This is a genomic window from Tepidimonas charontis (assembly GCF_007556685.1).
Taxonomy (GTDB): Bacteria; Pseudomonadota; Gammaproteobacteria; order Burkholderiales; family Burkholderiaceae_C; genus Tepidimonas; species Tepidimonas charontis.
In genome coordinates this window covers 1-47,921 of sequence record NZ_VJON01000018.1, presented here as the reverse complement: position 1 = coordinate 47,921, position 47,921 = coordinate 1, and the positions used below count along the sequence as shown (strand labels likewise).

The following is a 47,921-nucleotide window of genomic DNA, read 5'->3' as shown; positions in this document are numbered from 1 at the left end:
CGGCTCCAGTCCCACTTGTCGTGTACGAACAGACCGCGAAAGAGCGGCTCGTTGCCGGCGAAGAGCTCGGCGAGCGTATCCAGAAACAGGCTCTTGCCAAAGCGCCGTGGGCGCGAGAGGAAGTAGTACTTGCCGGTGGTGGCCAGCCGGTGTGCAAACGCCGTCTTGTCGACGTAGTAGTAGCCCTCCTCGCGGATCTCGCGCAGGGTCTGAATGCCGATGGGGAGCTTTTGGCGCCGCATGTGGGCATTATGCCGGGCTCGCCCGCCGATGGTTGGCTGCATCAGCGGGCGTACGGGTCGGTTGTACGGCACCCGCGGGCGGCGTGCCGACCTGGCCGGCGGCGCGGCCGGCGGCGCTACTGCCATGGCTACGCAGCGCCAAGGCCGCGTTCGAAGGACTCAATGGGCATCGGTCGCCCGAAGTGGTAGCCCTGCAGCAGATGGCAGCCGTGGGTGACGAGATACTCGGCTTGCTCGGCGGTTTCCACCCCTTCGGCCAGGACGGTCGTGCCCAGTTTGCGGCCGAGGGCAATGATGGTGGAGACGATGGCCAAGTCGGCGCGGCGGCGCTGCGGCAGCCGGGCGACGAAGTGTTGATCGATTTTGATGACGTCAAAGGGCAGCTCGGCCAGATACGACAGCGACGAGTAGCCGGTGCCGAAATCGTCCAGGGCGAGCGTGACGCCCAGGGCCTTGAGCCGTTGCAGGGTGCGACGGGCTTCCTCCAGGTCACCGAGGAATACCGATTCGGTGATTTCGAGCTCCAGGTGCTGGGCGGGCAGCCGGTGGCGGCGCAAAACCTCGGCCACCCGATCGACGAAGTCCGCTTCGCGAAACTGCCGCGGGCTGACGTTGACGGCCAGGCGCAGCCGCGCCAGCGCCGGTTCGGTCTGCCAGCGCGCCAGCAGCGTCGCGGTGTGTTCCAGTACCCACGCGCCCAGCGGCAGAATCAGGCCCGACTCTTCTGCCAGCGGAATGAACTCGGCTGGGGACACGAACCGGCCGCCGGGCTGGGGCCAGCGCAGCAGCGCTTCCGCCCCCACCGTATGCCCTCGTGCATCGACTTGCGGTTGCAGATACAGCTGCAAACCACCGCCGTCGATGGCTTGGGCCAGCGCCAGCTGCAGCGCGTGGCGCTGCCGTACTCGGGCTTCCATCTCGGGGTCGAAGAAGGCTATGCCGTTGCGGCCGGCTTGCTTGACGCTGTACATGGCCAAGTCGGCTGCCTTCAGCAAATCGACTGCTGTCTCGTCGTCTCCGTGGTCTCCATACAGTGTGATGCCGATGCTGGCGGACAGGGTAATGGTACCTCCGTTGGGCAGGTCAAAGGGTGCTTTCAGCGCGGCCACGAGCTTGTCGGCCACCGCGCGCGCGGCCAAGGCGGCGGCGTCGCGCTGCGGGTGCACCGCCGGCAGTAGCACCAAAAATTCATCGCCACCCAAGCGTCCGGCGGTGTCCTGCTCGCGCAATGCGCTCCGCAGGCGCCGTCCCACTTCCCGCAGTACTGTGTCGCCGGCGTCGTGGCCCAGCGTGTCGTTGACGTCCTTGAAGTGGTCCAGATCGACGAACAGCAACGCGCCCCAGCGGTTTTCCCGACGGGCTTGTCGAGCCGCTTGCTCCAGCCGGTCCATCAGCAGGCGGCGGTTGGCCAGGCCAGTCAGGGGGTCAAAAAACACCAGCTGCTCGATTTGCGCTTCGGCCTGCTTGCGCCAGGTGATATCGCTGAAAATGCCCACGTAATGGCGAACCTTGCCCGCCGCGTCGGTGATGGCGCTGATGACGAGCCACTCGGCGTAGATTTCGCCGTCTTTGCGCCGGTTCCAGATTTCGCCTTCCCAGTGGCCCTGCGTGCGCAAGGTCTGCCACATCGACTGGTAGAACTCGGGCCCGTGCCGGCCGGAGCGCAACAGCTCCCCGGGTGTGCGACCGATGGCTTCCTCAGCGCCGTAGCCAGTGACGGTCGTAAACGTCCGATTGACGCGCACGATACGGCCACGGTCGTCGCAGATGACCACTCCCTGCGCGCTGTCGAATGTCTTGGCCAGGATGGCGACTTCATCGAGCAGCGTGGATTTGTCACGCAAGGTTGCCCGCAAGAGCCGCCGCTGGTGCAGCGTCCACCCTAGCCAGGCCAGAACGCCCGCTGCCGCGGCGCCGGCCACCGTCAGCGGCGCTGCATTGCGCCGCAGATTTTCCCGCAGCGTCAACCGTGGCACACCAAAGGGGGGCATGCGCAGCGCCCGCAGCAGCGCCTCCACCGCGCCGTAGGGCTGGGGCGGAGCAAAGCCCGCAATGCCGCCGGGCAGGGGCTCGCCGCCGTCCAGGTGCAACAACGCTTCGGTCAGGCGCACGCGTGCGGCTGGCGCCAGGGTGGGCAGCGCCGCCACCGGCCACTCCGGGTACAGCGGGGTACTCACCACGAGCGGATAGCCCGGGATGTCTTGTGTCATCAGCGCGCGCAGACTGCCAGGGGCGATGGTGCCGTCGGCCAGGGCCGCTTCCACGACGCCGTCGCGCACGAAGCCGGCGTCGGCCCGGCCCTCCAAGACCGCGCGCAGCACCGCCTGGTGCGGCATGCCGGTGTAGAGCCAGTGGACGTCTTCGGGCGCGACGCCGGAGCGCAGCAACTCGCCGCGTTGCAGAGCCAAGCCGCCCAGCGATTCGTCGTGCACGGCGGCGACGCGGCGCCCGCGCAGATCGGCCCAGTGGCGAATCGGGCTGTCGGCGCGCACCACGGCCACGCCACCCAGGGTGTCCACCACGTGCGTTCCCACGCGCCGGCGCAGGGTGGCCAGGGGCACACTCAAGCCCTCCTGGTGGTGCAGGATGACGTAGTGCCCCGGGTTGGTGATGATCAGATCCAGCGTTCGGGCACGCACCGCGCGGTCCATGGCCGGGTAGTCGAGCAGTTCCCACCGCAGCGTCCACTCGGGCACGGCGGCTTGTAGGGCGCGGAAGACCGGCTCCCAGTCGGCGCGCTCGACCGCGAGCGGCCGATACGCCAGCACGCCGATGCGCACATGATGGTATGCACTGGCCCGGGCGGGCAGGCTGACGGCCAGAGCGCTGGCCGCAACGCCGCCGGTGACTACAGCGGCCAACAGAGCACGCCGCTTCATGCCCCTGCCTCCAAGTGCACGGTGGGTGCATCCGTCGGCAGCCAGTCGGCTGCGCTCAACGATACCGGAGCGTCGGCGCTGGGCAGCTGGGCGTTGGCGTGCATCACGCGCGCCAGGGCCGCGGCAGCGGCGGGCAAGCGTGGCTGCGCGCCAACGAGCCAGGCGCGGTTGTCGGCCCAGTCGGTCAACCGCAGGCCGCGAAAGCTCGCCAAAACCGTCTCACGCGGCAGCCCCAGCCAGGGACTCAAGCGGTAAGCGCTGTCCACCGGCAAGGTGTGCAGGTGGCGCTGGGCGGCAAAGATGTGGCGCAGCAGGGCGTAGCCGGCTGCTGGGTGCGTATCCAGAGCCCGGGGGTGGACGGCCAGCACGTGGACGATAGCGGTGTCCGCCGGCAGCAGGCTGCTGTCGAAAATCCGCACCGCACCGCGCTGCTGCAAGCGGGTGGCCACGGGCTCGAAGGTCACCAGCACGTCCACCTCATCGCGCGCCCACGCGGCTTCGTGCTGATCGAAGGGGATGTGCACCATTTGCACGTCCTCGGGCTGCAGACCTGCGGCGTCCAGCCAGGCGGTGGCCATGAGCGTACCCACCGCGCCTGCTTCATGTCCCAGGCGCGCGCCGCGCCAGCTCGGCGGCGTGCTGCGCTCGGGACGCGCCAATACCACGTCGGCGCCCTCGGAAAGATCGAACACCGCCACCACGCGCAGCGCCAGCCCGCTGGCGTGGGCGGTGAGCACTTCGTCCAAGGTCAGTGCTGCCGCTTGGGCGCGGCCGGCGCGCAGCTGGGCCAGGCTTTCACTGGCCGAGCCGGTGGCCAGACGCTGCAAGGGCAAGCCCTCCCACCAACCCTGGCTGTGCGCCAGTTGCAGCGGCGCGTAGCCGGGCCAGGGGTGCCAGGCGATGGTCAGCGGCGTGGCGGGGGCTGCGCAGCCAACCAAGGTGGCCGCGGCCAGCGGGCCGCCAGCCACGCCCAGCGCCAGCACCCCCGTGCCCAGTCGGTGCAGACAAGCTCGACGCGAGACCATCATGCCCTTCATCCCACCACAACGCGGTTTTTGCCCGCGCGCTTGGCGCGGTACATGGCGGCGTCGGCGCGCGCGATGGCCGCCTGCACCGGTTCGTCGGCCCGCATTTCGGTGACGCCGGCGCTGAAGGTGATCAGGCGCTGTTGCTCGCCGTGCAAAAACAGGTGGGCGCTGAGGTCGCGTTGCAGGCGCTGTACCACCTGTGCCGCCGTGGCGGCATCGGTGTCGGGCAGCACGATGATGAATTCCTCACCGCCGTAGCGGCCGATGGTGTCTTGCGGGCGCAGCGAGCGTCGTGCCACGTCGGCCAGGTGGCGCAGTGCCTCGTCACCGGCCAGGTGGCCCAGGGTGTCGTTGAGTTGTTTGAAATCGTCGACGTCCAGCAGCGCCAGACAGATGCGGGTGCCGGTGCGCGCGGCGCGCCGCGTCTCGCGGTCGATGGCGCTCTCCAACCCCTTGCGGTTGAGCACACCGGTGAGCAGATCGTGCGTGACCAGATCGGCCATCTGGTCGAGTTCGCGCCGCAGGCGCTGCACTTCGGCCTCGGCGCGCTGGGCACGGTCGCGCAGATCGGTCAGCTCATCGCTGATGCGCTGGGTATCGGTAGCGAAGGCGCGCGCCGCCTGTATCGCCTCTTGCACCACGGGCGCCATGTCGGCCAGGCTTTGCGCGTGTTCCAGCCGCTGGGCGCAGGCCTCGAATTTGGCGTGGTATTGGGTGGATGCGACGGTGGTCTCGGCCAAGCGCTCCAGGAAGGTGGCCAGGGTCTGGCGCATCAGCTCCTGGGCTTGTAGGGTTTGCTCGCGCGCCTGGGCCTGTTTGACGATGACGTCCTTGAGTCGCCCCTTCAGATCTTCCAGCCGGCGCTGCGACAGCGGGGGCTCGGCGGCGCGCACCAGGGCCTGCATCTGCTGACGCAGCCACGGGTTGTCCGGGCTGATGGCGTCGATGTGCTCGAACACTTGGCGCAGCAGTGCCAGCAGTTCGATGCGCACCCCGGCGGCCTCGTCGGCGGCAAACGACAGGCGGTAGGCGAAATCACCCAGCATGCGCTGCAAGGTCGGCAGGTGCCAGTCGGTAGGGGGCAAGCGCAGATAGAGAATCAGTTCCTGCCCCTGCTCGTGCAGACGCGGGTCGTCGGCGGCCAGCACGGGCAGGGCGAACTCGACGATACGTGCGATGTGCACCGCAGCGTCGGTGGGCAGGGCCGGGCAGGGCCGATCGGGCGCTGTGGGCGCCTCGGCGGCCGGTTCGTCGGTGCGGGGCGCGGTGACTGCGCCGTTGTCCGCGGGTGGGGCCAGGGTGGCAGCGGCGGCCGCGGCCCCCAGATGCTGCGTCAGTACCTTTTCCAGATCGTCCCAGCTGTGGCGGGCGATGGCTTTTTGAAACAGGGCTTTGAAACGCACCTGGGCCGGCGTGCGCTCGGGCAGCGCTTGAGCGATTTGCCGCAGCGGCTGCAGTGGGAACGGCTGCAGCGGCCGCGTGCCGGCTACCTCGTGGTACAGCGTCTGGTAATTGTCGGGGGTGGGCGGCAAGCGGCGCGCCGCCAGCCGTTTGATGGCTTCGCGCGCGATGTCTTGCGGGGTTTGCGGGGCGGACATGGCCGGCGGAATGACAGGAGAACGCCTTCGAGGTCCGTAGTGTAGTCGGGGCCGGAAATCGTCCGTGCATCCTCACGCGCACGCCCGGCTCGCACAGGCGCTACACCTGTGCGGGGAAAGCGCGATCCGCCCGCGTTGCCGGGTGCCAAGGGCCCTGGGCGCGCCGGCCGGCGTCTCATTGGGGCGCGGGCGACACCAGCCATCCCTGCGTCAGCGCGGTTGCATGCGAATGGCGCCGTCGAGCCGGATCACTTCGCCGTTGAGCATCTCGTTTTCGATGATGTGCTTGACCAGCTTGGCGTAGTCTTCGGGACGGCCCAGCCGCGACGGAAAGGGCACCATCGCGGCCAGCGCGTCCTGCACTTCCTGTGGCATGCCAAACAGCATCGGTGTGCCGAAGATACCTGGGGCGATGGTCATGTTGCGAATGCCCACTTTGGCCAGGTCGCGCGCGATGGGCAGCGTCATGCCGACCACGCCGCCTTTGGAGGCGGCATAGGCGGCCTGACCGATCTGGCCCTCGAACGCTGCCACCGATGCGGTGGAGACGATGACGCCGCGCTCGCCCGTGGGTTCGGGTTCATTGCGACTCATGGCGTGGGCGGCGACGCGGATCATGTTGAAGGTGCCCACCAGGTTGACCTGGATGACCTGGTTGAACAGCGCCAAACTGTGCGGCCCGTTTTTGCCGACGGTGCGCTCGGCCGGCGCGATGCCGGCACAGTTGATCAGGCCGCACAGCTTGCCCAGGGCGGTGGCGCGTTCGATGACGGCCTGCGCGTCGGCCTCTTGGCTGACGTCGCAACGCACGAAGGTGCCGTCGAGCTCGCGCGCCAGGGCTTCGCCGCGCTCGACTTGCACGTCGGCGATCACCACGGTGCCGCCGCCGGCGGCGAGCATGCGCGCCGTGCCTTCGCCCAGGCCAGACGCGCCTCCGGTGACCACGAATACTTTGCCAGCAATGTCCATCGCCCTTGGTTCCTGCGTTTTGGTTTGACGTTGACGTAAACGTCAATCATAGGCGAAAAAGGACCCGCGCCGTTCGGGCGCGGGCCGCAAGCCCCAAGGGGCACACCAGGAGAAGAGCGGTCAGCGGTAGCCGGCGTGGTCCAACATCTGTTGGACCTTGGTCAGATTTTTGGCCACGGTCGCCAGTGGGATGGTCTCCGCCTTGAAATCGGTGCCGCCGAGCGCGCGCAGTGCGGGGTTGTCCAGCTTCACGCCGGGCACGGCCGGGTATTCGTTGTTGCCATTGGCAAAATATTGCTGCGCCTCGGGCGTGGCCAAAAACTCCAGGAAACGCACGGCCGCCTCCGCGTTTTTGCTGTGGCGTGCCACGGCCGCACCGGCGATGTTGACGTGGGTGCCCGTCGTGGCCTGATTGGGGAAGACCACGCGCACGCGCTCGACCACGCGCCGGTCCTCGGGCTTGTCGGAGGCGACCAGACGCGCAAGATAGTAGCTGTTGGTCAGCGCCAACCCGCATTCGCCGCTGGCGACGGCGCGAATCTGGTCGGTATCACCGCCTTTGGGCGGGCGCGCCATGTTGGCGACCAAGCCGTTGAGCCAGGCCTGCCCTTTGTCGTCGCCCAGGCGTTCGATGACGGTGGCAAACAGCGACAGGTTGTAGGGGTGCGAGCCACTGCGTGTGCACAGCAGGCCCTTGAGTTTGGGGTCGGCGAGTTGCTCGTAGGTGGCGACATCCTCGGCCTTGACGCGCAGCGGGTCATACACGATCACGCGGGCCCGCGTGGAAAATCCGAACCAGGTGGTGCCTTGCGGGGTTGGGGCGGCGCGCAAATGGGCCGGAATCGCCGCCTCGAGTTTCGCCGAGCGAATCGGCAGGAACAGCCCCTGTGCGTCGGCGGCAGCCATGCGGGCCGCATCCACCAGCAGCACGACGTCAGCAGGCGAGGCGGCTCTTTCGGCGCGCAGGCGCGCGACGATGCCGGCGTCGTCGCTGTCCACACGGCGCACGGCGATGCCGGTGGCGCGTGTGAAGGCGGCGTACAAGGCCTCGTCACCGGGATAGTGGCGCGCCGAGTACAGGTTCAGGCTCGGAGTCTCGGCCGCGGCGGGCGCGGCCAGCCAAGGGCCGGCTACGGATAGCGCGAACAATGCCCGACCGAGCGTACGGCGGATGCGCGACGGGATGTGAGCGGGGATCTGCGGCATCGAAAATACTCCAAACAGCGATGACAATGGCGTGGACGATGTCGTTGGGTTGGTGACGACGTTTTCTATCTTAGCATAAACAAGAATGATTCGCATTGAAAATAGAGTGCAACCGACGGTCACCGCCTCGTCGTGGTCGCGCCGACGCTGGCTGGGCGGGGTGTTGGGGGCTGCGGGCGCAGCCCTGCTGGCTGGATGCGCCACGCCGCCGCCCGACGCCCCAACCCAGCCGGCTGAGCCGCCTGCACCGCCGCCGCGTCCCCCCCGGATCGGTTTGGCCTTAGGAGGCGGAGCGGCCCGCGGGTTTGCCCACGTGGGGGTGATTCAGGTGCTGGAGCGCGAGGGCGTTCGCCCCGATTTGGTGGTCGGCACCTCGGCCGGCAGTGTGGTGGCGGCGCTGTTCGCGGCCGGGCTGTCGGGCGCTGAGCTGGAGCGCGCCGCGCTGGAGATGGAAGAGGCGATAATTGCCGACTGGACAGTGCCTTGGTTCAACCGCGGGCTGCTGCGCGGCGAAGCACTGGCGCGCTATGTCAATCGCCTGGTGCAGGGGCGCCTGATCGAGGACATGCGCCTGCCGCTGGGGATCTTGGCAACCGATCTGGCCAATGGCCAGGGGGTGTTGTTTCGTCGCGGCGACACGGGCACGGCGGTGCGCGCCTCCAGCGCCGTGCCGGGGGTGTTTTCGCCAGTGAATATCGGCGGGCGTACCTATGTGGACGGCGGTTTGGTGGCGCCGGTGCCGGTGGAGCAGGCGCGCGCGATGGGGGCGGAGCGGGTGATCGCGGTCGATATTTCCAGTCCGGCCGTGCCGCTGGCCCAAACCGATCCGCTGCGCGTGTTGTTGCAGACGTTCACGATCATGGGGCAGACGATCAACCGCCACGTCTTGACGCATGCCGATGTGGTGGTGCGACCGGCCCTGGACGGGGTGGGTAGCACCGATTTCGCGGCCCGTCAGCGCAGCATCGCGGCCGGGCGCGCTGCGATGCAGGCGGCGCTCCCCGTACTGCGCGAGGCGCTGAAAAAAAGCCCCGCCGAGCGGCGGGGCTGAAGGGTCCCTGAGTGTGACGTCGAAGAGACCCGAGGAGACAACTCGGTACGGGCGACGCTCAGGCGTTGTTGGGGCTGCGGCGCGCGCGCGCGCCGGTGCGGCCGGCCGAGGGCGCTGCGTTGCTGGCCGCAGCTGTGGCGGCGCTGGCCGCGGCTTGCTGCCACTGTTGGGCCTGTTGCGTCAGATGTTCGACATTGGTTTGTGCCAGGGCGCTGGCTTGTTGCATGGCTTTTTGCACCGTCTCCATGGCCACCGCGGCGGCTTGGACGGCATGGCGCATGGCCGCCACCGCCGTTTCGCTGCCGGCAGGCGCATTGCGGGCGATGTTGTCCACCACCGCTTCGACCTTGTGCTGGGCATCGCCTAGGTTGTGCTGGGTGGCCTGCGCAAAGGCTTCATAGGTGCTGGCCGCGATTTCATAGAGCTGACGGCTGTAGGCCAAGGATTTTTCGGCCATTGGCTGCAACAGAGCGGCTTGGCGCTGTAGCAGCTCTTGCACGTCTTTGGCCGACAGCAGGGCGTCGGTTTCGCCGGCCGCGTCACGCAAGGCGGCGCGTGTGGCCTGCAAGTTGAGTTCGACCAGGCGTTCCACCCCTTCCAGGGCTTGCCGCGTCAGGCCAAACAGCATCTCGATGTTGGCCTTGTGCGCCGCGGCCAGTTGTTCGGGGGTCAGCATGGTCATCCTCCGCGTGAGTTCTGTCCTGTCGTTCGGCTGCATCATTGTTGCGGTGCAGCATAGCTCCATTATAGAGATTTGGCGAAAAATCGCAAGCGGTTTGCTGCGCTGCAACATCTGATCCAGATCAAGCCGACGCAGCGGCGGTGCACGCTGGCTCGCGCGAGCGTGCGGCTGCGGGACTCACCATTGGCTTGGCCAGCCCGGTGTCGGCCGGGTCGGCTGGCGCGCGCACCGCTGCCGTCGAGGGCCAGTCCGTGCCGTCGCCAAGCAGGGCTTTGGCGACATGCGACAGCAAGGCGACGCGCCGTGCGGCACACTGCGCTTCATGCGGGTGTTTTATGCCACACAGTTCGTTTTGAACCTGCCCCCAGGGCACCGGTTCCCGATGCAGAAGTACGCGCTGCTGCGCGACGCGCTGGCCGCCGAGCCGGCGTATCGGTTGTGTCAGGCCGAGCCAGCCAGCGACGGTGAGCTGGCGTTGGTGCACACACCGGCCTACATCGAGGCCATCAGCCACGGCACACTGCCGCCTGCGTTGCAGCGGGAGATCGGTTTTCCATGGAGCCCGGCGATGGCCGAGCGCGCCCGCCGTTCGGTGGGGGCGACGGTGCAGGCGGCGCGCGCGGCGCTGTTCGAGGGTGAGGGCGTGGCCGCGAATGTGGCGGGCGGCACCCACCATGCGTATGCCCACAAAGGCGGTGGTTTTTGCGTCTTCAACGACGCCGCGGTGGCCGCGCGCCTGATGCAAGCGGAGTGGGCGCGGCGCAGCGCCCGCCACCGCGCGCGCCCGCTGCAGGTGGCCATCGTCGATTTGGATGTGCACCAAGGCAATGGTACCGCAGCGATCTTTCGCGACGACGCCTCGGTCTTTACGCTGTCGTTGCACGGCGCGCGCAACTTTCCGTTTCGCAAGGAACCCAGTGACTGCGACGTCGAGCTGCCCGACGGCTGCGGCGACGCCGAGTATCTTCAGGCGCTGGAGTGGGCCTTGGGCGAGCTGGAGCGGCGTTTTGCCCCCGACTTACTGATTTATCTGGCCGGGGCCGATCCGCACGAAGGCGACCGGCTGGGCCGACTCAAACTCACCGATGATGGCATGGAGGCGCGCGACCGCCGCGTCTTCGAGTGGGCCTGGCAGCATCGCGTGCCGCTGGCGATGGCGATGGCCGGTGGCTACGGACGCGATATCGCCACCACTGTCCGGGTGCAGCGCACCACGTTTGCGGTGGCACTGCAGTACTGGCGGCGCTGGTGCGCGGTGGCAGAATCGGTGTCCGAGCCGGTTGGGGACGCAGGCGGCCCGATGGCCGCCCCACCGGCCGTCCGCTGACACCCGCGTGGTGCCGGCCACCCATTTTTCGAGCAAGAGGCAAGGAGACCCGCGCGTGAGCATGACTGCGCCCGCGCGCCCGCAACCGTTGGCGCGCCATCATTACCGTTTCTTTCGCTCCATCGGGACGCGCTGGATGGACAACGATGTCTATGGCCATGTCAACAACGTCGTTTACTACAGCTGGTTCGATACCGCCGTCAATGCGTATCTGATCGAACACGGCGCGCTCGATATTCACGCCGGGCGCGTCATCGGCCTGGTGGTGGAGACACAGTGCTACTACTTCGCCCCGCTGGCGTTTCCGCAGGCGGTGGAGGCAGGCTTGCGCGTGGCGCACGTCGGGCGCTCCAGCGTGCGCTACGAAGTGGGCATTTTTGCCGCGGGCGCCGAGCAATGCGCGGCGCGCGGCCATTTCGTGCATGTCTATGTGGACCGAGACAGCCGCCGGCCCGTGGCGGCGCTGCCCGACGCGCTGCAACGTGTTGTGGAGACCCTGCAATGACCGCCCGTGACCCCGTGACCCCAATCGATGCGCCCCTGCCCACGCCACGGCAGGCGGCGGCGCTGCCCATCGATGCCGCCGCGGTGGAGGCGGCCATCGTCGGTCGCCGCTCGGTGCGCGCCTTTTTGCCCGACCGCCTGGTGCCGCGGCCGCTGATCGAGCGCTTGTTGCAGCTGGCCGCCCGCGCGCCGTCGGGCACCAACACACAGCCGTGGAAGGTATACGTGTTGCAGGGCGCAGCGCGCGATGCGCTGGTGCAGAAAGTGTGCGCCGCCCACGATGCGTTGCGCGCCGACCCGGGGCTCGCGGCCCAGTACCAGGAAGCCTACGATTACTACCCACGCCAATGGGTCAGTCCCTACGTCGACCGGCGGCGCGAAAACGGCTGGGGTCTGTACGGGCTGCTGGGCATCGGCAAAGGCGACAAAGACAAGATGCACGCGCAGCATCAGCGCAACTTTCGTTTTTTCGACGCGCCGGTGGGGCTGATGGTGACGATCGATACCGTGATGGGGCGCGGCTCGCTGGTGGACACCGGCATGTTTTTGCAAACGCTGATGATCGCCGCCCGTGCGCACGGGCTGGATACGTGCCCGCAGGCGGCGTGGAACCCGTATGCCCGCATCATCTTGCCGCACATCGGCGCTGGTGACAACGAAATGCTGGTGTGCGGCATGGCGCTGGGGTATGCCGATCCGCACGCGCTGGTCAACCGGTTCGAAACGCCGCGTGAGCCGCTGGAGCGTTTCGTCACCTGGGTCGAGTGAGGCGGCCATCGTCTCGTCGCGGCCGCCAAAACGCTCTGTGGTTCAGACCATTCATGGAGGTCACGCTCATGCCCGACAGGCCACACACCCGCCCCGCCGTCCTGGTGGCGCGTGCCATCTTTCCCGAAACCGTGCAGCGTCTACGCGCCCACTTCGACGTGGAGGACAACCCCGACGATGTCGAATGGTCACGCGAGGAGCTGATCCAGCGCTTGCAGGGCAAGGCCGGGGCGTTGCTGACCGGCACCCAGCGCATCGACGATGAACTGCTGCGGGCTTGTCCGCAGTTGCGCATCGTGGCCAATATGACGGTGGGGTTCAACAATTTCGACCTTGCCGCGCTGGATGCGCACGGTGTGGTGGGCACCAACACCCCCGACGTGCTGACCGAGACCACCGCCGACTTCGGCTTTGCCCTGCTGCTGGCAGCGGCGCGGCGCGTCACCGAAAGCGAGCGCTATCTGCGCGCCGGATGCTGGACGCGCTGGTCCTACGATTTGTTCGCCGGTGCCGAAGTGCATGGCACCACGCTCGGCATTCTCGGCATGGGGCGCATCGGGCAGGCGATCGCGCGCCGCGGGGCGCACGGCTTTGGCATGCGCGTGCTCTACCACAACCGCACGCGACTGGATGCGCGCATCGAGGCCGAATGCCGCGCCACCTACGTGAGCAAGGACGAACTGCTGCAGGCATCCGACCACCTGGTGCTGGTGCTGCCGTATACGCCGCAAAACCACCACATCATCGGCGCGGCCGAGTTGGCCCAAATGAAGCCGACGGCGGTCCTCGTCAACATCGCGCGTGGTGGCATCGTGGATGACGCGGCCTTGGCCGACGCGTTGCGCACGCGCCGCATCGCGGCGGCGGGGCTGGACGTGTTCGAGGGCGAGCCGGCCGTTCACCCCGGCTTGCTGGAGGTGCCCAACGTGGTGCTGACCCCGCACATCGCCAGCGCCACGGTGCGCACGCGGCGCGCGATGGCCGACTTGGCGGCGGACAATCTGATCGCCTTTCTGACCGAAGGGCGGGCGCTGACTCCGGTCAATGCCCCAGCGGTGCTGCGCGCCGGATCGTAGCCGCGGCGGTGGCCACCGCCGCGCCCGGTGCGTTGGCAGGGCGCAGGGGGCGATGCGCGCCCGACCGTGGGTGCCTTCCCGTCATAATCGACGTATGAGCGAACACCTCGTCGTGTGGCTGGTGGTGCTGGCCACGGTGCAGCTGTTGATCGTTGCCTGGCTGGCCGTCAGGGCGTTGCGTCCCGCCCCGCCCGTGGAAGCGCCCGAGGCGGTGGAGGCGCGGCAGCGACTGTGGGCGTGGTTGCAGGCCCAATCCGATCGGATCGAGCGCCTGGAGAGCGAGCTGCGGCGTGAACTGAGCGACTCGGCTCGGGGGCAGCGGCAGGAGGTATCGCAGACGCTGACCGCGTTTCAGGAGGCGCTGGTGCGGCAAAGCGCCGAGGCCGCCCGCACCCACAACGCCCAGCTCGATGCGCTGGTGCAGCAGCTCGCGCAGCTACGCGCCAGCGTCACCGAGGCGTTGTTGCAGCAGCTGCAGGGCCTGACCGAGTCCAACGCGCGCCGCTTGAGCGAGGTGCGCGCCACGCTGGAGGCGCAATTACAGCAGCTGCGGGAAAGCAACGCCGCCAAGCTCGACGAGATGCGCGCCACCGTGGACGAGAAGCTGCATCAGACCTTGGAGGCGCGCCTGGCGCACAGCTTTGCCCAGGTGGCGCAGCGGCTGGAGCTGGTGCATCGTGGCTTGGGCGAGATGCAATCGTTGGCGGCCAGCGTTGGTGACCTCAAGCATCTGCTGACCAATGTCAAGACCCGCGGCACCTTTGGCGAGGTGCAGCTGGCCACGCTGCTGGAGCAAGCGCTGGCGCCCGAGCAGTATGCGTTGCAGCAACCCACCCGGCCTGGCAGTCGGCAGGTGGTGGACGCGGCGATTCGTCTGCCCGGCCCGCAGCGCGACGGCCCGCCGGTGTGGTTGCCCATCGATGCCAAATTTCCCACCGAAGATTATGAGCGGCTGCTGGCGGCGCAGCAGCGGGCCGACCCCGACGCCGTGGAGCAAGCGGCGCGCGCCCTGGAGGCGCGCGTGCGCCAGCAGGCGCGCTCCATCGCCGACAAATATCTGGAGCCGCCGCACACCACCGAGTTCGCGCTGCTGTTCTTGCCCAGCGAGGGGCTGTACGCCGAGGTGTTGCGCCGACCCGGTTTGGTGGAGGCGCTGCAGCGCGAGCACCGGGTGACGGTGGCCGGGCCCACCACCTTGCTGGCCTTGCTCAACGCACTGCACATGGGCTTTCGTACGCTGGCGCTGGAGCGCCGCTCGGCCGAGGTGTGGGAGGTGCTGGGTGCGGTCAAAACCGAGTTCGCCAAATTCGGCGATGTGCTGGCGAAGGTGCGCAACCAAACGCAAACGGTGCTCAATACGCTCGATCAGGCGGAAGTGCGCACGCGCCAAATGCAGCGCGCGCTCAAGCGGGTGGAAGCGGCGCCAGCGCCCGAATCCGTCGGCTTGTCCTGGGACCCGTTCGATGACCGCTAGAAGCGGCTGGCTCCGAGGCGCGCATCACCTCGACCATCGCTGCCGTGACACCCCGTCCGTCTTGCCTAAAATCGGCGGATTCGTCCGTCGCCTGTGTGCGATGACTCCCGGGCGCTGCATGTGCGTGCCCGCTGCAAACCCGTGACCACGCCGTGACGTTACTTTCGATCGTCTTGTTGCCCCTGCTCGTGGGGACGACGCTGACCGCTTGGCTCGGGCAGCGGCACCGCGTCGCCAGCGCAATCGCCGCCGCTGGCGTGACCGCCGGCAGTCTGGTCCTGCTGTTGTCGCAAGCCAGTGTGGTCTGGAGTGGACAGGTCGTTTCGTTCAGCCTGCCCTGGGTGCCGGACATCGGCCTGACCGTGGGACTGCGGCTCGATGGGCTGGCCCTGATGTTCGCTGGTTTGATCACGGTGATCGGCTTGCTGATCATCGTGTATGCGGCCTACTACTTGGCACCCGAGGATTCGGCGGCCAAGTTCTACGCGCTCCTGATGCTGTTCATGGCCGCCATGCTGGGTGTGGTGCTGTCCGACAACCTGCTGCTGCTGGTGGTGTTCTGGGAGCTGACCAGCGTGTCGTCCTTTTTGCTGGTGGGCTACTGGGGGCATCGGCCCGAGGCACGTCAGGGCGCCCGCCAGGCGCTGGCGATTACCGGCGGCGGCGGCCTGGCCATGCTGGCGGGCTTCGTGCTGTTGGGGCTGAGCGCGGGCACCTTCGAAATCAGCGAGATGAGCGGGCGCGCCGCCGAGATTCAGGCCGACCCCTTGTTCGTGCCTGCGCTGCTGCTGATCTTGGTGGGGGCCTTTACCAAGAGCGCACAGTTTCCGTTCCACTTTTGGTTGCCGGATGCGATGGCGGCGCCGACTCCGGTGTCGGCCTATCTGCACTCGGCAACGATGGTCAAGGCCGGCATCTTCCTGCTGATGCGGCTCACCCCCGTTCTGGCCGGCTCGGGTTGGTTCGAGGGCATCGTCACCGTCGTCGGCGTGGTGACATTGCTGTTTGCCGCGTTCATCGCCATCTTCAAGCACGATCTGAAGGGACTGCTGGCTTACTCGACGGTTAGCCACCTGGGGCTGGTGACGTGTCTGATCGGGTTGGCGTCGCCGTTGGCGGCGGTGGCGGCGGTGTTTCACGTGCTCAACCACGCCACCTTCAAGGCGGCCTTGTTCATGGTGGCGGGCATCGTCGATCATGAAACGCACTCGCGCGACATGCGGCGCTTGGGCGCGCTGTGGGCCTTCATGCCCTGGACCGGGACGCTGGCCGTGATCGCCGCCGCCTCGATGGCGGGCGTGCCGTTGACCAATGGCTTTGTGTCGAAGGAAATGTTTTTCACCGAGGCGGTGGCGGTGACGGCACGCGGCTGGGGGGCGTGGCTGCCGGTGGCGGTGACGTTGGCGGGATTGTTCAGCGTGGCGTATGCGCTGCGCTTGGTGCACGACACCTTTTTCAACAACCACCTGGGCGATGTGCCGAACCGTCACCCGCACGAGCCACCGCTGGGCATGAAGGTGCCCGTGGCCGTGCTGGTGGCGGCGGCGGTGGCCATCGGCCTGGCACCGGCATGGGTGGCCCAGCCCTTGGTCGAGGTGGCGGCCACGGCGGTGGTGGGCCAAGCGCTGCCACCCTTTCACTTGGCCCAGTGGCACGGCGTCAACCTGCCGCTGGCCATGAGCGTGGCCGCTTTGGCGGGGGGCGTGGCCCTGTACGCCGCTTTGATGCGCGGGCGTCGATTGCATACACTGGTGTCCGAAGCGTGGTTTGGCCGCTTCACCGGGCGAGGGGTGTTCGAGGCGACGATCGAAGCCCTGTTTGGGGCGGCAGGACGGCTGACGGCCGCGCTGGAAAACGGCTCGCTGCAACGATACCTGGCTTGGGTGGTGGGGACTGCGGTCGTCGTTGCAGCAGCGCCGCTGTGGAATGCGGGGGTTGGCGCCGGCGAGCGCGCGCTACTGCCGGCCAACCCGCTGGCACTGGTGGTGTGGCTGCTACTGGCGGCTACCTGCGCCGCCTTGGTGGCCATGCACCACTGGCGTTTTCAGGCCGTGGTGCTGGTGGGCGTGGTGGGATTGGTGACGGCGCTGACCTTCGCCGCCTTTTCGGCCCCCGATCTGGCGCTGACGCAGCTGTCGGTCGAACTGGTCTCGACGGTGTTGCTGCTGATGGGCTTGGCGCTGCTGCCGCAGCGCACGCCCCGCGAGTCCTCCCCTAATCGTAAGTTGCGCGACGCCCTGTTGGCACTGTCCGCCGGCGCTGGCGTGGCCTGGATCGCCTGGGTGATGCTGACGCGGGACCACGCTTCGATCGCCTGGTACTTCTTGGAGCAGTCGCTGCCGGCCGGCGGCGGCAGTAATGTCGTCAACGTCATCTTGGTGGACTTCCGCGGCTACGACACCTTTGGTGAGATCACCGTGCTGGGTATCGCCGCCATCGGCGTGCTGGCGCTGATGGAGGGGATGCGGGTGCGCCGGCCCCCCGTGGATGAGGCGGGGCGGCGCTGGACCTTCGCCCAGCCGCCGTTGCTGCTGCGTGTGGCAGCCAACATCGTTTTGCCGGCGGCGTTGGTGGTGTCGGTGTATATCTTCATGCGTGGTCACAACATGCCTGGCGGCGGTTTCATCGCTGGGTTGATCACGGCCGTTGCGCTGGTGTTGCAGACCATGGCGCTGGGTCTGTCGCAATCGGAGTCTCTGCTGCGCTCGCGCGGTGGCGCACGCTATGTGCGCTGGATCGGCAGCGGCTTGGCCATCGCCGGGTTGACCGGCGCCGGGGCATTCGTGCTCGGCCGTCCATTCTTGACCAGCGCCCATGGCCATCCGCACGTGCCGCTGTTGGGTGAGCTGCCGCTGGCCTCGGCGGCGCTGTTCGATTTGGGTGTGTATGCAACGGTGGTGGGGGCCACGTTGTTGACCTTGGCCGTGCTGGGGCAGGCCAGCCAGCGGGGGGTGACGCCCCGGGAAGGTGAACCATGTTGAGTATGGAGTGGCTGGTGGCCACCGGCATTGGTCTGGTGACGGCCAGCGGCGTGTATTTGCTGCTGCGCGGTCGTACCTTCCCGGTGGTGCTGGGGCTGTCCCTGCTGGGATACGCGGTCAATGTCTTCATCTTCGTGATGGGCCGGCTGTGGATCGGTGCGCCCCCCATTTTGGTGGGTGAGGGCCCCGTGGTCGATCCGCTGCCGCAGGCGCTGGTGCTGACCGCCATCGTGATCGGCTTTGCCACCACCGGCTTCGTCATCGAGTTGGCGCTGCGCAGCGCGCACGAGTCCGGTAGCGACCACGTCGATGGCAGTGAGCCGGGCGTGCGTCTGGACGGCACCGCCCGCCATGAAGGGGGCGGGACATGATCGGGGCCCTGCTGGACATGTGGGGGCGACACGCGCCGGTGCTGTCGGTGCTGCTGCCGTCGTTGACGGCCGTGGCCTTGCTGCTGTTGGGTGATCACGGCAACGTTTCACCCGAAGGCGGGGGACACGAGGGCAGCCGGCTGGCGTGGCGGCGCCGCCTGAGCCTGGCCTCGGCCGGGCTGGGGCTGGCGATGGCAGCCGGCTTGGTGGTTCGCGCGAGCGGGGGCGAGCTGCAGGTTTATGAGCTGGGTGAGTGGCCGGCGCCGTTTGGCATCGTACTGGTGCTCGATCGCCTCTCGGCCTTGATGGTGCTGCTCACCTATGCGGTGGCGCTGCCGGTATTGGCCTACGCCAGCGGCGGCTGGGATACGCACGGACGGTATTTCCACGCCATCTTCCACTTCCAGTTGATGGGGTTGTGCGGTGCGTTTTTGACCGGCGACCTGTTCAACCTGTTCGTTTTCTTCGAGGTGTTGCTGATCGCCTCCTATGTGCTGTTGCTGCATGGGCGCGGCGGCGAGCGGTTGCGCATGGGTGTGCACTACGTGGTGCTGAATCTGACCGCCTCGGCCCTGTTTTTGATTGGGTTGGCGATGTTGTATGCGGTCACCGGTACGCTGAACATGGCCGATGCCGCCCTGAAAGTGGCCGCGCTGCAAGGGCAGGAGTTGCGTTTGGCGCAGTCGGCCGCACTCATTTTGTTGGTGGTGTTTGGTCTGAAGGCCGCGCTAGTGCCCCTGTATTTCTGGTTGCCGGGGGCCTACGCGGCGGCCAGCGCGCCGGTGGCGGCGCTGTTTGCCATCATGACCAAGGTGGGGGTGTACGCCATTGTGCGCGTGCACTGGGTGATCTTCGGTCTCGATGCCGGCGCGGCCAGTCTGACCGTGCAGCCGTGGTTGTTGCCCGCCGCGCTCGTCACCAGCGTGTTGGGGGTGCTCGGGGCGCTGGCCGCGCACAGCCTGTCGCGGCTGGTGGCCTACCTCACCGTATCGTCGGTAGGCACGATCGGGGTGGGGGTGGCCTTGTTCACGCCGCAGGCACTGTCGGCGGCGTTGTACTACACGCTGCACAGCACGGTGGTGGTGGCGGGCTTGTTTTTGTTTGTCGAGTTGGCTGCGGCGCAGCGCGGGGCGATGGGCGACCGTCTGCAGCCCGCGCCCCAGGTGCACGAGCCCGTACTGCTGGGCGTGATGATGTTGTTTGGCGCCGCTTCGGCCGCTGGGCTGCCACCGCTGCCCGGCTTTTTGGGCAAGGTGATGCTGCTGCAGAGCGCGGCCGACTTGGCGCTGCGTCCATGGGTGTGGACGGTGGTGTTGGGGGTGGGGTTTCTGACCATCGTCGGCTTGGCGCGCGCTGGTGTTATCTTGTTTTGGCATGTACAGCCGCCGGACGGCGGCGCGGCGGCGGGACACAGCGCCCGCTTGCAGCTGGCGCCGTGGGCGTTTATGGCGATGACCGTCGCGCTGGCCGTGGTCGCCGCCCCGGTCAAGGCCTACACCGATGCCCTGGCCCAGCAGCTGACCGACAAGCGCCACTACGCCGACGTGGTGTTGGCACGCCACGGCGGCGCAGCGCTGCCCACCACTCGTCCCTACGATGGGCGGCGCGCGCCGCCCAGTACGCTGCACAGCCCTGAACCCCAGCAGGAGGCGCGGCCATGACGACACCCCCCGCCCCGGCACGCCCCGCTGCGCCTGCGCGCAGCGCGTGGCGGACCTGGTTCCCACATCCCGTACTGTCCCTGTTGCTTGGTTTGACGTGGCTGCTGTTGGCACACAGCGTGGCCGTGGTGCATTGGCTGGCCGCCGTCGTGCTGGGTTGGGGGGTGCCACGCCTGCTGGCGCCGTACCTGAGCCCGTCCAGTCGCCTGCATTGGCCCAGCGCCGTGCGTCTGATGTTTGTCGTGCTGTGGGATATCGTGGTGGCCAACGTCACGGTGGCCCGGTTGACCTTGGGGTCGATGCAGCGCCCCCAGCCGGCGTGGCTGCGGGTGCCGCTGGCGACCGATCACCCACGCGTCAACGCGCTATTTGCCAGCATCATCACGATGACGCCGGGCACCGTCTCGGCGGTGATCGATGAGTCGCGGCGGCTGTTGTTCGTGCATGCACTCAACTGCGATGACGCGCCGGCCATGGTGCAGGACATGAAGACCCGTTATGAAGCGCCGTTGTGCCGCGTGTTCAGGGTGGAGCCGACAACGACAACTGCATCGCAAGGAAGCTCGCAATGATCAGTCCGTTTCTGTCCTGGGCGTTGGATGTGGCGATCGTCGCGGTGGCGCTGTCGGTGCTGTTGTGCGGCTGGCGACTGCTGCGCGGTCCTACCCTGCCGGATCGAATCCTGGCGCTGGACACGCTCTACATGGGGCTGGTGGCGCTCATCATCCTGCTCGACATCCGCTTCGATACGGCCCTGTTGTTCGAGGCCGCGCTGATCGTTGCAATGCTCGGGTTCGTCTCGACCGTTGCGCTGGCGCGTTACGTCACGCGCGGTGACGTGATCGAAGAGTGAAGGGGCAGTCCGATGACGACCGTACTGGAAAACCTGGCGGCGCTGCTGATTCTGGTGGCGGCGTTCTTTTTGTTGGTGGGAGCGATCGGCCTGCTGCGCTTTCCGGACTTTTATATGCGGCTGCACGCGCCGACCAAAGCCTCGACCTTGGGCGTGGGCGGCGTGTTGTTGGCGTCGATGCTGGTCACACTGGCGCACGGCCACCCCGGGTTTGCCGAGTTGCTCATCACGTTGTTCGTGTTCGTGACGGCGCCGGTGTCGGCCAGTTTGCTGGCGCAGGCAGCGTTGCATCTGCGGCTGCACAGCCGCGCCCCGGTGCCGCGCGACGCGGTGCCCGAGCGGCGCACTGCGGAGGAATGAGCGATCGCGGCGAACGCGACTGGCACGCCAGGCGCCGGCGCGCGAGGCGGCCATGAACGTGCGCCAGTGCGCGGCGGGGCCGGAGGGCGGGGAGCAGGGGCGCGGGGAGCAGGGGCGCGGGGAGCAGGGGCAGTGCGGGCCGTGCCTGAGCCCGGCCGGCGGCCGTCGGGCAGGCCCGATATGGGTCAAACCGGGCCAGCGTGGCCTTCTACATCGCCATGCGGTGGTGCCGGACAGGCGGCCGGCAGGTTGTAAAACGCCCGGATGCCGTCCCAGGCATCCTCCGGGCTGTCCACGTAGGTGAACAGGTCGAGATCCTCGGGGGAGATGACGCCTTCTTCGACCATGAACTCGAAGTCGATCAGGCGCTTCCAGTAGGAGCTGCCGTACAAGAAAACCGGTACCGGGCGCGATTTGCGCGTTTGCACCAAGGTCAACACTTCGAACAGCTCATCGAGCGTGCCAAATCCGCCGGGGAAGGCCACCAAGGCTTTGGCGCGCATCATGAAATGCATTTTGCGCAGCGCAAAGTAGTGGAACTTGAAGCGCAGCTGCGGCGAGATGTAGGGATTGGGCTCCTGTTCGTGGGGCAACAGGATGTTGAGTCCGACGCTGGGCGCGCCGCAGTCGTGCGCACCGCGGTTGGCGGCTTCCATGATGCCGGGGCCACCACCGGTGACGATGTAGAGCTGATCCTGCACCGGGCAGGATTGGCTGTAGGCGGCCACCAGTTGCGCAAAGCGCCGCGCCTCGTCGTAGTAGCGGGCATTGCGGCGCAGTGTCTCGGCGCGGCGAATGGCGGCGGGGTCACCGCTGGCCTGCGCAGCCCTCCACTGGGCTTCGGCCTGGGTCGGTTCGCGAAAGCGCGCGCTGCCAAAGACGACGATGGTGTTGACGATACCCGCCTCGGTCATCCCGATGTCGGGTTTGAGCAATTCGAGCTGAAAGCGGATGCCGCGGGTTTCGCGGCGCAGCAAAAACTCCGGGTCGGCGAACGCGAGCCGATAGGCATCGGGCGCAGGGCGTGTGCCCTCATCGGACAGCAGGTGCATTTCGACGGCGGCGTCGGCGAGCCGCTGCACCTGCAGGTCATGGACGGCGTTGCTCGGATGGGTGGGGTCGGATGGCATGGCGGCAGGGGTAGGAGGCAACAAAAAGGCCCCATCAGGGGCCTGTTCAGAGGGCAGCGCTCGGCCCGCTGTGGCGCAGGCGCGCTTCAGACGCGCTTGCGGTATTCGCCAGTGCGGGTGTCGATTTCGATCTTGTCACCCTGTTCGACGAAGATGGGTACCTGGACTTCGAAGCCGGTGGCGATCTTGGCAGGCTTGAGCACCTTGCCCGACGTGTCGCCCTTGACGGCGGGTTCGGTCCAGGTGATCTCGCGCACCACGGTGGTGGGCAGCTCGATCGAGATCGCCTTGCCGTCGTAGAACACCACTTCGGCGGTCATGCCGTCTTCGAGGTAGTTCAGGGCATCGCCCATGTTTTCGGCTTCGACCTCGTATTGGTTGTACTCGGCATCCATCCAGACGTACATCGGGTCGGCGAAATAGGAGTAGGTGCACTCCTTCTTGTCCAGAATGATGTTGTCGATTTTATCGTCGGCCTTGAAGACGACCTCGGTGGCGCTGTTGTTCAGCAAGGCCTTGAGCTTCATGCGCACGGTAGCGGCGCCGCGGCCGCCGCGCTGATATTCGGTTTTCAGGACGATCATGGGGTCCTTGCCGTGCATGATGACGTTGCCGGCGCGGATTTCTTGGGCGAGCTTCATGGATGTCAGCCTGGGAATGGGAGTCTGGTTTGTCAAACCCATCATTTTACCCTGAGGCCCGCTTGGCGTGCACGAAGGCCAGCAGTCGCGTGAGCAGGTCGTCCTGAGCCAGCAGACGCTGGCGCGCGGTGCGCGCTGCTTCGGTCCAGGCCGCGAGGTCGTCTGCGGTCAGGGCAGGGGGCACGGCGCCGGGCACGCCGTTCCACGCCCGCAACCATGCCTGCCAGTGCGGCGGCGCGTCGAGCCAGCGCAGGAAGGCCTCGAGCTTGACGTGATGGGCGTCGTCGTCCTGTGGATAGATCTGCCACAAAAAGGGCCGACCGGCCCACAGCGCACGCACCAAGGAATCTTCGCCCCGCACCAGGTTCAGGTCACAGGCCCACAGGCGTTCATCAAAGGCTGGCTGGGGCACGGTGGGCTGGATGCACGCACTGGCCGTCACCGGCAGCGCAGCGGCGGCGGTGCGCTGCCAGGCGGCGGCGCTGCGTCCGGCGGCCACCAGCCAGCGGGCATGGGCCAGGGCCGGCTGGGCCACCAACGCGGCCAAGGCGGGCGGCTCGTAGCAGAACAGGCTCACCCACGGACCGCTGTGTGGACCCTGGCGGGCCCGCCAAGCCTGTTCATCGAATGCCTGCTGCCGCGCCAACAGGTCCGCTTCGCGCAGCAGGCCGCCGGTGTCCGGCGTGAAGCCGGGAAAGAAGAACCATTTGGTGCGACCCCGCAGCGGCCCATGCAGCACAGGGGAGGGCAGACCGTGGCTGCGCGCCACCCAGGGCTCGGCGCTGAGATATTCCAGGTTGAGCCAGATGCCGTGGGCACCCTCCGGCGAGGTGGCGGGCAGCCGCGCCGCCACCCAGGTATCGGGCACGTGGCAGCCAAAGGCTTCCACCAGCACATCACTCGGGGGCAGCGGCGGGGGCAGGGCTGTCGGTTGCGTGCGTGGCCACGGGTGCACGGCCACTGCGGCGTCGGCGCCGTGGCGCGGCTCGGGCGCCAGCAGGGCCAGCAGCGATGGGTCGTCGATCCACAGCCGTACCTGCTGACCCGCGGCGGCCAGTTGGCGGCACAGACGCCAGCACACCCCGGCGTCGCCCCAGTTGTCGACGACGTGACAAAAAATATCCCACCGCAGCGACGGCCCGGGGGCCGCTGGCCGCGCCGCGGGCGCCGACGCGCTACAGTGTGCATCGGCGCATGCGGTCGTCTTCGCGGCGCGTTCTGTGTGCATTGGGGCCATGTCAGCCGAACATTCCGATACTGTTTTGCGCGACGTCGCAGCGTTGCCATCGCTGCCGGGGGTGTATCGCTTCTACGACCAAGACGGCGAGCTGCTGTATGTGGGCAAGGCCCGCGATCTGAAGCGTCGCGTCAGCAGCTATTTCCAGCGCGCGCACGACGGCACCCGCATCGGCCACATGGTTTCGCGCATCGCCCGGCTGGAGACCACGGTGGTGCGCTCCGAGGCCGAGGCGCTGCTGCTGGAAAACAACCTCATCAAGACCCAGCAGCCGCGCTACAACATTCTCTTTCGCGACGACAAGAGTTACCCCTATTTGCGCATCAGCGCCAGCACGTGGGCAGCGGGCCAAGACAGCGACCCCGCGCGGCCCGATCCCGGACACTTTCCACGCGTATCGTACTACCGCGGGCCGGTGGATCGGCGTCACCAATATTTCGGCCCCTATCCCAACGCCTGGGCGGTGAAGGAGGCCATCGAGCTGCTGCAGCGGGTGTTTCGCCTGCGCACCTGCGAAGACACCGTGTTCGCGCATCGCACGCGGCCGTGTCTGCTGTATCAGATTCGGCGCTGCAGCGGGCCCTGTGTGGGCCACATCAGCCCGGCCGATTACGCCGCCGACGTGCGTGCCGCCAGCGCATTCTTGCAGGGGGACAGCGACGCCGTACTGGCCGAGTTGCAGGCCCGCATGCACGGGTATGCCGAGCAGTTGGCGTTCGAGCAGGCCGCGCAGGTGCGCGACCAGATTGGCGCGTTGTCGCGTGTGTTGCAGCAGCACGCCATGGAGAGTCGCGAAGACCAGGACGTGGACATCATCGCGGTGCGCGTGCAGGGCGGGCGGGCGTGTGTCAATTTGGCCATGGTGCGGGGCGGTCGGCATCTGGGAGATCGGCCGTTTTTCCCTGCGCACGTGGAGGATGGGGCGGCGTTGGCCGACGTCGAAGCACAGGCCCGCTCGCCGGAGCAGCACGTGCTGGAAGCCTTCTTGGCGCAGCACTACACCCAGACCCCGCCGCCGCCCGTGCTGGTGCTGGGGGCGCCGATGCACGACGGTTTGCTCGACGCCCTGAGCGAGCAAACCGGGGTGCGGGTGCGTGCCGTGTTTCACCCGCGCGAGCAGCGCGCCGTGTGGCTGGAGCTGGCGCAGCGCAACGCCGAGCTGCAGCTGGCGCGCCTGTTGGCCGAGGAAGGGTCGCAGCAGGCGCGCACCCGCGCGCTGGCGCAGGCGCTGGGTCTGCCGGCCGATGACCCCGAGGCGCTGGCCGCACTGCGCATCGAATGTTTCGACGTGTCGCACACCGCGGGGGAAGCCACCATGGCCGCATGCGTGGTGTACGAGGGGCACCGCATGCAGCCGGCGCAGTACCGGCGCTACGCGGTGGCGGATGTGACGCCGGGTGACGACTACGCCGCCATGCGCCAGGTGTTGCTGCGCCACTACGGCAAGCGGGTCGAGGGACTGCGCGCCGGCGCCGACGTGCGGCTGCCGGACGTGGTGCTGATCGACGGCGGTGTGGGGCAGGTGAAGGTGGCGCGCGCGGTGTTTGAGGCACTGGGGCTGGACTTGGGCCGACTGGTGGGGGTGGAAAAAGGCGCGGGCCGCAAAGTGGGGCTGGAGGAGCTGGTGTTCGCCGATGGGCGCGAGAAGCTGACCTTGGCCGCCGATTCGGCGGCGCTGATGCTGGTGGCCCAGATTCGCGATGAGGCACACCGCTTCGCCATCACCGGCATGCGCGCGCGCCGTGCCAAGGCGCGCACCGGCGCCAGCCGCTTGGAGGACATACCAGGTGTCGGTCCCAAGAAGCGGGCGCGCCTGCTGGCGCGCTTCGGGGGCGTGCGCGGCGTTGCCGCCGCCAGCGTCGACGATTTGACGCAGGTCGAGGGCATTTCGCGCGCGCTGGCCGAGACCATCTATGCCGCCCTACACGGGGGCGCCAACGCATAATTCGTCCACCATGTTTTTCAATCTGCCAACGCTGCTGACTTGGGCGCGCATCGCCGCCATTCCGCTCATCGTCGCGGTGTTCTATTGGCCGGGTCTGGGCGTGGCATGGCAAAACACCTTGGCCACCGGGCTGTTCATCGTCGTTGCGCTGACCGACTGGGCCGATGGTTATCTGGCGCGCCGCTTGAACCAAACCTCGTCGTTCGGTGCCTTTCTGGATCCGGTGGCCGACAAATTTTTGGTCTGTGCCAGCGTGTTGGTGCTGGTCCATCTGGGGCGCGCCGATGTGTTCGTGGCGCTCATCATCATCGGGCGCGAAATCGCGATTTCGGCCCTGCGCGAGTGGATGGCGACGATCGGTGCGGTGCGCAGCGTGGCGGTGCACATGGTGGGCAAGGTCAAGACCGCCACGCAGATGGTGGCGATTCCGTTTTTGCTGTTCGACGGCGTGGTGTGGGGGGTGGATACCCGCTGGTGGGGTACGCTGTTGATTTGGGTGGCCGCGGTGCTGACCGTGTGGTCGATGGGGTTTTATTTGCTCAAGGCGCTGCCCGAAATCCGCGCCCGCGCGCGTTGAAGGCACACGCCCCCGTGACCGTGGCCGCCGACACCATGACCGCTGTGGACGAATCGCCCTGGATACGGGCGATGCCGGCGCTGTTCGTACTCATCTGGAGCACGGGTTTCATCGTGGCGCGCTATGGCATGCCGCACGCGCCGCCGATGACCTTTTTGGCGTGGCGGTACGCCTTGTCCCTGGGTTGCTTTGGCCTCTGGATTGCGCTGGCGCGGGTGGCGTGGCCGCGCGGACGCGCGCAGTGGGGGCACTTGGCGGTCACGGGTATTTTGATGCACGCCGGCTACCTGGGCGGCGTGTGGGCAGCCGTCAAGGCTGGCATGGGCGCGGGCCTGTCGGCCTTGATCGTCGGCTTGCAGCCGGTGCTCACTGCGGTGTGGCTGTCCGCCACCGGCGCCCGGGTGTTGGCCCGCCAGTGGCTGGGGCTGGCGCTGGGCTTGGCCGGCTTGGTGCTGGTGGTGTCGCACAAGTTCGGCGCCGGTGGGCCTGGCGACACCGCCACCGCGTTGAATCTGGCGTTGGCCGTCGCGGCGCTGCTGTCCATCACGGTGGGCACGCTGTACCAAAAACGCTTTTTACAGCCCTGTGACGTGCGCACCGCCAATACCGTGCAGCTGGGCGCGGCGCTGTTGGTGACGTTGCCACTGGCGTGGCTGGAAAACGAGGCCATGCACTGGAACGCCGAGTCCGCCGCCGCGATGGCATGGTCGGTGCTCGGCCTGACGCTGGGCGGCAGTTCCTTGCTGTACCTGTTGATCCAGCGCGGCGCGGCGGCGTCGGTGTCCAGTCTGATGTATCTGGTGCCGCCGTGCACCGCGTTCATGGCGTGGCTGCTGTTCGGCGAACCCATCACCCTCGCGACCGTGGGCGGCACGGCGTTGACGGTGCTGGGGGTGGCGATGGTGGTACGCGGCGGCCGCTCACGTTGAACCCGCTCTCTGGAGAGTCGAACCATGTCCCGTGCTCATCGCATTGCCGTCATCGCTGGCGACGGCATCGGCACCGAAGTCATGCCCGAGGGCTTGCGCGTGCTGGAAGCGGCAGCCGAGCGCTTTGGCATCGCGCTGGCGTTCGACCACTTCGACTGGGCCTGCTGGCCATATTTCGAGCGCCACGGCCAGATGCTGCCCGACGACTGGAAGGAACGCATCGGCGGGCATGACGCCATTTTCTTTGGCGCCGTCGGCTGGCCGCAAAAGATTCCGGACCACGTCTCGCTGTGGGGCTCGCTGCTGAAGTTTCGGCGCGAATTCGACCAGTACGTCAACCTGCGCCCGGCACGGCTGATGCCCGGCATTCGCTCGCCGCTGGTGCGGCGCGATGGCAGTGCGCGCGCGCCCGGTGAAATCGATATGCTGATCGTGCGCGAAAACACCGAGGGCGAATACTCCAGCATCGGCGGGCGCATGTTCGAGGGCACCGAGCGCGAGCTGGTGGTGCAGGAGACGGTGATGACGCGCCACGGGGTCGATCGGGTGCTGCGCTACGCCTTCGAGCAGGCGCGGCGCCGCCCGCGCAAGCGCTTGACCAGCGCCACCAAGTCCAATGGCATCGCCATCACCATGCCCTACTGGGACGAGCGCGTGCGCGCCATCGCCACCGAGTATCCGGACGTGACGGTGGAGCAGTTCCACATCGACATACTGACGGCGCATTTCGTGCAGCGGCCCGAGCATTTCGACGTGGTGGTGGCCAGCAATCTGTTCGGCGATATCCTGAGTGACTTGGGGCCGGCGTGTACCGGCACCATCGGTATTGCGCCCTCGGCCAACCTCAACCCACAGCGCACGCATCCATCGTTGTTCGAGCCCGTGCACGGCTCGGCACCGGACATCGCCGGCCGGGGTATCGCCAACCCCATCGGCCAAATCTGGTCCGGCGCGCTGATGCTGGATTTTCTTGGCCACCACGCCGCACACGACGCCATCGTGCGTGCCATCGAGGCGGTGCTGGAGCCGGGCAGCGGTGGCCCCCGCACGCCGGACATGGGCGGCAACGCGCGCACGGCCGATGTGGGCCGAGCGGTGGCCGAAGCACTTCGCCGGGGCAGTTGATGGCCCTGGCCGCGCAGTGGATGACGCGCCACCGACACCGCCGCGACGCGACAGCCACTGCCGAGTGGCTACAATACGCGCCTTTTCGCCACCGGAGTCCCCGGAGCCGAGGCGATACTCCAGTGCCAGAGGAAGCCAATGAACAAGACGCAACTGATCGATCACATCGCCGAGCAGGCGCAACTGACCCGACAGCAAGCCACCCGGGCGCTCGACGCCGTGCTGGGTGCCGTCACGGATACGCTGGCGCGCGGCGGCGACGTCACCCTGGTGGGCTTCGGCAGCTTCGTGGTCGATGAGCGCGCTGCGCGCAAGGGCCGCAACCCCAAGACCGGCGAAGCGGTGGACATTCCCGCGGTTAAAATGCCGAAATTCCGACCGGGCAAAGCCCTCAAAGACGCCGTCAACGGCTGACGCCCGGGACTGGGGCTGGCGCCAGTAGCCGGTCTCGGTCACGCTCCTGGATCGGGTGCTTAGCTCAGTTGGTAGAGCGGCGCCCTTACAAGGCGTAGGTCGGCGGTTCGAGCCCGTCAGCACCCACCAATCCTTCCCGATCCCGCGCGCGCCCATGTTCGACCTCATCCGCAACAACACCAAGGTGCTGATGGCACTGCTGATGTTGTTGATCATCCCCTCCTTCGTCTTTTTCGGCATCGAGGGCTACACGCGCTTTCGGGATACCTCCGAGCCGGTGGCCCGCATTGGGCGCGAGCGCATCACGCGCACCGAGTGGGAGGCCGCCCACCGCCGCGAGGTCGAGCGGCTGGCCGCTTCGATGCCGGGTATCGACCGGGCACTGCTGGAGAGCGACGCCAGTCGGCGCGCGACGCTGCAGCGGCTGGTGGATGAACGCGTGCTGGCGCGCGCGGCGCAGGATCAGCGTCTGACGGCGACCGACCGGCGTGTAGCGCAGGAGCTGCTGGCCATTCCCGCCATCGCGCAATTGCGGCAGGCCGACGGCACGCTGGATATGGCGCGCTATCAAGATCTGTTGCGCGCGCAGGGCATGACGCCAGAACAGTTCGAGGCCAGTGTGCGCGCCGAACTGGCACGTTCGGCAGTGCTGCGCACGGTGGCCGACAGTGCCCTGGCTGGTAACACGGCGGCGCAGTTGGCCACCGCGGCCTTCTTCGAGCAGCGCGAAGTGGCCTGGACCGTCTTTCGACCGGCCGACTTCGCCGCCACGGTGCAGGTAGGTGAGGCCGAGGTGCGCGCACACTACGACGCCCACGCCGACGACTACCGTACGGCGGAGCAAGCCGATGTCGAATATGTGTTGCTCGATCCGGAGGCGCTGACGGCGCGCGTGACGGTCAGCGAGCAGGAGCTGCGCGACTACTATCAGCAAAACGTGGTGCAGAATGCGCGCGCCGAGCAACGGCGCGCCGCGCACATCCTGTTGCAGCTGGCGCCGGACGCCAGCGCCGAAGAAAAAGCTCGGGTGCGCGCGCAGGCCGAGCGCCTGCTAAGCGAGGTGCGTGCCAACCCGCAGCGTTTTGCCGAGTTGGCAAGACAACATTCGCAGGATCCGGGTTCCGCCAATAAGGGAGGGGATCTGGATTGGTTCGGTCGGGGCGCCATGGTCAAGCCCTTCGAAGACGCCGTCTTTGCGCTGCGCAAAGGCGAAATCTCCGACCTTATCGAGACCGAATACGGGCTGCACATCATTCAACTGTTGGATGTGCGCCAGCCAGCGGCCGAACCGTTCGAGGCGGTGCGCCCGCGCTTGGAGGCGGAACTGCGGCGCCAATTGGCGCAGCGCCGCTTCGCTGAAGAAGCCGAGCGTTTCAGCAATCTGGTGTACGAACAACCCGACAGTCTGGCGCCGACGGCCCAAGCGTTGGGGCTGACCGTGCGCCGCGCCACCGTCGAGCGTACCGGTGCGCTGCCGACCGCCGACGACACAGCGCGTGCGGTGTTGCGCGAGCCGGCGGTGTTGCGCGCCATCTTTCAAGAAGAGGCGCTGAGCGCCAAGCGCAACAGCGCGGCCATCGAATTGCCGGGCAACCGGCTGGTGGCGGTGCGGGTGGTGGAGCACCGCCCGGCGCAGCGCCGTCCGTTCGAGACCGTGGCGGCCGAGGTGCGCGCCGCGCTGGTGACGCAGCGGGCTCTGGCGGCCGCGCGCGAGGCGGCGCAGGCGCGCCGCACCGAGTGGGCGGCGCGCGAGCCCGCGCCAGCCACACTGCGTGCCCCCGTGCTGGTGTCGCGCCAGGCGCCCAACGGACTGCCACTGCCGGCCGTGCGTGCGGCCTTGAGTGCGCGTCTGGAGGGGGATGCGCCCGCTTGGCTTGCGGTGGATTTGGGCGCGGAAGGGGCTGCGGTGTTGCGCGTGCGCCGTGGCCCGGCCCGGGCCGAGCCCGATGCCGTGCAGCGCAAGCGCGAACGCGATGAGCTGGCCCGCCTGCTGGGTGAGGGCGAGAGCCAAGCCTACCTGGCCGCCTTGCGCGAGCGCTATCGCGCCGAGGTGCTGGTGCGCTGAGGCCCTCGGTGCCGCGCCGGGGCGCTGGAGGCGGCCCGTGTCGCCCCTGTCCAGCCGGTCAAGGCGCCGATTTCTGGCCGATTTGTCGCTATAATTCAAAACTTCTGCGGTGGCTGTAGCTCAGTTGGTAGAGTCCCAGATTGTGATTCTGGTTGTCGTGGGTTCGAGTCCCATCAGCCACCCCAAACATATCAAGGCACGTGAACCACAGGGCCCTGGCGGGCCCTGTGTCTTTTGGCCTCTCTGAGCCATCGCCAGCGCATCGCTCGGCGCCGCAGCGGCAGCGCGCATCGCTTCAGCGCAGAGAGAACGCCCTGCGGTCAACGGCAACGCCCACCTGCCCCGAGGCAGGGTCCGTCGGTGGCCAGCGGCCTGGCACAATCGGGTGCCAGGCAGCCACCCGCGCAGCGGCGGGGCCGTGGTGTCGTGGCCAGCGCAGCCGCTGCCGCCCCTGCCGTACGAACCTTTCTTCAACCGCAACGCGACAACGACGATGGCCAAAGGCATGATTCTGGCCGCGGGACAGGGAACCCGCGTGCGCCCGCTCACCAAGGACCTGCCCAAACCGATGGTGCCCATCCTGCACAAGCCGGTGATGGAGTACCTGATCGAGTTGTTGGCCGCGCACGGTGTGTGCCAGATCATGGTCAACGTGGCGTGGAACCACCACAAAATCGAACAATATTTCCGCGATGGCCACCGCTGGGGCGTGGAGATCGGCTACTCCTACGAAGGGGTGTACGAGCATGGCGACATCCTGCCGCGCCCGCTGGGCTCGGCCGGCGGTATGCGGCGCATCCAAGACCACAGCGGTTTTTTCGATGACACGACCATCGTGCTGTGTGGCGACGCGCTGGTGGACCTGGACATCGGCGCCGCACTGGCCGAGCACCGCGCCAAGGGCGCGCTGGCGACGGTGATCACGCTCGATGTACCGCGCGAGCAGGTCGGCAGCTATGGCATCGTCGTTGCCGACGAGGACGGCCGTGTGCGCTCGTTCCAAGAAAAACCGCGTCCCGAGCAGGCGCTGTCGACGCTGGCCAGCACGGGCATCTATATCTTCGAGCCGCCCGTGCTGGACCTGATACCGCCGGGGCGGGTGTTCGATATCGGCAGCGAGTTGTTTCCGCTGCTGGTGCAGCGGGGCCTGCCGTTTTATGCCCAGACGCGCCCGTTTCACTGGATCGACATTGGGCGTGTGAGCGACTACTGGTCGGTGTGGCAGCGGGTGCTGCGCGGCGAGCTCGACGGCATGCGCATGCCCGGCACCGAGGTCTGCCCGGGCGTGTGGGTGGGGCTCAACACCCGCATCGATTTCGAGCAGGTGGACATCACCGGCCCGGTGTATATCGGCTCCAGCGTGCGGCTGGAGCCGGGCAGCGCCATCGTCGGCCCGGCCTGGATCGGTCACGGCTGCCACCTGCGCGCTGGCTCGCGCGTGGAGCGCAGTGTGTTGTTCGAGTACACGCGCATCGGCGCCGGGATGCTGTTTCAAGACATGATCGTCTCGCCCAGCTACTGCGTGGACCGGCTGGGTCGCGCCACCTACGTGGGCGACGATCGCTGTCCGCTGCGCTGGGGCGACGCGCGCGGCTGACGATCGCCAAGGCGGTGGGCCCCAACGGGGGCCGAGGGCTGCGTGAGGCCAACGGGGGGCGTCAGGCCGTGCGCCGAGCCGGGCGCCACACCGTCCACAGGGCACTCACCAACGCCGAGGCGATCAACGCGCCGGCAAATGGCTCCAGGGTGGGGACGTTGGCCGGAAAGGTCGCTGCGCGCACGCCGTCCCACAGACTGCCGCTGCTCCAGGCCCCCGGCAGCACCGCGCCCAGCAGGCCGGCGGCGCCCCCGGCCAGCGCAGCCTGTGGGGGCACGCGCGGCCACAACCCCAGCAGCAGCGGCACCACGGCGGTCGCACACAACAGGTCGGCAATCAAAAACAGCCGCAGCACCGACAAACCTTCCCACGCCACCGCCACCACCGGCACCATCAGCAGCACGGTGGCCCAGCGCGCCCCCGCCAGCGTGGCGTCGTGGCGCTGGGTGACCAACAAGGCCGCGATACCGTTTTGCAAGGTATCCACCGACGAGGCCACCAGCGCCACCGCCAGCAGCAGCACCGGCCATGCGAGCCACGCCGGCGCCTGTTGCACGAGGGCAAAAAAGGGCACGGGCGGCGTGCCCAACGGCAGGCCACGCTGCGCCGCCAGCATACCCAAGGCACCCACGACGGCGATGGCCAGCCCGGTCGTGATGGCGCCCAGCCACGCGCCACGCCGCAGTGCGTGCGGGCTTTGCGCCGCCCACACGCGCTGCCAGTAGCCCTGGTGGAACAGATTGGCGGCGGTGACGGCGATGATCAGTGTCGCCGCCACCGACAGCCCTACCGGGAGGGGCGCGGCGGCCGGCGCGGAGGGCGTCGCCGCAGCCGGCACCGGCTGTTGCCATACCACCACGCTGACCAGGGCCAACAAGGCCAGCAGCAACGCGCCTTGCCAGCGATCGGTGGCCAAGCTGGCGCGCAGCCCACCCCAGGTGGTGTAGGCCAGCGTGACGGCGGCCACCGCCGCCACCGCCCAGCGGCCGTCGCCGCCACCCAGTAAGCCGACGATGGCCCCCACCGCCGTCAGCTCGGCGGTGACGAAACACAGCATGTACAGCAGCGACAGCAGCAGCGTCCAGGTGCGAAAGACGGGGCCGAAGCGCAGGCCGGCATAGTCGGTGAGGCTGCGCCCCTCGGGTAGCAAACGCCGCACCGTCGCGGCGCTGGCAGCCAGCACCACGAAGGGCAACGCGGCGCCGATCGCGTAGCTGGCCAGCGCTCACGGCCCGACGAAAGCACCGATTTCGGGCGGAACGAAAAGAATCCATGCCCCCAGCCCGGAGGCCAAAAACGACAGTCCGAGCGTGTACGCGCTCTGGGTGTTGCGCGCCGTCAAATAGGCATCCAGCGTGGCTTCAGCGCTGCGCACCCGCAGCCCGACCCACAGAAAAACCAACAAAGCCGCGCCTACGGCGGCCATCGCGCCCACTGGTGTCATGTCGCACTTCCTCCGCCGGTACGAACCGGATCAGGTTCCAGGGTCTGGCCGCACGCCGGCAGCGCGCCTGCCACTCTCAGCCGACGGCACCGCGCACATGCCCGGTACCCAGGCTCCCCTGGCGACTCACAGCCGCGCCATTTTAGGCCGTGTTGCGCAGTACCAGCTTGCCCCGCACTTGGCGCTGGGCCAGGCGCGCGTAGGCCTCGGGCAGGGCGGTCATCGGCAGCACGTCGTCGATCACGGGTTTGATACGGCCTTGCATGTACCACTGCACCAGTGTCTGCAGCATGGCGGCGTTAGCCTGGGGTTCGCGGCGCGCGAACTCGCCCCAGAAAACGCCCACGATCGAAGCGCCTTTGAGCAAGGGCAGATTCAGCGGCAGGCTGGGAATGGGGCCAGCGGCGAAGCCAATGACCAGATAGCGACCGCGCCAAGCGATGGAGCGAAATGCCGGCTCGGCGAGATCACCGCCCACCGGGTCGACGATCACATCGGGGCCGTGGCCGTCGGTCAGGCGCTTGAGTTCGTCCCGGAAACTGCCCGCTGCGGTGTGCTCCGCGTAGTTGAGGGTGGCATCGGCCCCTTGCGCTTGCGCCAGGGCGCATTTGTCGGCACTGGAGGCGGCGCCGATGACCCGTGCGCCCGCCTGTTTGGCGATTTGAACCGCGGCGCTGCCCACGCCGCCGGCGGCTCCCAGCACCAGCACCGTCTCACCCGGGCGCAGCCCGGCGCGGTCGATGAGCGCGTGGTACGAGGTGGCGTACGTCATGACGAAGGCAGCGGCGTCGATCCAATCGAAGCCCGCTGGCAGCGGCACGCAGCGCTGCGCGGGGGCGATGGCGTGGGTGGCAAAGCCGCCGGTGCCCAGCAAGCAGGCCACTGGCTGCCCCACTCGCAGCGTCGTGACGCCTTCGCCAACGGCGTCGACTACCCCGGCGAACTCCGAGCCCGGCACGAACGGTGGCGTGGGCTTGAACTGATAGCGGTTTTGTACGATCAGCCAATCGGGGTAGTTCAGGCTGGCGGCGGCAATCGCCACCCGCACCTCGCCCGGTCCCGGCTCGGGGGTTGGGCGTTCACACCAAACGACGGCTTCGGGGCCGGTGGGCTGTTCGCAGATCCAGGCGTGCATCGCTAGGGTCTCCTCGCGTTGTGGCAATGGTGGGGTTGATGAGGGGCGGTGCGTCGCATTGGTTGCAGCGGCGCGTCCCGTGGGATGCCGCGATGATGCCGGCAGTGGCGCTCGCTGCGCGTCACACAGGTTACTGAGGGGCGCGCCTACAATCGGACCATGCGTATCCTGCTCAGCAACGACGATGGTTACCAAGCCCCGGGGTTGGTGGCGCTGGCGCGCGCGCTGTCCACCTTTGCCGAGGTGGAGGTGGTGGCGCCGGAGCACAACAACAGCGCCAAGTCGAACGCGCTGACGCTCAATGCGCCGTTGTACGTGCATCGAGCCAGCCCCGGCGTGCGCTATGTCAACGGCACGCCGGCCGATTGCGTGCACATCGCGCTGACGGGCTTGCTCGACTACCGCCCCGATCTCGTCGTGTCGGGGATCAACAACGGTGCCAACATGGGCGACGACACCATCTATTCGGGCACCGTGGGTGCCGCGATGGAGGGTTATTTGTTCGGCATTCCGGGCATTGCGTTTTCATTGACGGAGAAGGGCTGGACGCACTTGGACAGCGCGGTGGCGCTGGCCGTGGAGCTGGTACGCAGCTTGCAGCCGGCCATCGAGGCGCACCAGCGCGCCAGCGCCGACGCCCCGCACGATGCGGCGCACCCCGGGCCGTGGTTACTCAACGTCAACATTCCCAATCTGCCGCGCGCGCAGGTGCGCGGTTTCAAGGTGGCGCGGTTGGGCCGGCGCCATGCCGCCGAGCCGGTGATCACCCAAGTCAACCCCCGTGGCGAGACGATGTATTGGATCGGCGCGGCCGGCCCCGCCAAGGACGATGCCGAAGGAACCGACTTTCACGCCACGCGCCAGGGCTATGCGTCCATCACGCCGCTGCAAATCGATTTGACCGACTACGCACGCCTGGGCTATTGGGCGCAGACCGCCGCGGCCTTGACCGCTGCCCTGGGCGCGGCGCCGGCGGCGGCGACAGGGGCCGCTACCGCGGGGGCGCCGCAGCCGTGGTGAAGGGCCGCGTCCCTAATGCCCCGGGGCCGGCGAACCCGTCTCGGGGCGGCGGGCGTTTTCCGGTGTCCCTGGAGCGGGTGGCGCCGACGGCCGCCGGGGGGCGGGTGCCGGATCCACGCCGCCTGTCCACGCCGCTGGCCGAGGCGACCGCAGTGGCTGGCGTCGGGCTCGACTCCGCCGCCGTTCGGCAAGCCATGGTGCGGCGGCTGCACGCCACGGGCGTGACCCATCCGGCCGTGCTGCAGGCGTTTGGCCGCATCGAACGCCACCGCTTCGTCGACAGCGCGCTGGCAGCACAAGCCTATGAGGACACCGCCTTGCCGATCGGCTGGGGCCAGACGATCTCCAAACCAACCGTGGTGGCACGCATGCTGGCGCTGCTCATCGAGGGCCGAGACGTGCCCGTGGGGCGGGTGCTGGAAATCGGCACGGGTTGCGGCTACCAAGCGGCGCTGCTGTCGTGCCTGTGTCGCGAGGTCTACAGCATCGAGCGCGTGCGTGGCTTGCACGACAAGGCGCGCCAACATCTGCGGCCGCTGCGCATTCCCAACCTGCATTTGATTTTGGGCGATGGTACCGTGGGCTTTGCGCGCGGGGCGCCGTATGCGGGCATCATTGCGGCGGCCGGCGGCGACGACATTCCCCCTGCCTGGCTGGAGCAGCTGGCCGTGGGGGGGCGATTGGTGGCGCCGGCGCAGCTGCGTCCGGGGCGGCAGTCGCTGGTGGTGGTGGAGCGCACCGCGGCCGGCTGGCAGCGCCGTGTGCTCGAGGACGTGTGGTTCGTCCCCCTAAAATCGGGCCTCGAATGATGGAGGACAGCGTGCCGATGACGACAGGCCGATGCGACGACTGCGTGGCCGCCCGTGTCTGGGCGGCGGGGGTATGGACCGTGGGGGTGGCGCTGCTGCTGAGTGGCTGCGCGGCGCCCAAGAAGCCGGCCCGTCAGGCCCCGGTGCAGGAGCGCTCACCCGTGGCGGCCCCGGCCCCGGCCCCGACCGGCGCACCCACGGCGCCCGCTGCGGCTTTGCCCGGCAGCGAAAACGCCGGCAAACCGGGCTACTACACGGTGCGGCCCGGCGATACGCTGTATCGCATCGGCTTGGAGCACGGCCAGAGTTGGCGCGACATCGCCGCCTGGAACGGCTTGGCCAACCCCAATCTGATCGAGGTTGGGCAGGTGCTGCGGGTGGCACCGCCGAGTCCGGCAACGTCGCCGGCACCGGCGGCGACGGCCGAGGCGGGGGTCGTGACCCAGCCCGTGAATCAGGCCAGCGTGAAGGCGCGCCCGCTGGAGGGCACGACGGCGAGCGCCTCGGCGTCGGCGGCAGACAGCGGTGCGACGCGCGCCGCGCCGAAGACGCCCGCCCCGCCGGCGGCCGACGTGGTGGCGCTGATATGGCCAGCGCAAGGGCCGCTGTTATATGGCTTCGATGAGACGCGCAACAAGGGCATCGGCATCGGTGGACGCGCCGGTGATCCGGTGCTCGCGGCCGCCGATGGGCGCGTGGTGTATGCCGGCTCGGACCTGCGCGGCTATGGCAACCTGATCATCCTGAAGCACAACAATACCTACCTGACCGCCTACGCCCACAACCAGACTCTGCTGGTGCGCGAGGATCAAAACGTGCGCCAGGGGCAGAAAATCGCCGAAATGGGCAGCAGCGACGCCGATCGTGTCAAACTGCATTTCGAAGTCCGGCGCCAGGGCAAACCGGTCGATCCGTTGACCTTGCTGCCACGTCGCTGATGGACCACGCGCTGCATGAAGCGGGCGCGGCTGGCGCCCAGGACGCTCTTCTTTCCTCTGCTGTGGGTGAGTGCCCGGCGGGGGTGCCCTCCGATGCCCTGTACGTGCAGGCGCTCGACATGGAGGCGCACGGCGTGGCGCGCCGGGCCGATGGCAAGGTGCTGTTCATCGACGGTGCGCTGCCGGGCGAGTGGGTGCGCGTGCAGGTGACGCGCCGCAAGGCGCAGTGGGAAGCCGCAGACGTGGTCGAGGTCGTGCGCGCGTCGCCGTTGCGCGTCACGCCCCGCTGCCCCCATTTCGGTCTGCAGCCCGGCGCCTGCGGCGGCTGCAAAATGCAGCATCTGCAGGCCGACGCGCAAGTTGCTGTGAAGCAGCGTGCGCTGGAAGACAATCTGTGGCGGCTGGGCAAGGTGCGGCCCGAACGCGTGCTGCGCCCGATCGTCGGCCCCGCGTGGGGCTACCGGTGGCGCGCCCGCTTGGCGGTGCGCTACGTGTCCAAGAAGGGCGGGGTGCTGATCGGCTTTCACGAGCGCAAGAGCCGCTACATCGCCGATATGGACAGCTGCGCGGTATTGCCGCCGGCCGTCAGCGCCTTGCTGCCGCCGCTGCGTGTGCTCATCGCTTCGTTGCAGGCGCGCGACAGTTGCCCGCAGATCGAGCTGGCCTGCGGGGAAGGGGTGACGGCGTTGGTGCTGCGCCACCTACAGCCACTGGGCGAAGCGGACCGCCAGCGCCTGCGGGCATTTGCGCAAGCGCACGCCAGTTTGGGGCTGCAGTGGTGGTTGCAGCCCAAGGGCCCCGACAGCGTGCAGCGCCTCGACCCCGACGATGGTACGCCCCCGTTGGCTTACCGCTTGCCCGAATTCGGGGTCGTCCTGCCATTTCGCCCGACCGACTTCACCCAAGTCAACCCACACATCAACCGGGTGCTGGTGGCGCGTGCGCTGCAGTGGCTGCGCGCCCAGCGCGACGAGCGTGTCATCGATTGGTTTTGCGGCTTGGGCAACTTCACCTTGCCCATCGCGACCCAAGCGGGGGAGGTGTTGGGGGTCGAAGGCAGCGACGCGCTGGTGCAGCGCGCGCGCGCCAACTGGGCCGACAACCGGGCCCGTGGCGTGGCCTTGGCGCCCACCACGTTTGTCGCCCGCAATCTGTTCGAGATGACGCCCGAGCAATTGGTGCGTGATGGAGTGGCCGACCGCTGGTTGATCGATCCGCCGCGCGAAGGCGCGTTTGCGCTGGTCAAGGCGCTGGCTGACGTGCATCAGGCCTGTCGTGGCGGCGCACCGATGCCGCACACGCCCACGGGGCAGCCCTGGCGGCCGCCGCGGCGTATCGTCTACGTCAGTTGCAATCCGGCCACGCTGGCGCGCGACGCTGGGTTGCTCGTCCATCAAGCGGGCTATCGCTGTGTGGCCGCCGGCGTGGTGAACATGTTTCCCCACACCGCGCACGTCGAAAGTCTGGCCGTGTTCGATGCCGCGTCAGCGCTTGAGTCCCGCATCGCCGGGTGAAGGCGGCATCCGCGTGCCACGGTGACGGCCAGTTCCTGCCACGGCGTCGCCGCCGCGCGTGCGTCGCGCCGACGTCGTCCGGGTCGGTGTCCGGCGGACCATCGTCCGCGACGGATCCGACCGGCAATGCCACCGCCAGCGGGTGCGATGCCGTGTGAGTTTGGGTGGATGAGGCGCCGAAGGCGCTCAGCGGCGATTGTCGGGCGCCGTCACCGGCCCCAGTGGCGGCACGATGCTGCCGGTCGGCGCCGCATTGGGCGAGGCCGCCGTTGGTGCGCGAGCCGGCGCCGCAGCTGGGTTGGCGGCAGCGGCATTTGGCGCACCTGGTGCAGCGGCGCGGTTGGCGGGGCTCGTCGCGCCCGCCCCGGGCGCGCCGTTGGCAGGATTCGTCACGCCGCCCCCGGTTGCTGGCGCGGCGGAGGGATTGTTGGGTATCGCAGGCGCGGACGCCGTCGGGGAGGACTCGATGACCTCTTCCTCGGCGGCAGTCGGCGTCGGTTGGCTGCGCGGCAGTGGGGCGATGTCGTTTTCGCGCATGTACTCGTCCATCTCGCGCCAGCCGGCAAAGATGGCGGCCTTCGATGCCTTGGGATTGGCGGCGTAGCAATCCTCCAGGCTACGCTGGGTGTGGCGGCAGCCGGCCCCGATGGCTTTGCCCTCGGCTTCGCGCCGCTGCGCCTGTTTGGCGGGCGTGTCGATGCCGAGCTGGTCGCAGCCGCCCAGCGCCAGCGTGCTCAGCAAGAGCGCAGCCACCCAGGTCGATGGGGAACCTGCCCCACCGCGGGGCGGCAGAACGACATTTCGCGAGATGGCCATGCGCGCATTGTCGGCCATGCCGGCGTTGTTGCGCCAGCCCCGTGAAGCGCCGAGAAGCGCGGGCGAGGCCCTGCAAATTCGGCGCTGCGACCCCCGCCCGCGCCCGGGGGCGGGCGTCATTCGCGCTCGCCGCCGAACAGGCCCAGCAAAGCCAACAAGCTCTGGAAGACGTTGAACAGGCTCAAATACAGGCCGAGCGTGGCACTGATGTAGTTGGTCTCACCACCGTCGATGATGCGCTTCAAGTCGACCAGCAAGAAGGCGCTGAAGATACCAATGGCCAGCACCGACAGTGCGGCCATGGCGGCCGTGCTGCCGACGAAGACGTTGATGATGCCACCCACGAGCAGGACGATGGCGCCAAAAAACAGCCAGCGCGCCAGCCCTTGGAGGTCACGTTTGATCACGGTGGCGAGGTTGGCCATGACGAAAAAGACCGCCGCGGTGCCACCAAAGGCCGTCATCACCAGCTGGGCCCCGTTGGCAAAGCCCAGTACGGCCGCCAGCAGCCGCGACAACATCAACCCCATGAAAAACGTGAAGGCCAACAGTACCGCCACCCCGGTGGCCGAGTGTTTGGTGCGTTCGATCGCGAACATGAAGCCGAAGGCGCCCGCCAAGAAGACGATCAGCCCGAGGCCGCCGGACAGGGCCGCGGTGACGCCGGTACTGACGCCGATCCAGGCGCCCAACACGGTGGGCACCAGGCTCAGCGCCAGCAGTCCGTAGGTATTACGCAGGACCCGTTGCCGCTCAGCGGCCAGGGTGGACGAGGTCGCGGTGGAAGAAGCGGTCATCAGGTTCATCGAAGGTGCCTCACGTGAGCATAACGGGAACGGATGGACATCGCGCCACCGGACAGCGCCTGCCACCCACATGCCGTCACCGGCCGCCGGGCTGGCGGGCGCCATCCGCCCCGAGCCGCGCCGCACCAGTTGTGGTGGCGCGCCAAGGCATGCGCATGCCCTTGGACTGGCGCAGCGTGCCAAGGTTCCCCGCCGCGTGCGGCGTCGCGCTTGAGCAGGTCAGGTGCTGACCGCTCCCAGACAGGTTGTTCGCCGCGTGGGGTGGCGCCCGTACCTCGGCTGCGATGCCGGACTCCGAAAGCGGCTCGTCGCTGCGCCCACAGGGTTGCCCGCCAGCCATGCGCCTTTCGCAGCTGGCCGCCGGATTGGCGCCGCATCCATGGGGCTGCCCCTCGCGGCTACTGCGTATGCCCAGCGGGTTCGGTGACGAAGCCCACGTTGCGCACCCCGGCCTCGTGGGCGGCGGCCAGCGCCTGCGCCACCCGCTCGTAACGCGCCTCTTTGTCGCCGTGCAAATGCAGTGGCGCCTGCGGTTCCTGACGGGCCAAGTGCTGCAGTCGCTGGGTCAGCGTGGCGTCATCGATGGGTTCGTCGTTCCAGCGGTAGCTGCCGTCGGCGCCGACGCTCAGGCGCACCGCTTGAGGCGGCGGGGTCAGCGGCTCGGCGCTGGCTTGCGGCAGCCGGACGCTGACCGCGTGGTGCATGACGGGGATGGTGATCATGAAGACGATCAGCAGCACCAGCATCACGTCGATGAGCGGCACCATGTTGATTTCGCTCATCAGCGCATCGTCGTCGCTGTCATGGAAAGCGGGGCCAGCCATCGGGTTGGTTCTCCTCGTGGGTCATTGGCTGCGCAGAGGGCGCACCGTACCGGCTGAGCCGACACCGGGGGCCGGGGCGCGCGCGGCCAAGCGAGTCCCGGTGACGAAGTAGGCGTGCAGCTCGTGCGCGAAGCGGTTGATGTGGTGCACCAGCATCTTGTGGCCACGCGTCAGCGCGTTGTACCCCAGCACCGCCGGAATGGCCACTGCCAACCCCAGCGCCGTCATGATCAGGGCCTCGCCGATCGGCCCGGCCACCTGCTCCAGCCTCGCCGAGCCGCTGGCACCGATGCCCACCAACGCATGGTAAATGCTCCACACCGTACCAAACAAACCGATGAAAGGGGCGGTGGAACCGATCGAGGCCAGGATCCAGAGGCCAGCTTGTAGCCGCGCCACACAGTCGTCGATGGCGTGGCGCAAGGCACGCTGCACCCACTCGCTGGCGTCGAGCGAGTCGTGCAGCTGGGGCGAGCGCGGGGTACCATCGGCGCCGCTGAGGTGGGCGGCGGCGTCACGCCCGTGGGCGGCCAGCAGGCGGAAGGGATTGTCGGCTTCGCGACCCAGGCGCTCCAGGCCCTCGGCAAAGTCACTGGCATGCCAGAAGGCCTCTACTCGCTGGGCCTGCGCGCGGTGACGGCGCAAATCCCAGGCTTTCATCACGATGATGACCCAGGTCAGCACCGACATCAATAGCAAGGCGATGGCGATGGCGCGGATGAGCGCGTCGCCCTGCGCCCACAGGTGGGCCAGGCCGAAGGTCGGGGGAACGTTGTCCATGCTGAGGGCTCCAGAAAAGAAATGTACAAAAGTAGGAATGGTGAAATGGCAAGCGAAAACGGCCTTCGGTAGGGCGTGTTGGGGCCGCCCGTGGGCCGCAACGGCACCGGCGGCGACTACTCCAGCTTGAAGTGGATGGGAACCAGAAACCACATGGCTTCGGGCTTCCCATTGCGCGTGCCCGGAACATAACGCCAACGCAGCACCGCCGCCAAGGCCGCTTGGTCCAGTCGCTCATAGCCGCTGGAGGTGCGGATTTCGGCTGCCGACGCCGTGCCATCGGCTTCGATGCGCACCCGCAGCACGACCCGGCCTTCCTCACCCAGACGGCGCGACAGGGCGGGGTACGGTGGCGGCGGATTGTTCAAATAGGCCGCCGAGGCCGAGGGCAGTTCGATGCGTGCAGGCGGGGGCGTCGGGCTGACCGCGGGTGCGGTGGCCGCTGCGCCAGCAGGGGAAAACGCTTCCGCCTCGGATGTGGGCCGACCAGTTGGATGGGGCGCCGCTGGGAGCGCAGAGGGGGGGAATGGCTCGCCGCTCGCCGATGCCAGCGGCACGGCAAGGGCGCTTTGGGGCTCAGTCGGGTTGATCGAGCGCGCAGTGGGGGTGACCATCGGCGGCGTCGGCGTGGGTTCCAGAGGGCGCACCTGCTCGCGCGCAGCAGGCGCGGCTGCGCGCTGGGGTGGTGAAGGCGGAGGCGGCTGCAGCGGGCGCGCCGGCGGCGCCGGTGGTCGGCTGAGCATGGCCGTGCGGTCGGCAGGCGCTGGCGCCGGCACCGATACAGGGACGAGGGCGGCGGCGACCAAGCGGGGTGCTTTCGTGTTGACGGTGCCGTGGTCGAGCCGGTAGAGGGCAGCGATGCCCAGCCCGTGCAGGGCGAGCACGGCCGCGGTGACGACGAGGCGGCGTTGCCGCGCCGTCAGCGGCGTGGGCGGCGGCGTACTGATTGCCGGGGGAGAAGGCGGCAGCGGGACTGAGGTCATGGCATGCGCAAGGCCCAGTAGGCGGCGCCGATGGCCGCCAGCAGACTGGCCACGATGGTCAGAAGGAGGACGCTGGCGTTCATGGGTTCGGTGCGGGCATGGGTTGAAGTTCGGTGTGCAGGGGCGGCAGGTCGTCGAGCGAAGCGGCGCCGAGCAAAGCCAAGGTAGCGGCGAGCTCATCGCGCCAGCGACGCCACAACTGTGCCACGGCGGCAGCGCCCCCGCTGGCCAGGGCGACCAGCAGCGGGCGGCCGATCAGGACGGCGTGCGCGCCCAGGGCACGCGCCTGCACCACATCGGTAGGGTAGCGCAGGCCGCTGTCGACCAGGATGGGAACGCGACCGCGCACGGCGGCCGACACGGCGGGCAAGGCGGTCGCCGTGGGGGGGACGCCGTCGAGCACCCGCCCGCCGTGGTTGGAAACGATGAGCGCGTCGCACAGCGACTGCGCACACGCGCGCTCGGCGTCGGCGGGGTGCAAGATGCCTTTGAGGATCAGCGGCAGCGGGCAGCGCTGGCGCAACCAGGCCACATCGTCCCAGTGCAGCGCCTGCGCCAACAGTTCCTCCAGTGTGCCACGCGGTGGCGGCGCCGGCAAATTGGGCTGGGGCCATGCAGGCGGCAGGGTGAATCCGGCTTCGCGCGCCCGTGTCGGCACTTGCTGAACGGGCGCGTCGACCGTCAGCACGATGGCTTCGAAGCCGGCGCGCGCAGCGCGTTGGGCCAGCCGCAGCCAATCTTCCCGCTCGCCGTAAGGGTAGAGTTGAAACCACAGCGGGCCACGCTCGGTTTCGGAACGACAAGCGGCGGCCACGTCCTCCAAGGCGACGGTGGCGTGGGTGGACAGCACGAAGCCAGCCCCCTGCGCGGCGCTGGCCAGGGCTAGGCCGAGTTCGGCTTGCGGGTGGGCCAGGCGCAGGTGCGCCATCGGCGCCGCCAACCAAGGCGTGGGGCAGCGACGGCCCAATAGGGTCACGGAGGTGTCGATGCGCGCCGGGGTCGCCAGCACGCGCGGCCACAGCCAGTCTTTGCACCAAGCGTGCTCGTTGGCCGCCAGGGTCTGCTCGCGTCCCGCACCGCCAAAGAAGTAAGCGTGTGCCGCTGCGTCCATCAGGTGCTCGCCCATTGTCGCAACAGGTTGTGGTAGATGCCGGTCAGGGCCGTCGACTCCGCCGTCTCGCCCCAGCGTTGCCGCAGTTTCAGCAGATTCATGTCCAGCTCGAATAGCAAGCGCCGCCGCTCGTCGCTGCGCACCATGCTCTCGATCCACAAGAAGCTGGCCAGGCGGGTGCCGCGCGTGACGGGAGTGACCGCGTGTACGCTGGTGCTCGGATACAACACCGCATCCCCGGCCGGCAACTTGATGCGCTGCACACCGAAAGTGTCCTCGATCGTCAGCTCGCCGCCGTCGTATTCGTCGGGCTCACTGAGGAAGACGGTACACGACACATCGGTGCGCACCCACTGTCCATCGGCGTGCGAATGCAGCACGGCGCCGTCGATGTGGGCTCCGTAGGCGGGGGCATCCGGATGGTAGCGATTGAACAACGGGTTGTAGATTTTGCGCGGCAGTGTGGCCGAAAAAAAGAGCGGTTCGCGCTGGAGGGCGCGCAGGACGAGCGCGCGCAGTTCGGCAGCTGGCGCGCTGTCCTGCGCCAATTGCTCATTGCGTTTGACCTCCCTGGCTTGCGCGCCGGCGCTGTGGCGCCCATCGATCCACGGGGCATCGTCGGCCATCAACAGCGCGCGCGCATGACGCACCTCGTCTGGGGTGAGGATTCGTTTTAGATGCAATAGCATGGCGCAGCGGTCGGTGTATCGGATCAAAACACCGTCTTGACGCTGAGATAGACCCGGCGCGGGGTGCCCGGGGCATAGAAGCCGCGGTACAAGGCGTCGGCGTAGCGCTTGTCGGTGAGGTTGGCGATGTGGAGCTTGACGGTGGTTTTTTCATCCACGGTGACCTCCAGCATGCCGTCCCAGACAGTAAACGCCGGCGCCACCACGGTGCGGTTGCCCTCCGGGCTTTGCTGGCCGCGGTGGGTCAGACCGAGGCCGACGCGCCACTGCGGGGCAAACCGGTAGGTGGTCCAGGCGCTGAGGCTGTGCTTGGGTGTCAGGCCAGGGCGGTCGCCTTCGCGCTGGGCGGCGCCGGCGGGGTTGCAGGTGGTGGTGTTGCAGCGATCGATCCGCGCCTGGGGAATCCAAGTGTGGTTGTAGAACACCTCCCAGCGCGGTGTGATTCGGCCGGCCAGATTGAGCTCGACGCCGCTGGCGTGACGCTTGCCCGACAGCAGCAGCTGCGTGGCGGCGCTGTCCGGGTCGGTGTTGCGTTCGTTGGTTTTCTCGCTGCGAAAGACCGCCACGCCAAGCAGGGCACGCTGCTCGAACAGCTCCCATTTGGCGCCCAGTTCCAGGTTGCGGCTTTTCTCCGGTGGGGTATTGGCCAGGCGCGCGTTGTTGGTGCCGGGGTCGAAATTGCCCAGCGCAAACTGGTAGGTGTCACCCGACGTGTTGTAGGACTCGCCATAGGACACGTAGTACGAAGACAGCGCGTCGGGCTGCCACAGCGCGCCGATGCGGGGGCTCCACAAACGGTGCGTCATCGTGCCGCGGTTGCCGTTGAGGTCGTGATACGTGGCTTCGAAGCGATCCAGCCGCAGTCCCCCCACCAGTTTCACCGTGTCGCTCAGGCTGACGACATCCTGGGCATACAGGCCGATGCTCTGGCTGTCAAAGTGACTGTACTGCCAGCTGCGTGTATCCGGGCGGTAAGCCCCATCGTTGGGGGTGCCCACGCGGGTCAGACGAATGTGGGCATTGTCGGGCAGCACCGGCAAGGCGCCTCCGCCGTTGTTTTGGTTGCGTTGCGCGTCTTCATGGGTGAAATCGACGCCGGCAGTGAGCAGGTGGTCCAGACCGCCGGCGCGCACGCGAGTGCTGTAGTCGCTTTGCAGCTGCGTGATGTCGCTGCGGCCGCGGCGGCCCTTGAAATTGTTGCGGGTGAGGATGGTGTCGGCAGTGGGCGGTTGCTGCAGGCTGACGGTTTGCCCGGGACAGAGGGTGGCGTTGTTCTGGCAAAAGCCCACCACCGTGGTCCAGAGATCACGTTCGTAGCGCCCGTGGCGCAGTGTCGTTTTGAGCTCCTCGGTGGCGCTGAAGCGGTGGGTGTGCGACAGCGTCAGTACGCTTTGCTCGCTGCGGTTGTAGTCGCTGGCCAGCCCGTAGAAGTTTTTGGCCGGCAACACCGGCACCAGGGTACGTTGCGCGTCGCCGCTTTGCCCGGTCAACAGCCAGGGGTGGTTGTAGATCGGTCGGGCGTCGGTTTTGAGGTGGTACAGATCGACCTGAAACTCGTCGCGCTCACCGATGCCGGTGCGCCAGCTGGCCGCCACGCCCTGGCGGTCGTCCTGCGCGCCCGCATGGTCGGCGCGCTGCACCATGGCGTTGAGTCGTACGGCGCTGCGCTCACCCACGGGCCGGTTGATGTCGGCCTGCAGGCGCCGGTGCTGGCCGCTGCCCAGGGTTAGCTCGGCTTCGTAGTGTTCGCGCAAAAACGGTTGTTTGGTGACTTGGTTGACCACGCCGCCGGTGGAGCCTTTGCCAAACAGCATCGAGGCCGAACCCTTGAGCACTTCGACGCGTTCGGTGGCAAAGGTGTCGCGGCTGATCAGCGGCGCTTCGCGCAGGCCGTCGCGATAAATATCACCCGCCTGTCCGAGCGAGAAGCCGCGCAGGCGCACGTCCTCTTCGCCCGTTTCGCCAGCTTGAAAGGTGACGCCGGCGGTGGTGCGCAACACCTCGCGGAAGTCGTCGAGATTGCGCTCGTCCAGCAGCCGCTCGGTCATGACAGTCAGATTCTGCGGAATGTCGCGCAGCGCCTGCTGGCCTTTACCCAGACGGGTGGTCTCGGCTTTGAGGGTGCTCTTGGCGCGAATCTCGGCCGGCTCGCGTTGATCGGTGACGGTGACGGACCCCAGGGTGGCCTCCGCGTCGCTGCCGGCAGAAACACTTTGGGCGGTGGCGTGCAGGCTGGCGGCCAACAGCAGCGCCCCCAGCGGGATGGCCGGCACGGTCGGCGCGCCGCTCGGGCGGCAAGGGGTGTGGTCTTCCAGCGGGGGTGAGAGACGTGGCGGGCGCGGGTGCGGGGTCGGGTCTGGGG

The 47,921-nt window shown here is 68.1% G+C and carries 44 protein-coding genes and 2 tRNA genes; 25 read left to right on the top strand and 21 right to left on the bottom strand.

The genetic code is table 11. The features are described 5' to 3' along the window. From Tchar_RS06935 to Tchar_RS06910, 6 genes are all read right to left on the bottom strand, one after another. A partial coding sequence (locus tag Tchar_RS06935; protein ID WP_161595471.1) for an AAA family ATPase occupies positions 1-242 on the bottom strand: 242 nt, incomplete at its 3' end. 128 nt (positions 243-370) lie between these two features. Beyond that, positions 371-3,121 carry an EAL domain-containing protein gene (locus tag Tchar_RS06930; RefSeq protein WP_144328326.1) on the bottom strand — a complete coding sequence of 917 codons (2,751 nt, stop codon included), beginning with the start codon at positions 3,119-3,121 and terminating at the stop codon, positions 371-373. Next, on the bottom strand, positions 3,118-4,149 hold the full coding sequence (locus Tchar_RS06925) for an ABC transporter substrate-binding protein (protein WP_161595470.1): 1,032 nt from the start codon (positions 4,147-4,149) through the stop codon (positions 3,118-3,120). The genes Tchar_RS06930 and Tchar_RS06925 overlap by 4 nt, the downstream gene beginning before the upstream one ends. A 5-nt stretch (positions 4,150-4,154) precedes the next feature. Then, positions 4,155-5,747: a GGDEF domain-containing protein gene (locus tag Tchar_RS06920; RefSeq protein WP_144328324.1), complete on the bottom strand. Its 1,593-nt coding sequence runs from the start codon at positions 5,745-5,747 to the stop codon at positions 4,155-4,157. 210 nt (positions 5,748-5,957) lie between these two features. Further along, the gene (locus Tchar_RS06915) at positions 5,958-6,716 is read right to left on the bottom strand and encodes a 3-hydroxyacyl-CoA dehydrogenase (RefSeq protein WP_144328323.1); all 759 of its coding nucleotides are present in this window, start codon (positions 6,714-6,716) and stop codon (positions 5,958-5,960) included. A gap of 120 nt (positions 6,717-6,836) precedes the next feature. Beyond that, a complete protein-coding gene (locus Tchar_RS06910; protein ID WP_144328322.1) occupies positions 6,837-7,922 on the bottom strand; it encodes an extracellular solute-binding protein in 1,086 nt (361 codons plus the stop codon). An 85-nt stretch (positions 7,923-8,007) separates the two neighbouring features. Between Tchar_RS06910 and Tchar_RS06905 the strand changes: the two genes are divergently transcribed. After that, the gene (locus tag Tchar_RS06905; RefSeq protein WP_144328321.1) at positions 8,008-8,973 is read left to right on the top strand and encodes a patatin-like phospholipase family protein; all 966 of its coding nucleotides are present in this window, start codon (positions 8,008-8,010) and stop codon (positions 8,971-8,973) included. Positions 8,974-9,031: 58 nt separating this feature from the next. Here Tchar_RS06905 and Tchar_RS06900 read toward each other — a convergent pair whose 3' ends face one another. Further along, complete coding sequence (locus tag Tchar_RS06900; protein ID WP_144328320.1) at positions 9,032-9,655, bottom strand: phasin family protein; 624 nt, start codon at positions 9,653-9,655, stop codon at positions 9,032-9,034. 322 nt (positions 9,656-9,977) lie between these two features. On the opposite strand from Tchar_RS06900, the gene Tchar_RS06895 reads away from it, so the two are divergent. From Tchar_RS06895 to Tchar_RS06845, 11 genes are all read left to right on the top strand, one after another. Then, positions 9,978-10,982 carry a histone deacetylase family protein gene (locus tag Tchar_RS06895; RefSeq protein ID WP_144328333.1) on the top strand — a complete coding sequence of 335 codons (1,005 nt, stop codon included), beginning with the start codon at positions 9,978-9,980 and terminating at the stop codon, positions 10,980-10,982. Positions 10,983-11,043: 61 nt separating this feature from the next. Further along, positions 11,044-11,487 carry an acyl-CoA thioesterase gene (locus Tchar_RS06890; RefSeq protein WP_144328332.1) on the top strand — a complete coding sequence of 148 codons (444 nt, stop codon included), beginning with the start codon at positions 11,044-11,046 and terminating at the stop codon, positions 11,485-11,487. Beyond that, on the top strand, positions 11,484-12,254 hold the full coding sequence (locus Tchar_RS06885) for a nitroreductase (RefSeq protein WP_144328319.1): 771 nt from the start codon (positions 11,484-11,486) through the stop codon (positions 12,252-12,254). The genes Tchar_RS06890 and Tchar_RS06885 overlap by 4 nt, the downstream gene beginning before the upstream one ends. Before the next feature lie 53 nt (positions 12,255-12,307). Then, positions 12,308-13,330 carry a 2-hydroxyacid dehydrogenase gene (locus Tchar_RS06880; RefSeq protein WP_236640340.1) on the top strand — a complete coding sequence of 341 codons (1,023 nt, stop codon included), beginning with the start codon at positions 12,308-12,310 and terminating at the stop codon, positions 13,328-13,330. Between the two features lie 94 nt (positions 13,331-13,424). After that, entirely contained in the window at positions 13,425-14,804 is a 1,380-nt protein-coding gene (rmuC, locus tag Tchar_RS06875) for a DNA recombination protein RmuC (RefSeq protein WP_144328318.1), read from the top strand. A gap of 152 nt (positions 14,805-14,956) precedes the next feature. Next, positions 14,957-17,785 (top strand): monovalent cation/H+ antiporter subunit A, encoded by a 2,829-nt coding sequence (locus Tchar_RS06870; protein ID WP_201739322.1) that lies wholly within the window; start codon positions 14,957-14,959, stop codon positions 17,783-17,785. A gap of 2 nt (positions 17,786-17,787) precedes the next feature. Then, positions 17,788-18,156 (top strand): Na+/H+ antiporter subunit C, encoded by a 369-nt coding sequence (locus Tchar_RS06865; protein ID WP_201739324.1) that lies wholly within the window; start codon positions 17,788-17,790, stop codon positions 18,154-18,156. Continuing rightward, positions 18,153-19,817: a monovalent cation/H+ antiporter subunit D gene (locus Tchar_RS06860; protein WP_236640338.1), complete on the top strand. Its 1,665-nt coding sequence runs from the start codon at positions 18,153-18,155 to the stop codon at positions 19,815-19,817. The genes Tchar_RS06865 and Tchar_RS06860 overlap by 4 nt, the downstream gene beginning before the upstream one ends. After that, a complete protein-coding gene (locus Tchar_RS06855) occupies positions 19,814-20,389 on the top strand; it encodes a Na+/H+ antiporter subunit E (RefSeq protein ID WP_144328315.1) in 576 nt (191 codons plus the stop codon). The genes Tchar_RS06860 and Tchar_RS06855 overlap by 4 nt, the downstream gene beginning before the upstream one ends. After that, entirely contained in the window at positions 20,386-20,670 is a 285-nt protein-coding gene (locus Tchar_RS06850; protein ID WP_144328314.1) for a K+/H+ antiporter subunit F, read from the top strand. Before Tchar_RS06855 ends, Tchar_RS06850 begins: the two co-directional genes overlap by 4 nt. 12 nt (positions 20,671-20,682) lie before the next feature. Next, complete coding sequence (locus tag Tchar_RS06845; protein WP_144328313.1) at positions 20,683-21,030, top strand: Na+/H+ antiporter subunit G; 348 nt, start codon at positions 20,683-20,685, stop codon at positions 21,028-21,030. A 185-nt stretch (positions 21,031-21,215) separates the two neighbouring features. Here Tchar_RS06845 and Tchar_RS06840 read toward each other — a convergent pair whose 3' ends face one another. The 3 genes from Tchar_RS06840 to earP form a co-directional block, all read right to left on the bottom strand. Next, a complete protein-coding gene (locus Tchar_RS06840) occupies positions 21,216-22,160 on the bottom strand; it encodes an LOG family protein (RefSeq protein ID WP_144328312.1) in 945 nt (314 codons plus the stop codon). Between the two features lie 86 nt (positions 22,161-22,246). Next, positions 22,247-22,801 (bottom strand): elongation factor P, encoded by a 555-nt coding sequence (efp, locus tag Tchar_RS06835; protein WP_144328311.1) that lies wholly within the window; start codon positions 22,799-22,801, stop codon positions 22,247-22,249. 46 nt (positions 22,802-22,847) lie between these two features. Further along, positions 22,848-24,038 carry an elongation factor P maturation arginine rhamnosyltransferase EarP gene (gene earP, locus Tchar_RS06830; protein WP_236640335.1) on the bottom strand — a complete coding sequence of 397 codons (1,191 nt, stop codon included), beginning with the start codon at positions 24,036-24,038 and terminating at the stop codon, positions 22,848-22,850. Between earP and uvrC the strand changes: the two genes are divergently transcribed. The 9 genes from uvrC (at position 24,037) to Tchar_RS06785 (ending at position 32,690) form a co-directional block, all read left to right on the top strand. Next, entirely contained in the window at positions 24,037-25,983 is a 1,947-nt protein-coding gene (gene uvrC, locus Tchar_RS06825; protein ID WP_144328310.1) for an excinuclease ABC subunit UvrC, read from the top strand. The two genes, earP and uvrC, sit on opposite strands and share 2 nt — an antisense overlap. A gap of 10 nt (positions 25,984-25,993) precedes the next feature. Beyond that, positions 25,994-26,560 (top strand): CDP-diacylglycerol--glycerol-3-phosphate 3-phosphatidyltransferase, encoded by a 567-nt coding sequence (gene pgsA, locus Tchar_RS06820; RefSeq protein WP_144328309.1) that lies wholly within the window; start codon positions 25,994-25,996, stop codon positions 26,558-26,560. A 35-nt stretch (positions 26,561-26,595) separates the two neighbouring features. Next, the gene (locus tag Tchar_RS06815; protein ID WP_144328308.1) at positions 26,596-27,489 is read left to right on the top strand and encodes a DMT family transporter; all 894 of its coding nucleotides are present in this window, start codon (positions 26,596-26,598) and stop codon (positions 27,487-27,489) included. A gap of 24 nt (positions 27,490-27,513) precedes the next feature. Further along, a complete protein-coding gene (locus Tchar_RS06810) occupies positions 27,514-28,614 on the top strand; it encodes a tartrate dehydrogenase (RefSeq protein WP_144328307.1) in 1,101 nt (366 codons plus the stop codon). Positions 28,615-28,752: 138 nt separating this feature from the next. Then, positions 28,753-29,028, top strand: coding sequence for an HU family DNA-binding protein (locus tag Tchar_RS06805; protein WP_144328306.1), 276 nt, complete (start codon positions 28,753-28,755; stop codon positions 29,026-29,028). Positions 29,029-29,081: 53 nt separating this feature from the next. Further along, positions 29,082-29,157, top strand: a tRNA-Val gene (locus tag Tchar_RS06800). A 25-nt stretch (positions 29,158-29,182) separates the two neighbouring features. Then, positions 29,183-31,093, top strand: coding sequence for a SurA N-terminal domain-containing protein (locus Tchar_RS06795; RefSeq protein ID WP_144328305.1), 1,911 nt, complete (start codon positions 29,183-29,185; stop codon positions 31,091-31,093). 109 nt (positions 31,094-31,202) lie between these two features. Continuing rightward, a tRNA-His gene (locus Tchar_RS06790) sits at positions 31,203-31,278 on the top strand. Positions 31,279-31,586: 308 nt separating this feature from the next. Then, positions 31,587-32,690: a sugar phosphate nucleotidyltransferase gene (locus Tchar_RS06785; RefSeq protein ID WP_144328304.1), complete on the top strand. Its 1,104-nt coding sequence runs from the start codon at positions 31,587-31,589 to the stop codon at positions 32,688-32,690. Between the two features lie 61 nt (positions 32,691-32,751). On the opposite strand, the gene Tchar_RS06780 is transcribed toward Tchar_RS06785, so the two are convergent. The 3 genes from Tchar_RS06780 to Tchar_RS06775 all read right to left on the bottom strand — a co-directional run bounded on the left by Tchar_RS06780 (position 32,752) and on the right by Tchar_RS06775 (position 35,269). After that, positions 32,752-33,873 (bottom strand): SLC5/6 family protein, encoded by a 1,122-nt coding sequence (locus Tchar_RS06780; RefSeq protein WP_201739321.1) that lies wholly within the window; start codon positions 33,871-33,873, stop codon positions 32,752-32,754. 42 nt (positions 33,874-33,915) lie between these two features. Continuing rightward, positions 33,916-34,134: a hypothetical protein gene (locus Tchar_RS13830; RefSeq protein ID WP_201739320.1), complete on the bottom strand. Its 219-nt coding sequence runs from the start codon at positions 34,132-34,134 to the stop codon at positions 33,916-33,918. Positions 34,135-34,276: 142 nt separating this feature from the next. Continuing rightward, positions 34,277-35,269: an NADPH:quinone oxidoreductase family protein gene (locus Tchar_RS06775; protein ID WP_144328303.1), complete on the bottom strand. Its 993-nt coding sequence runs from the start codon at positions 35,267-35,269 to the stop codon at positions 34,277-34,279. A 159-nt stretch (positions 35,270-35,428) separates the two neighbouring features. Between Tchar_RS06775 and surE the strand changes: the two genes are divergently transcribed. The 4 genes from surE (at position 35,429) to rlmD (ending at position 39,550) form a co-directional block, all read left to right on the top strand. After that, complete coding sequence (gene surE / locus Tchar_RS06770; RefSeq protein WP_144328302.1) at positions 35,429-36,289, top strand: 5'/3'-nucleotidase SurE; 861 nt, start codon at positions 35,429-35,431, stop codon at positions 36,287-36,289. Positions 36,290-36,351: 62 nt separating this feature from the next. Further along, complete coding sequence (locus Tchar_RS06765) at positions 36,352-37,098, top strand: protein-L-isoaspartate(D-aspartate) O-methyltransferase (RefSeq protein WP_408033541.1); 747 nt, start codon at positions 36,352-36,354, stop codon at positions 37,096-37,098. A gap of 17 nt (positions 37,099-37,115) precedes the next feature. Next, entirely contained in the window at positions 37,116-38,036 is a 921-nt protein-coding gene (locus Tchar_RS06760) for a peptidoglycan DD-metalloendopeptidase family protein (RefSeq protein WP_144328301.1), read from the top strand. Continuing rightward, entirely contained in the window at positions 38,036-39,550 is a 1,515-nt protein-coding gene (rlmD, locus tag Tchar_RS06755) for a 23S rRNA (uracil(1939)-C(5))-methyltransferase RlmD (protein WP_144328300.1), read from the top strand. Before Tchar_RS06760 ends, rlmD begins: the two co-directional genes overlap by 1 nt. A 186-nt stretch (positions 39,551-39,736) precedes the next feature. Here rlmD and Tchar_RS13825 read toward each other — a convergent pair whose 3' ends face one another. The 8 genes from Tchar_RS13825 to Tchar_RS06715 form a co-directional block, all read right to left on the bottom strand. Further along, positions 39,737-40,366 carry a hypothetical protein gene (locus Tchar_RS13825; protein ID WP_201739319.1) on the bottom strand — a complete coding sequence of 210 codons (630 nt, stop codon included), beginning with the start codon at positions 40,364-40,366 and terminating at the stop codon, positions 39,737-39,739. A 116-nt stretch (positions 40,367-40,482) separates the two neighbouring features. Continuing rightward, positions 40,483-41,172, bottom strand: coding sequence for a Bax inhibitor-1 family protein (locus Tchar_RS06745; protein WP_144328299.1), 690 nt, complete (start codon positions 41,170-41,172; stop codon positions 40,483-40,485). Positions 41,173-41,570: 398 nt separating this feature from the next. Next, entirely contained in the window at positions 41,571-41,996 is a 426-nt protein-coding gene (locus Tchar_RS06740) for an ExbD/TolR family protein (protein WP_144328298.1), read from the bottom strand. 21 nt (positions 41,997-42,017) lie between these two features. After that, complete coding sequence (locus tag Tchar_RS06735) at positions 42,018-42,776, bottom strand: MotA/TolQ/ExbB proton channel family protein (protein ID WP_144328297.1); 759 nt, start codon at positions 42,774-42,776, stop codon at positions 42,018-42,020. Positions 42,777-42,892: 116 nt separating this feature from the next. Then, positions 42,893-43,759 carry an energy transducer TonB gene (locus tag Tchar_RS06730; protein ID WP_144328296.1) on the bottom strand — a complete coding sequence of 289 codons (867 nt, stop codon included), beginning with the start codon at positions 43,757-43,759 and terminating at the stop codon, positions 42,893-42,895. A gap of 79 nt (positions 43,760-43,838) precedes the next feature. Next, positions 43,839-44,885, bottom strand: a complete 1,047-nt coding sequence (locus tag Tchar_RS06725; RefSeq protein ID WP_144328295.1) for an alpha-hydroxy acid oxidase — start codon at positions 44,883-44,885, stop codon at positions 43,839-43,841. Then, the gene (locus Tchar_RS06720; RefSeq protein ID WP_144328294.1) at positions 44,870-45,559 is read right to left on the bottom strand and encodes a Fe2+-dependent dioxygenase; all 690 of its coding nucleotides are present in this window, start codon (positions 45,557-45,559) and stop codon (positions 44,870-44,872) included. Before Tchar_RS06720 ends, Tchar_RS06725 begins: the two co-directional genes overlap by 16 nt. 23 nt (positions 45,560-45,582) lie before the next feature. Beyond that, positions 45,583-47,921, bottom strand: a 2,339-nt coding sequence (locus tag Tchar_RS06715; RefSeq protein ID WP_328592035.1) for a TonB-dependent receptor, incomplete at its 5' end; no start/stop codon positions are given.

Coding starts and splice junctions, on each gene's coding strand:
- Tchar_RS06930 (WP_144328326.1), bottom strand. CDS start 3,121: ATGAAGCGGCGTGCTCTGTTGGCCGCTGTAGTCACCGGCGGCGTTGCG.
- Tchar_RS06925 (WP_161595470.1), bottom strand. CDS start 4,149: ATGATGGTCTCGCGTCGAGCTTGTCTGCACCGACTGGGCACGGGGGTG.
- Tchar_RS06920 (WP_144328324.1), bottom strand. CDS start 5,747: ATGTCCGCCCCGCAAACCCCGCAAGACATCGCGCGCGAAGCCATCAAA.
- Tchar_RS06915 (WP_144328323.1), bottom strand. CDS start 6,716: ATGGACATTGCTGGCAAAGTATTCGTGGTCACCGGAGGCGCGTCTGGC.
- Tchar_RS06910 (WP_144328322.1), bottom strand. CDS start 7,922: ATGCCGCAGATCCCCGCTCACATCCCGTCGCGCATCCGCCGTACGCTC.
- Tchar_RS06905 (WP_144328321.1), top strand. CDS start 8,008: ATGATTCGCATTGAAAATAGAGTGCAACCGACGGTCACCGCCTCGTCG.
- Tchar_RS06900 (WP_144328320.1), bottom strand. CDS start 9,655: ATGACCATGCTGACCCCCGAACAACTGGCCGCGGCGCACAAGGCCAAC.
- Tchar_RS06895 (WP_144328333.1), top strand. CDS start 9,978: ATGCGGGTGTTTTATGCCACACAGTTCGTTTTGAACCTGCCCCCAGGG.
- Tchar_RS06890 (WP_144328332.1), top strand. CDS start 11,044: ATGACTGCGCCCGCGCGCCCGCAACCGTTGGCGCGCCATCATTACCGT.
- Tchar_RS06885 (WP_144328319.1), top strand. CDS start 11,484: ATGACCGCCCGTGACCCCGTGACCCCAATCGATGCGCCCCTGCCCACG.
- Tchar_RS06880 (WP_236640340.1), top strand. CDS start 12,308: ATGGAGGTCACGCTCATGCCCGACAGGCCACACACCCGCCCCGCCGTC.
- rmuC (WP_144328318.1), top strand. CDS start 13,425: ATGAGCGAACACCTCGTCGTGTGGCTGGTGGTGCTGGCCACGGTGCAG.
- Tchar_RS06865 (WP_201739324.1), top strand. CDS start 17,788: ATGGAGTGGCTGGTGGCCACCGGCATTGGTCTGGTGACGGCCAGCGGC.
- Tchar_RS06860 (WP_236640338.1), top strand. CDS start 18,153: ATGATCGGGGCCCTGCTGGACATGTGGGGGCGACACGCGCCGGTGCTG.
- Tchar_RS06855 (WP_144328315.1), top strand. CDS start 19,814: ATGACGACACCCCCCGCCCCGGCACGCCCCGCTGCGCCTGCGCGCAGC.
- Tchar_RS06850 (WP_144328314.1), top strand. CDS start 20,386: ATGATCAGTCCGTTTCTGTCCTGGGCGTTGGATGTGGCGATCGTCGCG.
- Tchar_RS06845 (WP_144328313.1), top strand. CDS start 20,683: ATGACGACCGTACTGGAAAACCTGGCGGCGCTGCTGATTCTGGTGGCG.
- Tchar_RS06840 (WP_144328312.1), bottom strand. CDS start 22,160: ATGCCATCCGACCCCACCCATCCGAGCAACGCCGTCCATGACCTGCAG.
- efp (WP_144328311.1), bottom strand. CDS start 22,801: ATGAAGCTCGCCCAAGAAATCCGCGCCGGCAACGTCATCATGCACGGC.
- uvrC (WP_144328310.1), top strand. CDS start 24,037: ATGTCAGCCGAACATTCCGATACTGTTTTGCGCGACGTCGCAGCGTTG.
- earP (WP_236640335.1), bottom strand. CDS start 24,038: ATGGCCCCAATGCACACAGAACGCGCCGCGAAGACGACCGCATGCGCC.
- pgsA (WP_144328309.1), top strand. CDS start 25,994: ATGTTTTTCAATCTGCCAACGCTGCTGACTTGGGCGCGCATCGCCGCC.
- Tchar_RS06815 (WP_144328308.1), top strand. CDS start 26,596: ATGACCGCTGTGGACGAATCGCCCTGGATACGGGCGATGCCGGCGCTG.
- Tchar_RS06810 (WP_144328307.1), top strand. CDS start 27,514: ATGTCCCGTGCTCATCGCATTGCCGTCATCGCTGGCGACGGCATCGGC.
- Tchar_RS06805 (WP_144328306.1), top strand. CDS start 28,753: ATGAACAAGACGCAACTGATCGATCACATCGCCGAGCAGGCGCAACTG.
- Tchar_RS06795 (WP_144328305.1), top strand. CDS start 29,183: ATGTTCGACCTCATCCGCAACAACACCAAGGTGCTGATGGCACTGCTG.
- Tchar_RS06785 (WP_144328304.1), top strand. CDS start 31,587: ATGGCCAAAGGCATGATTCTGGCCGCGGGACAGGGAACCCGCGTGCGC.
- Tchar_RS13830 (WP_201739320.1), bottom strand. CDS start 34,134: ATGACACCAGTGGGCGCGATGGCCGCCGTAGGCGCGGCTTTGTTGGTT.
- Tchar_RS06775 (WP_144328303.1), bottom strand. CDS start 35,269: ATGCACGCCTGGATCTGCGAACAGCCCACCGGCCCCGAAGCCGTCGTT.
- surE (WP_144328302.1), top strand. CDS start 35,429: ATGCGTATCCTGCTCAGCAACGACGATGGTTACCAAGCCCCGGGGTTG.
- Tchar_RS06760 (WP_144328301.1), top strand. CDS start 37,116: ATGACGACAGGCCGATGCGACGACTGCGTGGCCGCCCGTGTCTGGGCG.
- rlmD (WP_144328300.1), top strand. CDS start 38,036: ATGGACCACGCGCTGCATGAAGCGGGCGCGGCTGGCGCCCAGGACGCT.
- Tchar_RS13825 (WP_201739319.1), bottom strand. CDS start 40,366: ATGGCCATCTCGCGAAATGTCGTTCTGCCGCCCCGCGGTGGGGCAGGT.
- Tchar_RS06745 (WP_144328299.1), bottom strand. CDS start 41,172: ATGAACCTGATGACCGCTTCTTCCACCGCGACCTCGTCCACCCTGGCC.
- Tchar_RS06740 (WP_144328298.1), bottom strand. CDS start 41,996: ATGGCTGGCCCCGCTTTCCATGACAGCGACGACGATGCGCTGATGAGC.
- Tchar_RS06735 (WP_144328297.1), bottom strand. CDS start 42,776: ATGGACAACGTTCCCCCGACCTTCGGCCTGGCCCACCTGTGGGCGCAG.
- Tchar_RS06730 (WP_144328296.1), bottom strand. CDS start 43,759: ATGACCTCAGTCCCGCTGCCGCCTTCTCCCCCGGCAATCAGTACGCCG.
- Tchar_RS06725 (WP_144328295.1), bottom strand. CDS start 44,885: ATGGGCGAGCACCTGATGGACGCAGCGGCACACGCTTACTTCTTTGGC.
- Tchar_RS06720 (WP_144328294.1), bottom strand. CDS start 45,559: ATGCTATTGCATCTAAAACGAATCCTCACCCCAGACGAGGTGCGTCAT.